The organism is Arthrobacter sp. UNC362MFTsu5.1 (assembly GCF_000685965.1).
Classification (GTDB): domain Bacteria; phylum Actinomycetota; class Actinomycetes; order Actinomycetales; family Micrococcaceae; genus Arthrobacter.
The window spans coordinates 1-57,671 of sequence record NZ_JMLE01000015.1; the positions used below are offsets into that span (position 1 = coordinate 1).

At 61.7% G+C, this 57,671-nt stretch carries 54 protein-coding genes (1 of these 54 running past the window's edge); 27 read left to right on the forward strand and 27 right to left on the reverse strand.

Going from position 1 to position 57,671, the window contains the following annotated elements:
* On the reverse strand, positions 1–811 hold an 811-nt coding region (locus tag BS38_RS0114700), incomplete at its 3' end, for a DUF222 domain-containing protein (RefSeq protein WP_028271509.1).
* Positions 812–1,306: 495 nt separating this feature from the next.
* Between BS38_RS0114700 and BS38_RS0114705 the strand changes: the two genes are divergently transcribed.
* From BS38_RS0114705 to BS38_RS25230, 5 genes are all read left to right on the forward strand, one after another.
* Positions 1,307–1,609, forward strand: a complete 303-nt coding sequence (locus BS38_RS0114705) for a hypothetical protein (protein ID WP_028271510.1) — start codon at positions 1,307–1,309, stop codon at positions 1,607–1,609.
* Positions 1,606–1,884, forward strand: coding sequence for a PqqD family protein (locus BS38_RS0114710; RefSeq protein WP_028271511.1), 279 nt, complete (start codon positions 1,606–1,608; stop codon positions 1,882–1,884). Before BS38_RS0114705 ends, BS38_RS0114710 begins: the two co-directional genes overlap by 4 nt.
* 42 nt (positions 1,885–1,926) lie before the next feature.
* The gene (locus BS38_RS0114715; protein ID WP_028271512.1) at positions 1,927–3,174 is read left to right on the forward strand and encodes a hypothetical protein; all 1,248 of its coding nucleotides are present in this window, start codon (positions 1,927–1,929) and stop codon (positions 3,172–3,174) included.
* A gap of 158 nt (positions 3,175–3,332) precedes the next feature.
* Complete coding sequence (locus tag BS38_RS0114720) at positions 3,333–4,925, forward strand: polysaccharide biosynthesis tyrosine autokinase (RefSeq protein ID WP_028271513.1); 1,593 nt, start codon at positions 3,333–3,335, stop codon at positions 4,923–4,925.
* Positions 4,926–4,928: 3 nt separating this feature from the next.
* Complete coding sequence (locus tag BS38_RS25230) at positions 4,929–5,873, forward strand: nucleotidyltransferase family protein (protein ID WP_051628933.1); 945 nt, start codon at positions 4,929–4,931, stop codon at positions 5,871–5,873.
* Here the strand turns inward: BS38_RS25230 and lepB are convergent.
* Positions 5,815–6,555, reverse strand: a complete 741-nt coding sequence (gene lepB, locus BS38_RS25235) for a signal peptidase I (protein ID WP_231511257.1) — start codon at positions 6,553–6,555, stop codon at positions 5,815–5,817. The two genes, BS38_RS25230 and lepB, sit on opposite strands and share 59 nt — an antisense overlap.
* Before the next feature lie 110 nt (positions 6,556–6,665).
* Here lepB and paaA point away from each other — a divergent pair, with 110 nt between their 5' ends.
* Genes paaA through BS38_RS0114760 form a run of 6 tightly spaced genes read left to right on the forward strand, consistent with a single transcriptional unit; the run spans position 6,666 to position 11,543 of the window.
* A complete protein-coding gene (gene paaA, locus BS38_RS0114735) occupies positions 6,666–7,694 on the forward strand; it encodes a 1,2-phenylacetyl-CoA epoxidase subunit PaaA (RefSeq protein ID WP_028271514.1) in 1,029 nt (342 codons plus the stop codon).
* A complete protein-coding gene (gene paaB, locus BS38_RS0114740) occupies positions 7,691–7,993 on the forward strand; it encodes a 1,2-phenylacetyl-CoA epoxidase subunit PaaB (RefSeq protein WP_028271515.1) in 303 nt (100 codons plus the stop codon). The genes paaA and paaB overlap by 4 nt, the downstream gene beginning before the upstream one ends.
* Positions 7,990–8,922 carry a 1,2-phenylacetyl-CoA epoxidase subunit PaaC gene (gene paaC, locus BS38_RS0114745; protein ID WP_028271516.1) on the forward strand — a complete coding sequence of 311 codons (933 nt, stop codon included), beginning with the start codon at positions 7,990–7,992 and terminating at the stop codon, positions 8,920–8,922. Before paaB ends, paaC begins: the two co-directional genes overlap by 4 nt.
* Before the next feature lie 2 nt (positions 8,923–8,924).
* Positions 8,925–9,476: a 1,2-phenylacetyl-CoA epoxidase subunit PaaD gene (gene paaD / locus BS38_RS0114750; RefSeq protein ID WP_043438806.1), complete on the forward strand. Its 552-nt coding sequence runs from the start codon at positions 8,925–8,927 to the stop codon at positions 9,474–9,476.
* Between the two features lie 15 nt (positions 9,477–9,491).
* Positions 9,492–10,718 (forward strand): 1,2-phenylacetyl-CoA epoxidase subunit PaaE, encoded by a 1,227-nt coding sequence (paaE, locus tag BS38_RS0114755; protein ID WP_028271518.1) that lies wholly within the window; start codon positions 9,492–9,494, stop codon positions 10,716–10,718.
* 42 nt (positions 10,719–10,760) lie between these two features.
* Complete coding sequence (locus BS38_RS0114760; RefSeq protein WP_028271519.1) at positions 10,761–11,543, forward strand: enoyl-CoA hydratase/isomerase family protein; 783 nt, start codon at positions 10,761–10,763, stop codon at positions 11,541–11,543.
* Positions 11,544–11,545: 2 nt separating this feature from the next.
* Here BS38_RS0114760 and BS38_RS0114765 read toward each other — a convergent pair whose 3' ends face one another.
* Positions 11,546–12,223, reverse strand: a complete 678-nt coding sequence (locus BS38_RS0114765) for a hypothetical protein (protein WP_156037130.1) — start codon at positions 12,221–12,223, stop codon at positions 11,546–11,548.
* 381 nt (positions 12,224–12,604) lie between these two features.
* Here BS38_RS0114765 and galU point away from each other — a divergent pair, with 381 nt between their 5' ends.
* Positions 12,605–13,498, forward strand: a complete 894-nt coding sequence (gene galU, locus BS38_RS0114770; protein ID WP_028271521.1) for a UTP--glucose-1-phosphate uridylyltransferase GalU — start codon at positions 12,605–12,607, stop codon at positions 13,496–13,498.
* A gap of 9 nt (positions 13,499–13,507) precedes the next feature.
* Here galU and BS38_RS0114775 read toward each other — a convergent pair whose 3' ends face one another.
* The 16 genes from BS38_RS0114775 to BS38_RS0114830 form a co-directional block, all read right to left on the reverse strand.
* Positions 13,508–13,813, reverse strand: coding sequence for a VanZ family protein (locus tag BS38_RS0114775; protein WP_231511259.1), 306 nt, complete (start codon positions 13,811–13,813; stop codon positions 13,508–13,510).
* A 434-nt stretch (positions 13,814–14,247) separates the two neighbouring features.
* Entirely contained in the window at positions 14,248–14,844 is a 597-nt protein-coding gene (locus BS38_RS0114780; RefSeq protein ID WP_028271523.1) for an LPXTG cell wall anchor domain-containing protein, read from the reverse strand.
* A gap of 172 nt (positions 14,845–15,016) precedes the next feature.
* On the reverse strand, positions 15,017–16,906 hold the full coding sequence (locus BS38_RS26460) for a DUF4012 domain-containing protein (RefSeq protein ID WP_231511260.1): 1,890 nt from the start codon (positions 16,904–16,906) through the stop codon (positions 15,017–15,019).
* 2 nt (positions 16,907–16,908) lie between these two features.
* Positions 16,909–18,222, reverse strand: a complete 1,314-nt coding sequence (locus BS38_RS0114790; RefSeq protein WP_028271525.1) for a UDP-glucose dehydrogenase family protein — start codon at positions 18,220–18,222, stop codon at positions 16,909–16,911.
* Positions 18,223–18,286: 64 nt separating this feature from the next.
* Complete coding sequence (locus tag BS38_RS25245; protein ID WP_081818909.1) at positions 18,287–19,729, reverse strand: sugar transferase; 1,443 nt, start codon at positions 19,727–19,729, stop codon at positions 18,287–18,289.
* 58 nt (positions 19,730–19,787) lie between these two features.
* Positions 19,788–20,762 carry a GDP-L-fucose synthase family protein gene (locus BS38_RS0114805; protein WP_028271527.1) on the reverse strand — a complete coding sequence of 325 codons (975 nt, stop codon included), beginning with the start codon at positions 20,760–20,762 and terminating at the stop codon, positions 19,788–19,790.
* Complete coding sequence (gene gmd / locus BS38_RS0114810) at positions 20,759–21,790, reverse strand: GDP-mannose 4,6-dehydratase (RefSeq protein WP_028271528.1); 1,032 nt, start codon at positions 21,788–21,790, stop codon at positions 20,759–20,761. The genes BS38_RS0114805 and gmd overlap by 4 nt, the downstream gene beginning before the upstream one ends.
* 197 nt (positions 21,791–21,987) lie before the next feature.
* Positions 21,988–22,584, reverse strand: a complete 597-nt coding sequence (locus BS38_RS27825) for an acyltransferase (RefSeq protein ID WP_081818910.1) — start codon at positions 22,582–22,584, stop codon at positions 21,988–21,990.
* Positions 22,581–23,939, reverse strand: a complete 1,359-nt coding sequence (locus tag BS38_RS27115; protein WP_156037131.1) for a lipopolysaccharide biosynthesis protein — start codon at positions 23,937–23,939, stop codon at positions 22,581–22,583. The genes BS38_RS27825 and BS38_RS27115 overlap by 4 nt, the downstream gene beginning before the upstream one ends.
* A 9-nt stretch (positions 23,940–23,948) precedes the next feature.
* Positions 23,949–24,821 carry a glycosyltransferase family 2 protein gene (locus tag BS38_RS26745; protein WP_081818911.1) on the reverse strand — a complete coding sequence of 291 codons (873 nt, stop codon included), beginning with the start codon at positions 24,819–24,821 and terminating at the stop codon, positions 23,949–23,951.
* A gap of 4 nt (positions 24,822–24,825) precedes the next feature.
* Positions 24,826–25,620: a glycosyltransferase family 2 protein gene (locus BS38_RS26750; protein ID WP_081818912.1), complete on the reverse strand. Its 795-nt coding sequence runs from the start codon at positions 25,618–25,620 to the stop codon at positions 24,826–24,828.
* On the reverse strand, positions 25,617–26,639 hold the full coding sequence (locus BS38_RS26755) for a glycosyltransferase (protein WP_081818913.1): 1,023 nt from the start codon (positions 26,637–26,639) through the stop codon (positions 25,617–25,619). The genes BS38_RS26750 and BS38_RS26755 overlap by 4 nt, the downstream gene beginning before the upstream one ends.
* Before the next feature lie 56 nt (positions 26,640–26,695).
* Positions 26,696–27,823, reverse strand: a complete 1,128-nt coding sequence (locus tag BS38_RS26760) for a polysaccharide pyruvyl transferase family protein (protein WP_081818914.1) — start codon at positions 27,821–27,823, stop codon at positions 26,696–26,698.
* Positions 27,804–28,721 (reverse strand): glycosyltransferase, encoded by a 918-nt coding sequence (locus BS38_RS26765; RefSeq protein WP_156037133.1) that lies wholly within the window; start codon positions 28,719–28,721, stop codon positions 27,804–27,806. Before BS38_RS26765 ends, BS38_RS26760 begins: the two co-directional genes overlap by 20 nt.
* Before the next feature lie 257 nt (positions 28,722–28,978).
* Positions 28,979–30,541, reverse strand: a complete 1,563-nt coding sequence (locus BS38_RS26770; RefSeq protein WP_081818916.1) for a polysaccharide biosynthesis tyrosine autokinase — start codon at positions 30,539–30,541, stop codon at positions 28,979–28,981.
* A 170-nt stretch (positions 30,542–30,711) separates the two neighbouring features.
* Positions 30,712–31,176 carry an Lrp/AsnC family transcriptional regulator gene (locus BS38_RS0114830; protein ID WP_028271531.1) on the reverse strand — a complete coding sequence of 155 codons (465 nt, stop codon included), beginning with the start codon at positions 31,174–31,176 and terminating at the stop codon, positions 30,712–30,714.
* 159 nt (positions 31,177–31,335) lie between these two features.
* Between BS38_RS0114830 and pdhA the strand changes: the two genes are divergently transcribed.
* From pdhA to BS38_RS0114845, 3 genes are read left to right on the forward strand one after another with little or no spacing between them, the layout of a single operon-like run.
* A complete protein-coding gene (gene pdhA, locus BS38_RS0114835; RefSeq protein WP_028271532.1) occupies positions 31,336–32,559 on the forward strand; it encodes a pyruvate dehydrogenase (acetyl-transferring) E1 component subunit alpha in 1,224 nt (407 codons plus the stop codon).
* Positions 32,556–33,668, forward strand: a complete 1,113-nt coding sequence (locus BS38_RS0114840) for an alpha-ketoacid dehydrogenase subunit beta (RefSeq protein ID WP_028271533.1) — start codon at positions 32,556–32,558, stop codon at positions 33,666–33,668. The genes pdhA and BS38_RS0114840 overlap by 4 nt, the downstream gene beginning before the upstream one ends.
* Before the next feature lie 4 nt (positions 33,669–33,672).
* Positions 33,673–35,127: a dihydrolipoamide acetyltransferase family protein gene (locus BS38_RS0114845; RefSeq protein WP_028271534.1), complete on the forward strand. Its 1,455-nt coding sequence runs from the start codon at positions 33,673–33,675 to the stop codon at positions 35,125–35,127.
* 196 nt (positions 35,128–35,323) lie between these two features.
* Here the strand turns inward: BS38_RS0114845 and BS38_RS0114850 are convergent, their stop codons facing one another.
* Entirely contained in the window at positions 35,324–37,594 is a 2,271-nt protein-coding gene (locus tag BS38_RS0114850) for a hypothetical protein (protein WP_028271535.1), read from the reverse strand.
* Positions 37,595–38,387: 793 nt separating this feature from the next.
* Between BS38_RS0114850 and BS38_RS0114855 the strand changes: the two genes are divergently transcribed.
* From BS38_RS0114855 to BS38_RS0114865, 3 genes are all read left to right on the forward strand, one after another.
* Positions 38,388–39,536 (forward strand): O-antigen ligase family protein, encoded by a 1,149-nt coding sequence (locus BS38_RS0114855; RefSeq protein WP_028271536.1) that lies wholly within the window; start codon positions 38,388–38,390, stop codon positions 39,534–39,536.
* Between the two features lie 633 nt (positions 39,537–40,169).
* Entirely contained in the window at positions 40,170–40,985 is an 816-nt protein-coding gene (locus BS38_RS0114860) for an MBL fold metallo-hydrolase (protein WP_028271537.1), read from the forward strand.
* 207 nt (positions 40,986–41,192) lie between these two features.
* Complete coding sequence (locus BS38_RS0114865; protein ID WP_028271538.1) at positions 41,193–41,762, forward strand: DUF6919 domain-containing protein; 570 nt, start codon at positions 41,193–41,195, stop codon at positions 41,760–41,762.
* 88 nt (positions 41,763–41,850) lie between these two features.
* On the opposite strand, the gene BS38_RS0114870 is transcribed toward BS38_RS0114865, so the two are convergent.
* The gene (locus BS38_RS0114870) at positions 41,851–42,393 is read right to left on the reverse strand and encodes a hypothetical protein (RefSeq protein ID WP_028271539.1); all 543 of its coding nucleotides are present in this window, start codon (positions 42,391–42,393) and stop codon (positions 41,851–41,853) included.
* 382 nt (positions 42,394–42,775) lie between these two features.
* On the opposite strand from BS38_RS0114870, the gene BS38_RS27120 reads away from it, so the two are divergent.
* From BS38_RS27120 to BS38_RS27130, 3 genes are all read left to right on the forward strand, one after another.
* Positions 42,776–42,940 carry a hypothetical protein gene (locus BS38_RS27120; RefSeq protein WP_156037134.1) on the forward strand — a complete coding sequence of 55 codons (165 nt, stop codon included), beginning with the start codon at positions 42,776–42,778 and terminating at the stop codon, positions 42,938–42,940.
* Between the two features lie 63 nt (positions 42,941–43,003).
* Positions 43,004–43,147 (forward strand): hypothetical protein, encoded by a 144-nt coding sequence (locus BS38_RS27125; protein WP_156037135.1) that lies wholly within the window; start codon positions 43,004–43,006, stop codon positions 43,145–43,147.
* 208 nt (positions 43,148–43,355) lie between these two features.
* A complete protein-coding gene (locus BS38_RS27130) occupies positions 43,356–43,493 on the forward strand; it encodes a hypothetical protein (RefSeq protein WP_156037136.1) in 138 nt (45 codons plus the stop codon).
* A gap of 461 nt (positions 43,494–43,954) precedes the next feature.
* On the opposite strand, the gene BS38_RS0114895 is transcribed toward BS38_RS27130, so the two are convergent.
* From BS38_RS0114895 to BS38_RS0114905, 3 genes are all read right to left on the reverse strand, one after another.
* On the reverse strand, positions 43,955–45,373 hold the full coding sequence (locus BS38_RS0114895; RefSeq protein ID WP_231511262.1) for a hypothetical protein: 1,419 nt from the start codon (positions 45,371–45,373) through the stop codon (positions 43,955–43,957).
* 97 nt (positions 45,374–45,470) lie between these two features.
* Positions 45,471–45,944, reverse strand: coding sequence for a hypothetical protein (locus BS38_RS0114900; protein WP_028271541.1), 474 nt, complete (start codon positions 45,942–45,944; stop codon positions 45,471–45,473).
* Between the two features lie 143 nt (positions 45,945–46,087).
* Positions 46,088–47,986 (reverse strand): O-antigen ligase family protein, encoded by a 1,899-nt coding sequence (locus BS38_RS0114905; protein WP_231511268.1) that lies wholly within the window; start codon positions 47,984–47,986, stop codon positions 46,088–46,090.
* 1 nt (position 47,987) lies between these two features.
* On the opposite strand from BS38_RS0114905, the gene BS38_RS27410 reads away from it, so the two are divergent.
* Positions 47,988–48,185: a hypothetical protein gene (locus tag BS38_RS27410; RefSeq protein WP_197024961.1), complete on the forward strand. Its 198-nt coding sequence runs from the start codon at positions 47,988–47,990 to the stop codon at positions 48,183–48,185.
* Between the two features lie 97 nt (positions 48,186–48,282).
* Positions 48,283–52,824, forward strand: a complete 4,542-nt coding sequence (locus BS38_RS26475; RefSeq protein WP_197024956.1) for a carboxypeptidase regulatory-like domain-containing protein — start codon at positions 48,283–48,285, stop codon at positions 52,822–52,824.
* A gap of 96 nt (positions 52,825–52,920) precedes the next feature.
* Here the strand turns inward: BS38_RS26475 and BS38_RS25265 are convergent, their stop codons facing one another.
* Positions 52,921–53,370: a MarR family winged helix-turn-helix transcriptional regulator gene (locus tag BS38_RS25265; RefSeq protein WP_197024957.1), complete on the reverse strand. Its 450-nt coding sequence runs from the start codon at positions 53,368–53,370 to the stop codon at positions 52,921–52,923.
* A gap of 169 nt (positions 53,371–53,539) precedes the next feature.
* Here BS38_RS25265 and BS38_RS0114920 point away from each other — a divergent pair, with 169 nt between their 5' ends.
* Positions 53,540–53,770: a zinc-ribbon domain-containing protein gene (locus BS38_RS0114920; protein WP_028271543.1), complete on the forward strand. Its 231-nt coding sequence runs from the start codon at positions 53,540–53,542 to the stop codon at positions 53,768–53,770.
* A 21-nt stretch (positions 53,771–53,791) separates the two neighbouring features.
* On the forward strand, positions 53,792–54,133 hold the full coding sequence (locus BS38_RS0114925) for a DUF5655 domain-containing protein (RefSeq protein ID WP_156037138.1): 342 nt from the start codon (positions 53,792–53,794) through the stop codon (positions 54,131–54,133).
* A gap of 127 nt (positions 54,134–54,260) precedes the next feature.
* Here BS38_RS0114925 and BS38_RS0114930 read toward each other — a convergent pair whose 3' ends face one another.
* A complete protein-coding gene (locus BS38_RS0114930; protein ID WP_028271545.1) occupies positions 54,261–54,518 on the reverse strand; it encodes a hypothetical protein in 258 nt (85 codons plus the stop codon).
* A gap of 253 nt (positions 54,519–54,771) precedes the next feature.
* Between BS38_RS0114930 and BS38_RS0114935 the strand changes: the two genes are divergently transcribed.
* On the forward strand, positions 54,772–55,464 hold the full coding sequence (locus tag BS38_RS0114935) for a TetR/AcrR family transcriptional regulator C-terminal domain-containing protein (protein WP_028271546.1): 693 nt from the start codon (positions 54,772–54,774) through the stop codon (positions 55,462–55,464).
* 108 nt (positions 55,465–55,572) lie between these two features.
* Here the strand turns inward: BS38_RS0114935 and BS38_RS0114940 are convergent, their stop codons facing one another.
* A complete protein-coding gene (locus tag BS38_RS0114940) occupies positions 55,573–56,307 on the reverse strand; it encodes a GAF and ANTAR domain-containing protein (RefSeq protein ID WP_028271547.1) in 735 nt (244 codons plus the stop codon).
* 169 nt (positions 56,308–56,476) lie between these two features.
* Between BS38_RS0114940 and BS38_RS0114945 the strand changes: the two genes are divergently transcribed.
* Positions 56,477–57,671, forward strand: the 5' portion of a protein-coding gene (locus tag BS38_RS0114945; protein WP_028271548.1) for a MinD/ParA family ATP-binding protein. Its footprint extends 206 nt past the window's final position; the window shows 1,195 of its 1,401 coding nt (coding positions 1–1,195); its start codon is at positions 56,477–56,479; its stop codon lies beyond the right edge, outside the window.

A 57,671-nucleotide genomic window follows, 5' to 3' on the forward strand; every position in this document is an offset into this window, starting at 1 on the left:
TAACTTCCGCATCCGCGTGGTGGCCGGCCCGGTCCAGGGCGAGCGTGATGATGGTCGCGGACCGCGACGCGACGGTCCCGGCTGCGACGGCGGCGGCGAGTTCCGGCCGTTCCGGTGGTTGGGTGTGCCCGGTGATCCCGGTCCGCGGCAGTACCGCCCCGGCCAGCGCGAGCCGGCGGCGGGCTTCGCCGGCACCGATCCGGAGCCGCAAACGGAGGAACTCGGTGGTGTTCCGGCAGCCGTCGTCCGCAGGGTCCGGTTCCGCGGGGACCGAAGCTTCGCCACTCACTGCCGTTTTGGCAGCCTGGCTGGTGTCGATTTGGTTGGTGTCCGCTTCGCTGGTGGCCCAGCCGATGGGGCCTTGCACGGCGGTCGCTTCACCCCACCCGGTGGTCCAACCAACCCCGGACCCCGAGCCAGCCCGCGCGGCAGCACTGGCCTCGCGCCGGGCCCGGTCCACGGCCCCGGCCGCAACGACCTGCATGTATTCCATATTCCGGGAGAATTCCTCGAGCCCGGCGGCAAAGTCAGCCGCTTCCCGGAGGCCCATCATCCTGGCGTCCTGGACCGCCGTCGAACTGGCACGTTTGAACAGCTCAAGGCTTCGGGCCAGATTACAGATGCTGCCGACGTCGGACGCTATGGGAGGCTGTTGGCATTCAACCCCCAGCAGGCCACCGGCCAGTTCAGTTGGCGGGACAGCGCGCAGGTTCCTCGTCGGCATCACCGGCGCCAGCGGCGGAAATGGACCGTCGGAAAACCACCCAAGGCGCGGGGCCTGGTTCGGGGTGAGTTCTCCAACGGCTTCCATGGAATAACTCTGCCAGCGGGGTCTGACATTTAAGGTGGGGAACCCGAAATCCTCAATTCTGCAGACTCAGGAAACCTTGACCGAATCTTGCAAAACGGTTGCGTGAACCTTTGGCGTCGTTGGGAAGAGTGGTCGCAGCCGGCGAAAACGCGGTGATAGCAAGCGGCCGGTCCATCGGGGCTGGCCCCAGCCGAAAAATATGTGGGGGCGAAATTGTCTGAGGTTCTGAACGCAGAGGTCACGAGCAGCGAAGAGGGCGGTCTCAGCCGTCGCAGGATCGTCAAGGGTGCGGCCTGGTCTATGCCGGTTATTGCTGCCGCTATTGCGGCTCCGGCAGCGTCCGCGTCGGGTGGGACGACGACGCCGACATTATCTGTAGCATCGGGCGTCGCCGTCGGGATCAGCATTTCAAAGCAACAGGCACAGGGAGCTGGGGTTTTACGAACCGGGCAGGGCCCGCTTAACGTCGTTATTCGGAACACATCGGGTGGCACCGTGACAGGATCCATCGGAATCGTAGCGACTGTCGACACCGGAACGGTGGGAACTGGCCTTGCCGTCAAGACGTTGGACGGCGTCATCGTGGGTACTCCATCCTTCAGCTCAAACCATGTTTCGACGTCAACTTTCTCCATCACCGGCGACCAGACGACGGAGCGTTCGATTTCCTTCTTTTACGTAGACGGCACCGGAAAGGCTGCGCCGGTCGCGGGCCAGAAATACACATTCACTGTGACTTTCACCGTGGGGTCTGCGAGCTACGTCCTGCCCACCACTGTGACGATGACGATCCCGTGATCTACCACCGCAGCACCCTCGTCGCAGAAGTCCGCACCGAATCAACAGACCGTGTGGCCCTCCTCCACCTGGACGCAACACAGCCCGTGGTCCTCGAAGGCACTGCCGCAACGATCTGGGAACTGATCGACGGGCGTCGCGACCAGGCGGCCGTCATCGCCGAACTGGAAGCGACCTTTGAGGACGCGGCCGGCCAGCTGGCACAGCAGGTGGAAGATTTCCTGGCCAGCCTGGAAGCCCAGCGGCTAATCGAAGCTGCTGGCGTCCAAGGGTAAGTAGAAACGAAAAACCAACCGGCTGGACGGAAAGGGGGAGTCATGAGCGGCGAGGACAACAATCACGGCGTGGATTCGCAGCTCGACTGGGACTTCTCCAGCGGCTGGGACGCCCGGCTCTTTGAGGACCTGCGCGGCGGCGGGGAACTGTTGAGCGTCGACGTCCTCGGCACCCAGTTCGCCATCCGCTGGGGCCGCTCGGTCACGCTCGAGCAGCAGCAGAGCATGCGCTCGGCCTGGTCGCGCTGTGCCGGGGCCGGGGCGCCGATGCTCCCGCCGCTCGCCAAGGAGCCCACGGAGTCCCTGCCGTACTCCGCTTCCGTTTCGTATTTGTCCCAAACGTACGACGGCGGGACGTTCCCTTTGCAGGCCGCCTCCTTTGAGGAGCTGGCTGAGAACCTCACCTCCCGGCTCACGGTGGCCGCGATCCTGGAGAACGCCGGCGAGTTGATGATGCTCCACGCCTGCGGGGTGGCCTCTCCCGAGACCGGCGCCGTGGTGGCGCTCGTGGCCAAGTCGGGCACGGGCAAGACCACCGCCGCCTCGGTGCTGGCCGGGACGTACGGGTATGTCACGGACGAAACCGTGGCCATCGGCCCGGACGGTTCGGTGGTTCCGTACCCCAAGCCGCTGTCCGTGAAGCAGGGGCCCGGCGCACCCAAGCGCCAGGTTGGTCCCGACGAGCTCGGGCTCGTGCCCGTACCGGCCAAGCCCTTTATCCAGTCCATAGTGCTGCTCAACCGGGTCGAGCCGGACAAGGGCACACACCAGGAACCAACGCTCCACCAGCTCCCGTTGGCTGACGGGCTGCTGGCCTTGATCCCGGATTCGTCCTCGCAGGCCGAAATCGACGAGCCGCTGCAGTCGCTGTGCAGGCTGATCGACCGCGTCGGGGGAGTGTGGCAAGTGACGTACTCCGAAGCCGGGGACCTGCCCGCGGCCCTGGCACCGCTCTTCCGCAAGCAGCGCCGCTCGAAGCCAGTCTGGGAGACCCGCACGGCAGAGGAACCCGAATCGGGAGCCATCCCGGACGGCTGGATCCGCCGGGTGGAACCCAAGGATGCCGTGGCGGTCGACGGCGACCTGCTGGTGATGCTGGAAGCGGAGATCGTGCGGTTGAGCGGGATCGGGCCAGCCATCTGGGAGGCCACCGCCAGCGCCGTCCCGCTGGACCGGCTGACGGAACAAATAGGCGATGTGCACGGCCGGCCGGAGGACTACCGGGCCGCCGTCGCCGCAGCCACCGGGCAGCTCATCGCCAAATCAGTCTTGGAACAGGGCGGCGAGTAACCGCCAGCCACGGTTGAAACCGCCACGCGGAGAACTGCCGCGCGGCAAACCACCACGCCGGAAACTACCGCGCGGAGAACCACTTCCTGGGAAACCAGACGCAGTAACCCGGCAACGAAGACCGGCAGAGAAACATACACACTTGGAAGGAACCACCCATGAGCGTCAACATTGCGGCCGGCGGAGATGCCCCTGCCGGCCTGGACCTGGCCGACTACCTGCGGGTGGTGCGGGTGTACTGGAAGGCAATCGTCGCCTTCACCCTGCTGGCCACGTTGACGGCGTTCGGCTGGACGGTCCTGCAGCCCAAGATCTACTCGTCCGATTCCAGCGGCATTGTGGTCACGCCGGGCTCGGACAACGTGAGCCTTTCCCTCGCCGGGGACAGCCTGGCCAAGGCAAAGGTCAAGAACTACGAGTCCGTGGCCAAGTCCCGGCTCGTGGCAGACCGGGTGATCGCCTCCCTGGAGCTGAACACCACCGCAGATGCACTGCTCGGCACCATCAGCGTGAAGGTTCCGCTGGATACCGCCGAGATCCGCGTGACGGCGCAGTCGCCCGATCCGGCGACCGCCCAGCGCGTGGCCGATGCCTGGGTCAACGGCCTTGCCGCGCAGGTGGAGGCGATCGAAACCGCCACCCCGGAAACAACCACGCCCGACGCCGGGACGTCCAGTAACGCTCCCGCCGCCACTCCCGCTCCGGCCTCCGCCGTGCGGATCCTGCCGCTTGGCAAGGCGGTCCTCCCCACCAGCCCGGTGTCTCCGAACGTCAAGCTCACCCTCGCGCTGGGCGCCCTGATCGGACTGGCCCTCGGCGTGGCCTACGCCCTGGTCCGCCGCCACCTGGACCGGCGCATCCGCAACGCCGCGGAAATCGAGCGGCTCTTCGAGGTCCCCGTGATCGGCACCCTCCCCGTGGACCACCGCCTGGACGGCAAGAGCACCATCCTCGAAGCCGGCACTTTCGCGCAGCTCCACGAGCTTGGCGGCAGCGGAGCCATGGCCGAGGCCCTCCGCGAACTGCGCACCAACCTCAGCTTCCTGGACGTGGACCAGCCGCCGCGGATCATCGTGGTCACCAGCTCCATGCAGGCCGAAGGCAAGTCCACCGTCACCGCCAACCTCGCAGTAACCATGGCGGCCGCCGGCGAAAACGTTGTAGTGGTCGACGGCGACCTCCGCCGCCCCACGCTGGTGGACGTTTTCAATCTGGTTCCGGGAGTCGGGGTCACCGATGTTCTCACCGGCACCGCTGAGCTGGATGATGTCCTGCAGCCCTGGGGTGCCCTGCCCAACCTGTCCGTGCTGGGCTCCGGCCGTATCCCGCCGAACCCCAGCGAGCTGCTGGGCTCCCGGGCCATGAAGAACATGCTCAACGCCCTGGCCGAGAATGCCACGGTACTGATCGACGCCCCGCCGCTGCTCCCGGTCACGGACGCCGCGGTCCTCTCCCGCGTGGCCGACGGCGCCATCGTGGTGATCCGGACGGGCAAAACCACCCAAGAGCAGCTGGGCCAGTCACTGGGCAACCTCCAAAAGGTGAAGGGCCGCATCCTGGGTGCCGTCCTCAACTACGTGCCCACCAAGGGTACGGACGCCTACTCCTACTACGGGACCTACACCTCGGCACCGGAAGCCGCGGACGCGCCTGAATATGCGCACCCCGAAACGGAGCGCGCAGCCCACTGGGACACCCAAGCTGACGAGGTCCTGGAACCCCTGTCAGCCGGACGCCGCGTCAGGAACTAGGCCATGCAGAACCCGGCCGACGAAACGCAGCTGAGCATTCCCGAAGCCGTGCTCCTGGGGCATGCCCTGGTGCAGCGGGTGGCGGACAGCCGGGGGATCCGGGCATTCTTCATCAAAGGCCCTGCCAGCGTGGTCCAGGGGCTGCGCCTGCCCAAGATGTCCGTGGATGTTGACGTCTTTGTGGCCCCGGCGGACCTGGAAGCGTTACTCGGCGGCCTGCGGGAACGGGGCTGGCGGGAACGCCCGGTGGACCCGGACGAGCGCAGCTTTCCCCACCACTCCGCCACCATCGATAATCCGTCCTGGCCCTGCTGCATCGACGTGCACTTCCGGTTTCCGGGCATGGAAGGCGCCCCGGGCGACTCCTTCGACGTGATGTGGGCGCACACGGAGATCCTCGAACTTGCAGGGCAGGAGGTGCGGGTCCCGTCGAAGGCGCTGGGCATCCTCATCCTTGCCCTGCATGCCCTCCGCTCGCCCCATCTGCCCGCGTGCAGGCAGGAACTCGAGTTCCTGGCGGAGATCACGGGACAGGAAGAGCACATAGCTGCGGTCGTTTACATCGCCACGGCAACCGGCTCCCTGGCCGCCATGCGCCCTTTCCTTGAGGATCTACTTCCGGAGCCGTCGCCGGTGGACTGGCCGGAGACGTCAACGGTATGGCGTAACCGCCTGGTGGCCAAGGAGCCGGGCAGCGCCCAGATTATTGCGATTCTTCAGGCTCCGCTGCGACACAAACCAAAGTTGCTCTTACGCGGGCTATTCCCAGCGCCTCAAGCGCACCTAGCCCGGAACATCTACGCGGACCTGTCATTCCGTGGCCGCCTGCGGCTTCACAAAGCCCGGTGGGTCCGGTTCCTGCGCTCGGTACCGAAGATCGTCAAGGACCTCAGCCAACTCCGCCGGCGTGGTCCAGCGGCCAAATCCGCAGGGCCACTTCACCGATAACCTCGGAGGTCCCCACCGTCCGGACGCACCCCGGCGAGTCGCCAGGAGATAAGCCCGACGACGGCGGGCCGGCCTGCGTCCGGCAGTCCACCACCGAGTCCGCTGAACCGGAGCGGTGGTCGCCCAGCATCACCAGCTGGCCCTCGGGGACAGTGAACGGCGGGAAGCAGCGGGCGGAACTGGGCACCGTGCTGCAGTCCAGCGACCCTGCCTGGAACGGGAAGTCCTGGTAGATATACGGCTCGTCCAGCGGCTGGCCGTCCACGCTGAGCCGGCCGTCGCTGCCGCAGCAGCTCACCGTCTGGCCGCCAACGGCGATCACCCGCTTTACCAGGAACTGTTCGTTGGAGACGCCGATCCCCGTCATATCGCCGAAGGCGCGTGCCACGGAACCCAGCCCGCCGTCGTCGTGCGCTGCTGTTTCGCGCTGCCAGGAGGCAGGGCGGGTGAACACCACCACGTCCCCCTGTCGCGGTGAGCTGCCCGCGTAGGCGAGGCGGTTGACCAGGATCCGGTCGCCGCCGCCCTGCGAGCCCTGCAGCGTCAGTTCCATGGACCCGGACGGCACCCGGTACACCTTGACCAGGAAAGCCTGGACCAAGGCGATGGCCAGCAGGGCAACCAGCATATTGAGGGCAAGTAGGGCCCAGAGGGGGAGCTTCCTGCCAATGCCTGCGTTCACGCCCCAAAACTACCCCACAAGACGCGCCGTGTGCTTGACGCATCTCACGGCTTCCGCATATCCTGAACGAACGGTCGGTAATTATTTATCGGATATGCATAGGAGCAACCATGGCATCGCAGACCCTGCAGTCAGTGCCCGCTGAAGGTACGCCGGGACGGCAAGAAATCAGCGCTGAAGAGGCAGCCCGGCACGAGGCAGAAGGTCAGGCGTACTTTGACCGTGTGATGGCGGAGGATTCGCGCATCGAGCCGCGCGACTGGATGCCCGCGGCCTACCGCAAGACCCTCATCCGGCAGATCTCGCAGCACGCGCACTCGGAAATCATCGGCATGCAGCCGGAGGCCAACTGGATTTCCCGCGCCCCCAGCCTGAAGCGGAAGGCCATCCTCATGGCCAAGGTCCAGGACGAGGCCGGCCACGGCCTGTACCTGTACTCGGCAGCCGAGACCCTGGGCCAGCCGCGCGACCAGATGATGCAGGACCTGATGGACGGCAAGGCCAAGTACTCCTCCATCTTCAACTATCCCGCACGCACCTGGGCGGACATGGGAGCCATCGGCTGGATGGTGGACGGGGCCGCAATCGCCAACCAGGTTCCGCTGTGCCGCGCCTCTTTCGGCCCGTACGGCCGGGCGATGGTCCGCGTCTGCAAGGAAGAGTCCTTCCACCAGCGCCAGGGCTTCGAGATCCTGCTGGAACTCTCGCACGGCACCCCCGAGCAGAAGCAGATGGCCCAGGAGGCCGTGAACCGCTGGTACGCCCCGGCCCTGATGATGTTCGGCCCGCCGGATGACGATTCACCCAACTCCAAGCAGTCCATGGCGTGGAACATCAAGCGTTTCAGCAACGACGAGCTGCGCAACCGCTTCGTCGGCATGATGATGGAGCAGGTCAAGGTCCTGGACCTCACCCTCCCGGACAAGGACATCCGTTTCAACGAAGAAACCAAGAAATGGGAGCACGGCCCGCTGGACTGGGACGAGTTCCATGAGGTCCTGAAGGGCCGCGGCCCCTGCAACGCCCAGCGCCTGGAGCGTCGCCGCGAAGCACACGAGAACGGTACCTGGGTGCGCGAAGCCGCAGCGGCTTACGCAGCAAAGCAGGCCAAGAAGCAAGCAGAAGAGGAAGCAGCATGAGCCCCGAAACCCCCGCCGGCAACGTCTGGCCCATCTGGGAAGTCTTTGTCCGCTCCAGCCGCGGCCTGTCCCACGTGCACGCCGGGTCCTTGCACGCGCCGGACGCAGCGATGGCGCTGCGCAACGCCCGCGACTTGTACACCCGCCGCAACGAGGGCGTGTCCATCTGGGTTGTCCCCGCGGACGCCATCGCCTCCAGCGATCCGGACGCCAAGGGCGCGTTCTTCGAATCGCCCCAGGGCAAGGACTACCGGCATGCCACGTACTACACCAAGAGCGAGGGCGTGAAGCACCTGTGAGCACCCCCGAGACCACCACCCAGGAAACAGAGACAGAAACAACCGGCCACGGGGACATCTCCGTGGGCGTGACCACCGCAGGCACCAGCGGCGACGCCACCGCCAGCGCCACCCGCATCACGCCGGGCAACGCCCTCCGCCCGGAGGACATCGCACTGGCCGTCAGCCGCGGCACCGCCAAGCCCACCGAGGATGTGGCCGAGTTCGCGCTGCGCCTGGGCGACGACGCCCTGATCCTGGCCCAGCGCCTGGGCCACTGGATCTCCCGCGCTCCGGAGCTGGAGGAGGACATCGCCCTGGGCAACATCGCCCTGGACCAGCTGGGCCACGCCCGCTCCTTCCTCAGCTACGCCGGCGGGCTCAACGGCAAGAGCGAGGACGAACTCGCCTACTTCCGGTCCGAGGATGAGTTCCGCTCGGTGGAACTCTTCGAGCAGCCCAACGGGGACTTCGCCGTCACCATCGCCCGGCAGTTCGTGGTGAGCTACTACCAGTTCGAGCTCTACCGCAGGCTCACCCAGTCCGCGGACGCCACCCTGGCCGGCATCGCCGCCAAGGCAGTGAAGGAAGTGGATTACCACCGGGACCACAGTGCCCAGTGGGTGCTGCGCCTGGCCCTCGGCACGGACGAATCCCGCCGCAAGATGATCCACGGCTTCAAGGTCATCTGGCCCTACGTTGACGAATTGTTTGCCGACGACGACCTCACCGCCCGCCTCGCGGCGGCGGGTGCCGCCGTCGAGCCTTCCAGCCTGCGTGCCGACTTTGACCGGCTCACCGGCGAGGTCCTGGCCGAAGCCGAACTCGAGGTTCCGCAGGTTCCGGCCGCCCTGGGCGGCGGACGCCGCGGCAAGCACTCCGAACACCTGGGCTACATGCTGGCCGAAATGCAGGTGCTGGCCCGCCAGCACCCAGGAGCGAGCTGGTAGCCATGTACGTCAGCCACCCCACCGCTGAGAGCGACCGCAGGGAAGCGAAAACGCCCGAGCAGAAGGCCTGGGACCTCGCCGCCACGGTGTGCGATCCCGAGATCCCGGTGCTCACGATTGCGGACCTGGGCATCCTCCGGGATGTGAAGCTGTTCGATGACGGCGGCATGGTGCCCGCCGTCCAGGTGACCATCACGCCCACGTACTCGGGCTGCCCGGCCATGGACGCCATCCGCGATGACCTCAACGCGGTGTTCGCCAAGGAGGGCTACCCCAATGTGCACGTGGAGCTGGTGCTCAGCCCCGCGTGGACCACGGACTGGATGACCGAGTCCGGCAAGGCCAAGCTGCAGGAGTACGGCATCGCGCCGCCCAGCGGCCACAGCAACGCAGTACGCCACGCAGGGCCCGTCCGCCTGAGCCTGGCCGTCAAATGCCCGCAGTGTTCATCGTTGAACACCAAGGAACTCACCCGCTTCGGTTCCACCTCCTGCAAGGCGCTGTACGTCTGCCAGGACTGCAAGGAACCGTTCGACTACTTCAAAGTTTTGTAAGGAACAGGTGCTCCCATGACTGTTGTCCGCCAGACTGCCGCCGAACAGGCCACGGCCACCGGCCGCCGTCGTGCGTCCTTCCACACGCTGACGGTGGCGGAAGTCCGCCGGCTCACCGAAGATGCCATCGAAGTGACGTTCGGGGTTCCGGCGGAGCTTGCCGGCCAGTACGACTACCTGCCGGGTCAGTACGTGGCCCTGCGCACCACCATGCCGGATGAGACCGGCCAGCCGCACGAGGTGCGCCGCAGCTACTCCATCTGCGCCGAGCCGCGCAGCTTCGCGGACGGCACCAGCGAGATCCGGGTGGCCATCAAGAAGGACCTGGGCGGGCTGTTCTCCACGTGGGCGAACGCCGAGCTGAAGGCCGGCGACCAGCTGGACGTGATGAGCCCCATGGGTGCATTCGTCTCCAAGCACGGCCGCGACGGCAAGACCGTTGAGCAGAACGTCATGAACTCCATGAACCACCCGGAGGACCTGGCGGGGGAGCCGGGCAGCTTCGTGGCCATCGCGGCGGGTTCCGGCATCACACCCGTGATCGCCATTGCCCGCACGCTGCTGGCGGCCAACCCTGAGACCCGCTTCGACCTGATCTACGCCAACAAGGCCGCCATGGACGTGATGTTCCTGGAGGAGCTGGCGGACCTGAAGGACAAGTACCCGAGCCGCCTGGCCCTGCACCATGTGCTGTCCCGCGAGCAGCGCATCGCGCCGCTGCTGAGCGGAAGGATCGACGCCGAGAAGCTCCAGGCGCTGCTGGGCACCGCCATCCACGCGGACGACGTGGACGAGTGGTTCCTGTGCGGGCCGTTCGAGCTGGTGCAGCTGTGCCGGGACACCTTGGCAGCCCGCGGCGTGCAGCCCGAGCACGTGCGCTTCGAGCTGTTCACCTCCGGCAAGCCGGACCGCCCCGAGGGCAACATCGGCCGGCCAGTGATCGCGGACGAGTCCAAGGAAACCTACAAGATCACGTTCAAGCTGGACGGCCTCGAAGGCAAGGTGGAAAGCCCCACCCATGCGCGCGAGTCCATCCTCAACGCCGCCCTGCGCGTGCGCCCGGATGTGCCGTTCGCGTGTGCCGGGGGAGTGTGCGGCACCTGCCGCGCCAAGGTGGTTACGGGTTCCGTCACGATGGATGAGAACTACGCCCTGGAGCAGGATGAACTGGACAAGGGCTACGTGCTCACCTGCCAGTCCCACCCCACTACCCCGGACGTCACGGTCGACTTCGACGTCTAAGCCTTTCCCAACCCGGCTGTCACGGCCACGAACAGGAGCCCCATGATCTCCCTCTCCATCGCCGACGGCATCGCCGAGGTTGTCCTCAATGCCCCGCACAAGCTGAATTCACTGGATGAGCAGGCGCTGAAGGATTTAACCCAGGCGTACGACGACGCCGCTGCCGCCGCCTCGCGCGGTGAGGTGCGGGCGCTGCTGCTCAGGGGAGAGGGCCGCGCCTTCTGCGCGGGCCGGGACATCGCGGGCGTGACGCCGGAGACGGACGACGTCCAGGCGTACCTGGGCGGCCTGCTGCAGCCGCTGCTGCAGAAGATGACTGCGTTCCCGGCTCCCACGTTCGCGGCGGCGCAGGGTGCCTGCCTGGGCGTGGGGCTGGGCCTGCTGCTGGCCACGGACGTGGTGTACGTGGCGGAGGACGCCAAGTTCGGCTCGCCCTTCGCCAAGCTGGGGGCCACGCTGGATTCCGGCGGGCACTGGTACTTCACCGAGCGGCTGGGCATGCACCGGACGCTGGACCTGATCTACACCGCGGAGCTGATGAGTGGCGCCGAGGCAGTGGCGCAGGGCATGTTCAGCCGGGCCATGCCCAAGGACGAGCTGCTGGAAAACACCCGCGGCATCGTGGCGAAGGTTGCCTCTGGTGCGACGGGCGCTTTCAACGCCAGCAAGGACCTGGTGGCGCACATCCGCGACCAGCGCCTTGGCCTCTGGGAGGCTATGGAGGAGGAAAACGCGGAGCAGGCCCGGCTGTGCAAGTCCGAGGACTATTCAGAGGGCTTCAAGGCGTTCCAGGAGAAGCGGACGCCGGAGTTCAAGAACCGGTAAAACTAAGCTGCCGGATCGTCCACCATGGTGACGCTGTCCGTCAGCTCCATCCAGAGGTCAGGCTCTGTGGGCAGGTCTGCCGGGCAGGCGAGAATGAGTTCCATCAGGCCGTCGCCGGCGGGCATGGACCGCAGGGCGATGCGGTACACCACGTCCACGTCGCTCTTGTTCTTGAACCGAAGCTCCGCTTCCTGCAGTTCGATGACGCGGCCATCGGCATTCCGCAGCTTGGTGTAAAGCGAGTCAGCATCGGTCACAACCGTGACCGGCTTGCCCACCGTTGATTTGATGCCGTCGATTTCGAGCTGCATCGAGGTTTTGGTGGCTTCTTCGTCGGTGGTTTCAGCGCGGGGCGGCAGGATGGCCTGGTGCGTGGTGAAGTTGCAGGGGCTCTCTTTGCTGCGGTACTGGATGGTGCCTTCTTTGATATCTGACGTCGTCCAGCCTGCGGGCATTTTGGTGGACCAGACAGGTGCCGAAGTGAAGTCGGCATCCTGGAAGATGTACAGGTCTTCGTCGCCGGTGGCTGCGGCCGAGGATTCCTCCGCGGTGGCTTCCTCGGTTGCTTCCCCAGACGCCGAGCTGCCGGCAGTCTCCGTGGGCGCTGGTGCGGCTTCAGGTTCTCTGTTTGAGCCGAGGCCGCCGAGGACCATCACGCCGGCTATGGTCAAGACCGCCACAACGCCGATGCTGCCCGCCACCCAGCCCCAGACGGGGAAACCGCCCTTGGGCTGAGGCGGGCCGTACTGGCCCGGTCCTGGTTGGCCATACGGAGGCTGGTTGAAGTCGTACTGGTCCGCACGCGGGGGATAGGGCGGTTGGTTCTGTTGACCTGTCTGCTGCCATCCGTTGTGCTCCGGCTGCTGCGGTACGCCAGACTGCTGGTCGTTATTCAAAATGTCCCCCAATATTCGTGAAAGCTGCACCAGAAGTATGTCCGAATATGCCTCGGCCTGCGATGGGCAGGCCTCCCCATCGGTCCCGGTGATTGAGCCCGTCGAAATCGTCGTAATCTCAGCAATGAATTGCCAGTTTCCTCAATCGATTTGTATGGTTCAGCTATGACTTTGGGGAAAACAGTAAAAAAGGCCGTCATTCCTGCTGCCGGACTGGGAACTCGCTTCCTGCCCGCCACCAAGGCAATGCCGAAGGAAATGTTGCCGGTTGTTGACCAGCCCGCAATCCAGTACGTGGTGGAAGAAGCCGTCAAAGCAGGCTTGGATGATCTGCTGATGATCACCGGACGCTCGAAGCGCGCCCTGGAGGACCACTTTGACCGCGCACCGGCTCTAGAGCGCACCCTGGAGCTGAAGGGCGACCTGGAGCGCCTGGAGGCCGTCCAGCACGCTTCCAGCCTGGCGCCGCTGCACTACCTGCGGCAGGGCGATCCGAAGGGCTTGGGCCACGCGGTGCTGTGCGCCCGCCAGCACGTCGGGGATGAGCCGTTTGCGGTCCTGCTGGGTGATGACCTCATAGATGCCCAGGAGGACCTCCTGAGCATCATGATTGACGTCCAGGCGAAGACCGGCGGTTCTGTAATCGCCCTGATCGAGGTGGACCCCTCGCAGATTAGCGCCTACGGCTGCGCGGACATCACCGCAGTGGATGGCGAGGACTACTTCCAGGTGAACCGGCTGGTGGAGAAGCCGTCGGTTGATGAGGCTCCGTCCAACCTTGCCGTCATTGGCCGCTACGTGCTGCACCCGGCGGTGTTTGACGTGCTGGAGAACACGGAACCCGGCCGTGGCGGCGAGATCCAGTTGACGGACGCCCTGCAGACCCTTGCGACCACTGAGGGTGAGGGTGGCGGTGTTTATGGCGTGGTGTTCCGTGGGCGCCGCTACGACACCGGGGACAAGCTCAGCTACATCAAGGCTGTTATCTCCATCGCCTCGGAGCGCGTGGACTTCGGTGAAGAATTGAAGACGTGGATGAAGGAATTCGTGAACGAGTAAGTCGATTCATCAATCGCTTTTCGACAGGCTCAACGTCAGCTGGCGTTGAGCCTGTTGTCGTTTGAGCGGCAATACTCCGGCTCGGGCGGCCAATGCTCCTATGACACAGCCGGCCGTGTTTGTGACGAGGTCCAGCGGGCTCGCGAAACGGCCGTGAAGAAAAAGCTGCTGCCCGAGCTCCATGCAGCCGGAGACCACCAGCCCGAAGGCGCCAAGCTGCCAAAACCTTTCCCTTGGGAAAGCCAGTGAAGCAGCTGCGCCGAGCGGCATGAAGAGCACCACGTTTGCCGTGGCCTCAATTAGCGAGTAATTCACCCAGCCTGGAATTCCTAGGGCGTGTATGAGGAAAAGGAACCCCCCAAGCTCGCCCTGGATGGGTTTGTCGACGGGGCTGGGCCAGAAGGCTACTAGAGCCAGTGGCGCCATCATGGCAGCGAGGACTTGCCGCCACAGGTGCGGTCGTTCGAGGCGATTCAAACATACCTCAGGATGTCCGGAGGAGTGCCAAGGCTGCTACTCCGACAGTAGCGGCGGCTAGGAGCCCCAAGAGGATGTAGGGGAGTGCTTGCGGAGGGGGAAGCGGAAATGCGAAATTGAATTGCCAGCGTGGTCTCCGCCAATGTCTCCCCATAACTCATATGAATACCACATTCGTAGTTGAGCTTGTCGAAAACCTTAAAGCAGAGGGTGGGTGGTTCTCCGGTTTACCGGAGAACCACCCACCCTCTTTGGTGCTTGTTGGTTTAGCCTTACGCTGCGGCCTCAGCCTTGGCGCGGCGGCGAACTACAACTACTGAGGTTGCGCCGGCGGCCAGTGCGCCTGCGCCTACCAGAGACCAGAGAACCAGGCTGGCGTCTGCACCGGTATTGGCAAGACCGGTTCCGGTGTTTGCCAGCGGGGCACCGCCGGTGTTGGCGAGGCCCGTACCGGCAACGGTTACGACGGCGGTTGCAGTCTTACCCGAGGTCAGGCCCGTCGCGGTCAGCGTGTAGGTTCCGCCTTCGCTGATGCTCAGCGGGAAGGCGAAGGCGCCGTTGGCGTCAGCCGTGGTCGAGAACGTCTGCGGTGCCAGCGGCAGGGTGATCTTGGTCGGAACCGTGCGGCTACCGTTGGAAACGCTTGAGCCGTTTGCTGCGGGCGGGTTGCCCGGAGTAACGGTGATGGACAGGCCTTCGCCAGCAAGGAAGCCGTTGCCGCGGAAGACGAACTGCTCGCCCGGGCCAACGGTGCCGTCAGATACTGCGGCGTTGGCCGGCGGTGCCGGGTAGGTGGCTGCGACGGCCGGAACGGCGCCGATAAGTGCGATGGAACCTGCAAGTGCGATTGCTGCGAGTGATTTCTTCATGAGTCCCCCTGAGACCGTAAATACGATGTGTCACGTGATTGGTGGAGATTTCCGAGACCGTCGAGTGACCGTAGGTTGAAATCTCATTTGCTGTGCCCAAGTAGACGTTAGCATCCCGTGACGGGTGTTACCAAAGTGAATCAAGTCGCTTTACATACTGTTAACGCGATGTCTACTTCCCGGGAACGCATTCTGCCGGTTTGGTGCCAAGAACGACGTCTTTGACTGGTTGAACGGTCGGTGTGACTACCAAGTTAGGTTCTGTGTGCTGGACTATTTTTCCGAAAGTCAGCTCGACAGTGCTGCTTTGGCCAGGCGCCAAGGTTACTGTCACGGCACCCACGGGCCGGTTGTCATGCCTGTGTGCGGCGAAATCCGTTTTTTTGCCATCAACGGTCGCGGTTTCGACGTTCGCTTGGACTGGGCCGTAAGCAATGACATTTGTCTGCACTGAACCAGGCGGCACGCCAAAGACGCCGCCGCCAGTCACGTATTCCGGCAATGAGTTCGCGGCATCCGCGGGCGCTGTATTGGTGCTGGTTATGCGGACTTTAATCTGGCCGTACTCGTCACTAGTGCATTCTTCAACCAGTTGAACGGTGCGCTTGACGTAATAGTCCATCTTGGCGCCGGTGCCATCGTTGAAGTAAACGCCGAACTGGGCGGGGGAGACGCTTGGGCCCGCTATTGAACCGCTGAGGGGATACTTTGCGATGATGGATTGTTCGTCGGTCTTGTCTGACCAAAGGAGTACTCGACCCTCTGCTGTTCCGCGCGTCATGCCTTCGACGAGGGCTTTGGCATCACCCTTGCCGGTGGAGAGCGCAGCGAAGATTTCCTGGGCGACGCCGGCAAAGTAGGCGTCTTGAAGCTTTGGTTGCTCGATCTTGGAATAGACGTCGGAAAGCAGGGTCTGCACAACATTCTTTCCCGTTAATTCTCTAGGCATCTCGCTGGACAAAGCCAGTAGTTCTGGGCTGCTTACCTTGACTGGCCCGGTGGCTTCCAAAATGTAGCCCAGTGCCACAGGGTCCATCGATATCACGCCATCGACTTGTTGTCCGGTTTTTCTCTCCCACATTGCTTGCGCTGTTCGTGCTGTGGTTGGGAAATCCGGGGTCAGGTTGATGTCCTGCATGTACTTCCCGAGTCGTGCCGAGTAGATCTGCTGCTGTTCGCCGTCAACTGGCAGAGTCGGTTGCATCACGCCGACATCCCCAGCACTGCTCTGTGCGCCGAGGGAGAGTTTCCCTTGGTCGAGGGTTAGCACGGCAAGAGCTCCCGGGATGCCTCCAGAGGCGCGCACTTCGGCGTTGTTCTGGATCATAAGCAAATAGTTTCGCGGTCCTTGCGCCCCCAACATTTTGGGGGCAACCTGTGACGCGTTTGCCGAAGCATCTAGTGCTCCAGTTACAGCTCTGAGTTGCTCCCTGGCTCGTGCCAACGGTTCGGCGACTTGAGGAAGAAGGCTGTTTGAGTCAATACTATCCAGCCGTTCAGCCGAAGCGCGGACAGCATGAGCTGCCGAGACCACGCTGGGGGAGGCCGCCTGGATTGGTTCCAAGTTCGTTCCGGTGTTGCTGGGCATAAGGTTGTCCCAGTTGAGCGTGCCGAATACATTCACCAAGGGCGCAACACCCAAAGTCGATACGTCATCGGCCGTGCGGGCAACTTCTGCCACGGCACTGAAGTTAGCGCCAATGGCAGGTACTGCAGCGGCCAAAGCCCACAATGGGTCGCCAACAGCATCACGGGCCGCCGCCGTATGAGAGCGCAGACGGTCAACCGTATCGGCGGCCTCCTGAGGCTTATCGCCCGCCAGGTCCTCTCTCAAGCGAGGTATCTGGTCCGCAGCGGCTTCAAGCTCCGTCTTAACAACATTGGCCCTGTTGCCGAGCCAAAGCGCTGCGCCGGCCATCAGGGTCGCCAGCAACAACGCCGAGATCAGCAGTCGGCGCCGCTTCTGGCCACGCCGAATCAAGTGCGGTCGAGCTTCCGATTGACTGCCGATCGTGACGTCTGCTTCAGCCTTTGCTTTGGACTGCGGATCACTGCGCTCCACTGCTAGGGTCGTCCCAGACCACGGTAGGTCCAACCAGCGGCCCGCCATTTCGCAGCGTCTAGTACGTTTCGGCCGTCAAGAATCCGCGAGGAGGACACCAAGCCAGCCAATTCGTATGCATCAAGGTCGCGATACTGTTGCCACTCGGTCAGGAGAAGCAATGCGTCCGCCCCACGTACGGCCTTTTCGGTGTCTTGCTCGTATTGCAGCTCCGGGAACCTCTTAGCGGCATTGGCCAGGGCCTTGGGATCAGTGACAGTAACCACCGCTCCCTGCAACTGCAACTGGGCCGCGATGCTGAGTGCAGGCGAGTCCCTGACGTCGTCACTCTCGGGCTTGAATGCTGCACCAAGCACAGTTATGCGCTTACCAAGCAATGTCCCTTCGCAGAGTTCTCGCGTGAGTTCAACTACGCGAGTGCGACGGCGCATGTTGATGGCGTCCACCTCTCGCAAGAACGTGAGTGCTTGATCGGCTCCCAGTTCTCCAGCCCTGGCCATGAAAGCACGAATGTCCTTTGGCAGGCACCCACCTCCGAACCCGATACCTGCGTTAAGGAATTTCCGTCCGATGCGGTCGTCCATTCCGATCGCATCCGCGAGTCTTGTGACGTCCGCTCCCGCGGCTTCACAAAGCTCAGCCATGGCATTGATGAACGAAATCTTGGTGGCCAGAAAAGAGTTGGCTGCTGTTTTTACAAGCTCAGCGGTGGGGTGGTCAGCTATCAGACGTGGCGTTCCAGCAGATAGGGGAACTGCATATACCTCATCCAAAACGGCAACCGCTGGGTGTTCTTCCGAACCGTCCGCAACTCCGTAGACAAAGCGATCGGGACTGAGAGTGTCTGCGACGGCGTGTCCTTCGCGAAGAAATTCTGGATTCCATACGAGGTGGGCTCCCGGTTCAATATCTTGCACCACTTGGGACAAGCGGGAGGCGGTTCCGACGGGTACCGTGGACTTGCCGACAACGACGTCTCCCGGTGCGAGATGTTCCAGGAGCGCAGTGGCAGCCGCATCGACGTAGCTCATGTCCGCGCCGTTCTCGCCCTTCTTCTGAGGGGTTCCCACGCAGATAAAGTGCACGCGACTACCGGCGGCTGCGGACATGTCTGTTGTGAAGCTGAGGCGCCCCGTGGCTTGTACCTCCTTGAGAAGGTCCTCGAGTCCTGGCTCATAAAAAGGTGCCCGAGCCGCGGATAGCGCGCTTATCTTCCGTTCGTCAACGTCAATTCCGACGACGTCATGACCAAGTTTCGCCATGCAAGCGGCATGTACTGCCCCGAGATAACCACAGCCGATTACTGAAATACGCATTTTGTTGCCTTCCCCAAACCAGGACGGGCGGTACGAGACCGCATAGAACGGACCGGATCCCTGTTCAGACCGCGCCGGTGCTTGCAAATACTGCTTTGAAAGTTTTGAAGAGGATGACAACGTCACCCATTAGCGACCAGTTTTCCACATAGTACAGATCTAGTCTGATGCTTTCCTCCCAGCTGAGGTTCGACCGACCACTTACTTGCCAAAGTCCGCTCATACCGGGGCTTACATAAAGTCGACGATGAGCTGCATCATCGTAAAGAGCCACTTCGCCCTCGCGCTGGGGCCGCGGGCCCACGAGACTCATACTGCCACCGATCACGTTAAGTAATTGCGGCAATTCGTCCAATGAGTACTTGCGAAGAATACGTCCCAAGGGCGTAATACGTGGATCGTTTTCGACCTTAAACAGCGGTTTGTCGTCGGAACCCTGCGCCTGAAGCAATGCCTTAAGTTCGTCGTCAGCGTTAACCCGCATTGAACGAAATTTCAGCATATTGAAGGTGGTCCCACGGAGGCCAATTCTTTCCTGCCGATAAAAAACAGGTCCGGGATTGGTGAATCGAACTAGAACTGCCAATGTCAGAAAGAGCGGTGAGAGCATCGCTAGTAGAATTCCCGCAATGGTTATATCGAATGCACGCTTGGCAACCTTCTTACCGCCCGTCAGTTTTGGCGTTGATACGTGAATCAACGGCAGCCCTGCCACTGGCTGAGTGTGTATTCGCGGACCTGCGACGTCGGTAAGTGCCGGAGCCAGGATCATCCCTATGTCTCTGGCGGCCAGCTCCCAGCCCAACCTTCGGAGATCCTGTGGGTGCATATTGACACCAGCTGAGACAGCCACGGCATCGACGTTTGTATCCAATATCACGGACAGAATGGTCTCGAAATCCGTGTCAACTCCCGTTACCGGGATAGACAGGGACTTTAGACCGGGAGCCTCGACTGTTGCGCCGGGCACGTGAGCGGCAACAGGTAGATAGCCAGCAGCTGGTGCGCTTCGAAGGGAACGAACCAAGTGAGCTGCTGAGTAAGGGCCACCGATGATGAGAACTCGGGAACTGCTCCAACCCCGCGAACGCTCTAAACTCAGGTGCTGACGTACCAGCCATCGAGCGACCACCAGACCTATGGCGCCGGCTGGAAAGGCCAATCCGACAAACCCTCTGGCGGTATCGATCTTGAGTGCGTAGGAGACGATTGCCACGAAGCCGAATAGCCAAGCCGAACTGGCAATCACTCGCTTGTATTCTTCAGATCCAGAACCAAGAACACGCGCATCGCGCGAACCCCAAAATTCGAGCATGAACCACCATGCCAAAATCAGAGCAGCAGATAATAGGACGTAGTCGATATCACGAACGCTTCCGTCACCGATTTCCGTGAAACCGAAACGAATTCCGAATGCACCGGCAATGGCCCAGGTTACAACGCCTGCATCGACAAGCCGCAGGCGTGCCGTGTATCGAAATCGCCAAGCTGCGGACTTGGTTGACATTTGTTCATCTCTTGTTGCTTCAGTTTTCACGCCTTCAGAGCCCCCATCCTCAAATCTTTTAGGATCTGACGCGGTCGACGTTAGCGCGATACCACTCGACTGTTCGCAATACGCCTTCGCGCAGGCCAATTTGGGCTGTCCAGCCTGCTTTTGCCAGTTCGGATACATCCAGGAGTTTCTGAGGTGTGCCGTCCGGTTTGGTGGTGTCCCAGACCATTTGCCCGTCGTATCCAACAGCATCCGCCACAATCGCTGCCAGTTCCTTGATCGTTATATCGGTCCCGGTACCTACGTTGATTTGGCCGGGCCCATCGTAGTGCTCGAGGAGGTGAAGGCAAGCGGCAGCCATGTCGTCAACATGAAGGAACTCGCGGCGAGGTGACCCGGTGCCCCAGTTTGTGACCGTAGATGCACCCGACCTGGCGGCCTCGTCATACCGCCGTATGAGTGCCGGGAGCACATGGGAACCCTCGGGCGAAAAGTTGTCTCCGGGTCCGTACAAGTTCGTAGGCATGGCGGAAATCCACGGCAGGCCATACTGCCGGCGAACCGCTTGTATTTGCATGATCCCGGCAATTTTGGCGATTGCGTAGGCATCGTTCGTCGGCTCAAGATGACCGGTAAGGAGAGAGTCTTCCCGAATCGGTTGCTCAGCAAACTTTGGATAAATACAGGATGAGCCGAGGAATAATAGTCGTTCGACGCCGTACCGGAGCGCGGCGTCAAGGACGTTTACTTGTATGCGGAGATTGTCACTCAGGAAGTCAACCGGATAAGTGCTGTTGGCGAGGATGCCGCCGACCTTGGCGGCCGCGAGCACCACATACCGTGGTTTCGTATCCGCGAAGAATGCGAAGACTTCATCGCGATCCTTCAGATCAAGTTCTGAGGAGGTCCGGCCGACGAGATTAGTGAAACCTTCGGCTTCCAAATTCCGCCAAATGGCAGAACCTACGAGGCCACGATGTCCAGCAACATAGAATGTGGCCGACCTATCAAGCTGACTAGGTGTGAATTCAGAAGACTTAGTCACGACTGTTTCCAAGTCGCAAGGTCAACGGTGTCGATCCAGTGATTGCCGGCGTGCTTGAGGGCTTCGATGTCAGCGTCCACCATGATCCGTGCGAGTTCCGGGGTGTGGACAGACGCCTTCCAGCCGAGCTTCTCCTGAGCTTTGGAGGCATCCCCAACAAGTGCATCAACCTCAGTCGGCCTGAGGTAGCGTTCGTCGAAGCGTACGTGATTCTCCCAGTTAAGGCCCGCATGTTCGAATGAAATCTGCAGGAAGTCGCGAACGGTGTAGTTTCCGCCGGTGGCAAGAACAAAATCGTCAGGCTCATCAGCTTGAAGCATTCGCCACATGCCTTCCACGTACTCTGCGGCGTAGCCCCAGTCACGGACTGCATCCAAGTTGCCCATGTACAGCAAGTCTTGTTTTCCGGCCTTGATCGCAGCGACGGCTCGTGTGATCTTGCGAGTTACGAAAGTCTCGCCACGTCGTGGTGATTCGTGGTTGAACAGGATGCCATTGACTGCGAACATCCCGTAGGCCTCGCGATAGTTCTTGGTTATCCAGTAGCTGTATACCTTGGCAGCGCCGTATGGGGAACGAGGGTAGAACGGCGTGTCTTCGTTTTGCGGAGGGGGAGTGGCGCCGAACATTTCAGAGGAGGATGCCTGATAGAACTTTGTCTCGATGCCAGACATGCGGACTGCTTCGAGGAGACGCACACTGCCGACACCCGTCGTGTCAGCTGTGTGTTCCGGCTCGTCAAACGAGACGCGCACATGGGACTGTGCCGCGAGGTTATAGACCTCGTCGGGCTGAATTTGGGCTAGAAGCGTTACCAGACGTGCTCCGTCGCTCAGGTCGCCGTAGTGTAGAAAGAGCCGTGCTGCCGTGTCGTGCGGATCAACATACATGTGGTCGATCCGAGCGGTGTTAAAAGTAGATGCCCTGCGGATGAGACCGTGGACTTCGTAGCCCTTGCTTAGGAGGAGCTCGGCCAGATATGACCCGTCCTGACCCGTGATGCCGGTAATTAGTGCGCGCTTAGTCATGGTGCCCCCAGATGCGATTTAAGATCATTCGCGTAGCCTAGCGGCTGCGCGTCGATGCCAGGCTTTGTAACGCATGAATCATACGGCCAAAAGCACTTGCCGCGGAAATTAGCCGCTCTGAGGCGTTCAAAAGTTACATTGCGCCGCTGAGTCCGAACTGAGGTAAGGCTACCTTCGAGACCACTGCGTGGTGGCTTTCAAGCAGTCACCTGAGCTGAGCGAACGGTCCCCACGATGGTCGCTGGATTGCCGGCAATTATGGAATTGCGGTCAAATGAACCAGATACGACCGAGCCAGCCCCAACTACGGAATTATCGCCAATGTTCGATCCCTTGAGGATAATTGAGTTAGCTCCGATGAATACATTCTTCCCTATGACCACAGCGTGCTTTTCCAGTGCCGGCGGCATCGAGTCATAGCGTCGCTCTTCAGAATGAATAGGGTGAAAGTCGGTATCAACGATTGTGGCATTGGCGCCGATCAGGCATCCGTTGCCAATTCGGATTGACGTCGCTGCGACCACAGTTGCGCCGCTCATCCCGCAGTCGTCACCAATTACGAGGGTGGCTCCAGGCTGCACGGTTCGAATCACCGCTGGGTGATTCACACCTATAACTTGGAAAGATGCCCAGGATACTGCTACGAACCGGCTACCTATGGTGATCGAGGAGCCTTCCCGTCGTGAAACGACTGGTAGCCCGACGAACTTGGATCCTGCAAGCCCATCAACACCTTTACGTCGTAAATTGAGGACGGCAATGAGGGTGATGAAAGCAATGAGCCGATTCTTCATGAATAATTCCTTTTATCAGATGCATCAAAATTTCGACTAATGTTCTGCCCTAGTATGCGTTTCCATGCCATTCGGATGCTTGGTATCACTTGCAGAACTAACATTGAAATTGCCATGCAAACGTATGGCGCCGCCGCTCCAATTGAGGGGATGCTCCAGATTGTGCCCGCAACGGTGCAGAATGCCACTTGAAACACTAAGAGGGCCTGAATCCACAGCCCTCTGGAATCGTTCAAAAGCATCGCGCTAGGCTGGTGAACGGCTGTGACTAGTAGGTAGGCGCCTGCCCCCGCCGTTAGCAGCAGACTGGGCGAGACGGATCCCCCGGTAAGAACCAAGGCAGCAGAGGGCACAACGGCGAAAAGACCGGCGGCAAAGACCGTGCCTAACAGAACGAAGATGAGGATATGTGCACGAAATGCACTAAGTTCTAACGTACTCACATGAAGTTCGCGGCGGTACCTTGACCAAAGGTTCTGCCCCACGACACTTGTCACGGCCAACATAGGCCCGAGGAACTGTGCCACAAGCGAGTAACTGGCAACGTCTTGAGTTGTTCCGAACTGGGAGAGCAGGATCCTATGGCTTTGAAAACCAACCGTCATGCCAACGGAGATTAGGAGAAAGGGGGCGGCTGTTCGCCACAGGCTCTGTCCGCCGTGCTCCGACCGAGCCAGAGATCCAAACGGAATATTGAGGCGCAGCCCGAATCTTCTTCTCGCTATTATATAACCAACGAGAGCAGTGGCCAGATAAGCCGTGCCTGGACCTATGAAGTAATATTCAACCGGAGCATTCATAAGCCAAAGTGGGAGGTAAAACCCGATCTGCAGAATTGGTCCTACAAATCCAATTTGTACAACAACTTTCATTTTTCCAAGGCCTTGCAGAACCCGCGCCCCCAAGCCGAGTGGTATGGAAAGAGCTATACATAAGAATGTGTAGAAAGCCCCCTCCGTAATTCCCGGTGTTTGTGAAAGGTTTCCAAGCAGGAGTGTGTAGACGCCGCCCGAATAGCCCAATGTTGCCAGTACAGCAAGAACTATCAAGAACATGACCATGTAGTCTCGCGCCTTGGAAAGATGCCAACGGTACTGCATCCGGGAAAGTTTTCCGGATGAACGGTCGGCGGTCGCATTAACGACACTGGCTCCCATACCCAGATCTGCAAATGGGAGGAGGTTGACGAGGGATGCGATCAGAGCATAAGACGCATATGCCTCGCTTCCATGCTGGCGAGAGAGGACTGCGATTGCGAGTATATTTGCGCCAAAACCGGCGGCAAGCGTGGCTAGTCTGAAGAGCGCTGTGCCCCCAAGGTCAAACTCTTTTGCGCGGGTTATCAGGGTCCTCAATGCTCGGCCTTAGCGTGCCATTTTCGATAACCGCGAAAACCGGTCCTGAAGCTTTGCCGCCAGGAGGCGAGGCGATTTGCCTGCCGATCTTACGGCCCAGCCGAGCGCCCGGGCGTGTTGACCATTAGCCCACGCAGCCTTGGCCGCGCGGTTATAGGCCGCGGACGCCACATCCGACTCGCTCAAAAGTACAACCGGAGTGTTCGTAGCTTCTGCGTAGTAACCGCGGATCCTCTCCTTGTCGCGGAGCGCTTGGCTGGGCGCGTGGCTCGATTTGCCGGCGAAGAGACGATAGAGGGTCGACGGCTCATCATGGACTTCTATCTGCCCAACCATGGAGAGTCGAATTACGAGTTCATAGTCCTCAGCGAATCGAGTGGACAGAGCCTGCGTGACCAACTGTTCGGCGGCCTCCAAGGCGCTTCTTCTGATCACTGACGCGGCGGGGGGCCAGGGGCCGAAGCCTACGGTGATAAGCGTCTGAGTCGTAACTTCAGTGTAAGAACGCTTGAGGAGTCGAGACCGCCCATTGGGCAACACTCCAATGACCCGTCCGCCTGCAACGCAGGCGCTTGGATTCGCCTTAAGCAACTCGATCGATCGGTTCACACCTGCCGTTATCAGTTCATCATCTGCATCTAGCAAGACGATAAATTCGCTGTTTGAGGCAGAAATGCCGGTGCGACGTGCCACTGACGCGCCGGCGTTAGGCTGCTGGATTACTTCCGCCCCGGAATTTCTTGCGACAGATGTAGTCGAATCTGTGGATCCGTCATCGACGACAAGGACGCGGCAGTTGGCCAAATCGTGGCAGCTTTTAATCGCACGCAGGATTGTCGCTTCGGCGTTGAACGCGGGGATAATTACGGTTATATTGCTCATTTCGTCATCTCGATCCTGCTATGGTGACGGTCGGACTCGATCTCCGAAGTGGTCGACGCAAAATCCTGTCGACCATTGTGAACCCGCAAAAGAATATGGATAACGCTGAATCTAAAGTAGCGGAGCTTGTTACCTTTATTTTTGATATTGATCGCGCTCGAATCATGTCCTGGTAGTGCGCCCACGCATTTCGAGTTGATCCGGCGCCTCCCGCGTCGAAGTCGCAGAGAACTTCCGCCCATACGCTTGGCAGTGATTCCATCGACGCCCGCATCATAAATTCTTGGTCGGCCGTTAGCCCAAATTCAGTGTCATATCCGTTTAGGGCCCAGAAAAACTCACGAGAGAAGACTGATGCTTGGTGTGGAATTATTTTACCGCCGATGAGGAATCGAGCATGCTCGAAAGGAATCTGGCCAGCGATTCCCAAGGTGTCCTTGTCGTCAACGATTCGGCTAAGGCCATAGCCCCAATCAAATTTGTTTTTAGAGAATTCATAGGCAACGAAATCGGTACTAGAGTTCGAATGAAATATATCTGCTGAGTGCATGAACCACAGCAGGTCGCCCGACGCAATTTTCGCACCCTTGTTCATGGCATCATAGCGACCATTATCGCGTTCACTTACCCACTGCACCGACCCGTCCAGACTCTCTAGAAATTCCCGGGTTCCATCCGTGGAGCCACCATCGACGACGATGTGTTCGATTTCGGCATAACTCTGCTGTTGCACACTGTTTACGGTCTTGCGCACCCCTTCAAGATCGTTGTAGGCGATGGTGATTACACTTATCTTCATTCTGTGCTCTTCTTAGGGGAGAGGGGCTGAGGGCTGCTGGGTCCAACAGCCGCGACGTAGGCACTTGAGAGCGGCGCGTAGGCGCTGCTTGGCGCGAGCGTATTCGCCAATTCAAGGGTCTGCGCTGCAACCTGCTGGCGGAATTGGTGGTCTGAGAAGTATTGCTTAACGGATTGGGACAAATCTGCAACTGATCCGTTGACCGTGAAGTACCCCAATGATTCCATCGTAGGAATTGCGCGTGCAATGACCGGAACGCTGTTGGCCGCCGCTTCTGCAGCGGATATCGGCGCCGCTTCCCATGATCCCGTATGCAGATACAAATGCGACTCAGACACCAAACGCCGGGCTTGCCGTGGTTCGACCCAACCGCTGACTCGAACCCCAGAACTCAGAAGTTCGTTTCGTAGGTCCGTGTCTCCGTCGCCCACCCAATGGAAGTCGATTTCGCCCCGGCATTCGCGTGCCACCGCGGCAAACAGGCGCGGGTCTTTCTGATTCCCAATGCGCCCTACCATTGTCACGGATGGAAGAATCGTTTTATCAGTTGTGAGATCGGATTCTGTCACGACATTCGGCACGTAGTGGACATCCATTTTGGAATTAAGCGACTTTCCTAGGCGTGCCTCATGTGGGCTTACTGCCACCAGCACTTGTCGCCGACGTGCTAGAACCCATTCGGCCATCCAAAGGGTGGCGCGCCAGGCTACGTTCTTGTCTTTTCTTTCGAATGCATAACAGTGTGGCGAGTATGCGATGGGAAAGGCACGGGGGATAAGAAGTCTCGAAAGCCCAGCAAAGCTCGAATGCAGGTGCACCACGTCCGGACGCTCAAGGGCGACTTGACGGCGCACCTCCAAGAGATACTTCAGCATTCCACCGGTGTATTCAACTACACGGGTATCACTCGTGAACTCTCCCGAGGCCTCGCCAGTCCGTGGTCGCCCTAGTACAACGTGCTCCAGAGCAGGGAGTATCTGGGTGTACTTTGAGATCGCATTCTGCACCCCCCCGCCCATAGCCTCAGTGACATGTAAAATCTTCAATCCGGAACCCCCAAATTGGCCTTAGTTAGTTAGTTAGTGTTGGAGGGATGGGTAGCAATTGAGCGAACGGTAGCTATCAGGTCCTCGTGCATTTCCTGAATTTTCACTCGATTAACCTCGATGATGTTCCAGAAGTCGTCCGGGTGTGCACGGATCCGATCCATGAGGTCATTTATCTGCGGAAGTGTCGCGTCTCTGGCGTTTAGGACGAAGTCTCCGAGCCCCAGGTCCTCATATGCACCCCAGCCCTTGCGCTCGTAGCTGAGATGTATTGCCGGAAACCCGGCGATGAGCGACGACAACGCGCCGTGCAGTCGCGTACTTACAATTATTCGCGGCGCATTGTCGGCCAGGACTGCTTTCATCGTCCGAGGCTCCTGGTTTCCCAGCCTTTTCGTAAGGGGGTAATCATCGTTACCCCCTCCTGTCGATTGGAGTGCCCACTCGAATTGGCCCGATTTACTTGCTTCGTCCAATAGTCCGTAGTAGTTCCGCGGTTTTGTGAGTTCTCGGGCAATAAAAACGGGTTTCGCACCCAGCGCGAGTGATGCCCGAGGGTGTTGTGGTGCCGAGGCCAACTCAAGAACCGCCATGTCTGGCATTCGAACGATGGAGGCAACATCAGAAAATTCGCTTACGGACCTATCGTCCCTGGCATATACGGTGTGGACTTTTGCAAGGTTCTTGGCTATGGCGCGCTTGTATAGACCCAAAAACGGCCCGATGCTCTGTGACAGGTAGATGGCCTTCTGGCCTTCTCCAGCAGCCAGACGTAGCTGCCCGAAGTGAGCACCCCAGCTCTTGATTGCGGGTCCGAGACTTCCTCCCCTCAAGTAGCCGCCACCCACAGCAACCACCAGGTCGGCTTCACGGACTAGTGCCTGAATTGACTCGGAGCCGCCCAGGACGCCTGTCGCGAGCATTGCGAGGCGGCGCGGAATTCTCGGTGAATCACCGACGACTGGGGGACCCCATTGCTTGTATTCGTCGCTTTCGAACGCGCTTGCGTCCGAAGCTATAACACGAAAATCAGCCGATCCTAGGGCTTTCAGAACTGTCGCGCGGGCAAGCTCAACCAGCAGACCATCGCCGGAGTTCTTGGGACTGTAGGCGTGAAGCAATAAGACTTTGGGATCGTCAGACGTCCAAGTATTCAACTATTGCGCTCCTTGTATCTAGCTCGTGGATGGACTCGAGTGCGTATTCGAACGCACGTGAGCGTTCTTCTTCATCCTGGGATAGTTGCGTGACGGTTGTGGCAAAAGAGTTGGCGTCGCTGAACATCCAAGTTGGTCCGCTCGACGCTAAATCGTGGAAGACATCTATATTAGATGTGATGGCACCGCGACCACGTGCGCGGGCTTCCCATATTACGAGCGGGTTTAGTTCCCAACGGCTCGGCATGAATATTGCGTCGCACCAATCGAAATATGAGTCAATGTCGTCCACATGGGGAATCATTTCCACTCGATGAGGTTCGTCTATTTCTTGGACGATTTTAGAAATCTTGGCTTTTTCGTCACCATCTCCCAAGCAAATCAGGTGAATCGGCATTGAAGTAGCTGCCAGCAATTCAGGAATCCGGTCGAGTCCCTTTTGTTTCGTAATTCGCCCAGCAAAAACGAGCCTCAAGCAGTCTAAGCTTCCAGTTCGTGGCTGCGTCTTCGGGCGATCGGAGAACGAAATAAGATTGTGCTCGAGCTGAGTGTTTCTCGATGTTCCGAACTTCCCGTCGATGAGTTCGGTAACCGCCCTTGCCGAGGGAGCCGTAATCAATCCCGCTGACTTGACTCCCCTTTTTACCAGCAGATCTTCCAAGCGTCCCTGAAGACCGACGGAGTCCTGGGATGGCAGCTGATGAAATGTTGCGGCAAGTCGTTTGCCTTGGAGCGCGGCGCTTGGAAGTAGTCCGAGTACAAGGTGACTCGCGCGCATCAGTGAATAGACCGACGTTGCATCTTTGAGGAGAGGATGAAGCTTCTTACCAGCGGTCAGCACACCGAAGATACTGCGTGGACAGTTAAGCTCGACAGTTGTTTGCACGAGCTTTTTCACTGGTTCGTGGTTCCGGCTTCCCGAGAACAGAATTACCAGAGTCAGCTCGTCCGAAGGCAACTTCTGAAGAAGATTCTCGAGAGCGCCTTGAGCGCCCCCGCCTTCGAGCCAAGGGACTACGACTAGGGTGGACTTGCTTTTGTGGGAGGGCGCTTCAGGGGATGTCACAGTAGGAGACCTTTATCTGGAGAAACTCACTTGGCGGAGGGTGTGATTTACCGCAGTTCGAAATGAGTAGAAGACGCGCTAGGGGGCGGCTAGTGGTTGTTGAGCCCTTGAGGGAACGTGCGTGCCTCGCGGGTCACACTTAGCGCTTCGTCGTCGTCGTGATTTGAACCCGAGAATTTACGATCGACGGGGGTGCCCGGCCTTATTGAATGGTTAGTCCCGCCACGTGAATTCTGCCGCAGGATTCCTCGAGCGGCTCTAGCATCAGAATTTGCACCGACGAAATTTTCACTCGGTTGGTTGGCCTCTGCACTGTAGTAGGCGTAGGAGTAGGCGTCAGTTGATTTCATTTGCAGCCTGTTGAGAACTACACCGAGTACCTTGGCATCCACGAGATTGAGCGTTTCTAGAGCTTTCTGCAAATCCTGGGTGCGGGTCTTTTGCGCGCCGACGACGACGACGACACCACCAGCATGCTGAGAAAGAACAGCCGCATCCGTCACGGGCAATAGGGGTGGAGCGTCGACCACGATCGTGTCGAAAGCTTGCTCAAGCCGTGAAAGCAGGATCTTCATTTCTTCTGACCCAAGAAGTTCACTGGGATTGGGGGGAATCTGCCCCGAAGTGAGGACGTACAGGTTGTCTTGACCCCACGGCTGCAGAAGATCGTTTATGTCAGCGGCTCCCAGAAGAGCAGTCGTTAATCCAGCGTTTCGCTCAAGGCCCAAGTATTCGCCGACCATCGGACGCCGGAGGTCAGCGTCAACGAGACAGACTGATTGGCCTGCCTCGGACAGCGCGATGGCAAGATTTGTTGCCGTCGTACTCTTTCCTTCTCCCGGCAAGGAGGATGTGACAACGAACGTCTTAGCGTGGCCGGCCACGTTGGCAAATTGAAGGTTGGTGCGAAGCTGTCGAAATGACTCAGCACGAGGGCTCTGAATGGCAGCCTGAGTCAATAGGGGCTTCTTTTGCGCATCAGCTTCAAAAGCGATGCGCCCCAACAGCGGCGCATCCGTGACATTTCGAAGGTCCGGTTCACCCTTGATTCGCGTGTCCAAGATGCTTCGAAGAAGGGATAGACCAAGCCCCAAAATCAATCCAGCCATAAGTCCAAGCAAAATGTTGAGCTTTGTGTTGGGTGCGGAGGGTGCCGTTGGAGCCGTGGCAGGGGTTATGACTGAGAGACTGATGGGGGAGGATCCGCCCGTCTTGGGCCTCTCAAGCGTGTCTACCGCTTTAATGAGACTGTCGGCCACGGCTTGAGCGGTGGCTGCCGCCTGGACTGCCGATCCATCCGTAACCGAAATATTGATTAGGACAGTATTCAAATCGGATGATGCCTTGACTCGGCTGCTGAGGTCACCGGCAGATATTGGGAGTCCGAGGCTGTCGATGGCTGGCTGCAGCACAACAGGCGTCGCCACCGTTTTCACGTATGACTGAACCCGGGCTTGACTAAACGTATTCCCCTGCTGCAATTCCTGGACCGAACCGGAACTTTGGATGGAAACAAATAACTGAGTTTCGGCCGTATAGGTGGGCTTAATAAGCACGGATGCGCCACCAGCAATGCCGGTTCCAAGTAAGGCAAAGGTCGCTATGAGAACCCAGTTAGTGCGTAGGATGTGTAAATAGTCGCGCAGGTCCAACCGTGGCCCCCTGGTCTCACGATCTGGAGATTTGCCGCATGGCACGTCCCCAGAACGGCTTTATTCTTGCGGTCAGTCAAATTGTACCTGCTGAGGTTTCACGTAACTGACATCGTGACGTCCGCCCCTGAACGGCCGTGCTGCACATTCCAGATGGCGTTAACCGCGCACTACCGCGTATCCACATCCTCAAACACCAGGAACGTCTGCGTATCCAGCACGCCCGGCATGGACTGCAATTGATCGAAGATCACTCGCCGAAGGTCCACGTTGTCCACGGCCCGGACCAGCAAGATGACATCAAAGTCGCCGCCTACCAGAGCAATGTGATGCACCTCCGGGATGGCCCGCAGCAGCTCACGCAGTTCTCGCCACGAATGCTGCCTCACCTTTAGGGTCACGTAGGCGGACGATTTGAGCCCCGCTTTAATAGGGTCGACCAGTGCCGTGAACTTGGTCAGCACGCCCTCGCCGGTCAGGCGTGCGATCCGCGTATAGGCGTGCGCCCGGGAGATGTGCACGTTCTCCGCCACCTGGGTGACGGACATCCGCCCGTCCCGGGTCAGCTCCGCGATGATGTTCCGGTCCACGTCATCCAGTGGCACCGCCACCTGGTCCGCCTCGGTCTCTGCCATTTGTCCACAACTCCCGCCGGTAACGCAGCTCACACTTACAAATCGTCTTTCAGACTAGGCCAAAATTTCTTACTTCTCCACGATTTGCGCCGGGACTGGATACGAAAGTTCCTTCAGGGCGATACTTGAAGCGAATAGTGGCTACAGAAGGACGGACCAATGACGATCTCCGCGGACCACACCGCCATCGGGCAGGACGCACCGGAACAGCCGGCCGGGAACCACGTAAGCGAGGGCGCCGCAGCCGAGGCTGTGCGCAAATTCGGCATCACAGTGGAGGACTACATGCTGCCGGCCCGCCACCAGATCCAGATGGTGGATCCGGACGGCACCTTGAACCCCCACACCGAGCAGGGCGCCCAGCCCGGCCACGAATACGCGCTGCCGGCTGACGCCGAACTGCTTGATGCCTATGAGCAGCTTGTCGTCGGCCGCCGCGTGAATGACCAGAATTCCGCCCTCGTCCGCCAGGGCCGCATGGCTGTCTACCCGTCTAGCCACGGCCAGGAGGCCTGCCAGGTGGCGGCCGCCCTCTGCCTCGCCGACGGCGACTGGATCTTCCCCACCTACCGCGACTCCGTGGCCGTGATGGCCCGCGGCGTGGACCCCGTCCAGACCATGACCCTCTTCCGCGGAGACTGGCACAGCGGCTACGACCCCACAAAGCACAAGGTTGGAATCCAGTGCACACCGCTGACCACCCAGTTGCTCCACGCCGTCGGCGTCGCCCACGCCGCCAAACTCCGAGGCGAGGACACGGTTGTCCTGGCCATGTGCGGCGACGGAGCCACCAGTGAAGGCGACTTCCACGAAGCCTTGAACTTCGCGGCCGTCTTCCACCTGCCCGTCGTGTTCTTTGTGCAGAACAACCAGTACGCCATCTCGGTGCCGCTGGCCCACCAGTCCGTGGCGCCGTCGCTCGCGCACAAGGCCGTGGGCTACGGCATGGCCGGCGAACGCGTGGACGGCAACGACGTCGTCGCCCTCCTTGCCGTGCTGGGCCGTGCGGTCAAGCTGGCCCGCGAAGGATCCGGCCCGCTCCTGGTAGAGGCCCACACCTACCGCATGCAGGCGCACACCAATGCAGATGACGCCACACGCTACCGCCAGGACAGCGAAGTGGCCCAGTGGGTGGCCAGGGATCCGCTGAAGCGGATGCAGACCTACCTGACGGACCGCGGACTGCTGGACGACGACGGCGCCGCCCGGATTGCGGAGAAGGCGGAGGCAGTTGCCACGCAGCTCCGCGAAGGATTGGGCGAGGACGTCCCGGTCGACCCGCAGGACCTCTTCCGGTACGTCTTTTCCACCCCCACCCCGCAGCTGAAGGAACAGGCCGCCATGCTCGCCGACGAAATCTCCCGGGACGAGGCCGCAAAATGAGCCCCACCGCCACCACTTCCGCCGAGGTCAACGGCAACGTCAGCGCGGCAACCGCCCGCGCCGCCGCCAAGGCAGCAGCCTCGGCCGAAGCTACCGGCCCGCAGACCATCACGATGGCCAAGGCACTGAACACCGCCATGGCCGACGCCATGCACGCCGACTCCTCTGTTTTGGTCTTCGGCGAGGACGTCGGGATGCTCGGCGGAGTCTTCCGCATCACCGACGGCCTCACCAAGACCTTCGGCGAATCCCGCTGCTTCGACACCCCGCTGGCCGAGTCCGGCATCGTGGGGATGGCCGTGGGGATGGCCATGAACGGCATGCGCCCGGTGATCGAGATGCAGTTCGATGCCTTTGCCTACCCGGCCTTCGAGCAAATCGTCAGCCACGTTGCCAAGATGCACAACAGGACCAAGGGCACGGTCAAACTGCCTATTGTCATCCGCGTCCCTTATGCCGGCGGCATCGGGGGAGTCGAGCACCACTGTGACTCCTCCGAGTCCTACTACGCCCACACTGCCGGCCTGAAGGTCTTCACCCCGGCCACCGTGGCCGACGGCTACCGCATGCTTCGGGAAGCCATCGACTCCGACGACCCGGTGATGTTCATGGAGCCCAAGAAGCTCTACTGGTCCAAGGACCTGGTGGACCTAGAAGCACTCCGCGCCGAGCACGCCGTCAACACCGAGCGGGGAACGTCCTCGGAAGGCCGCGCCGTCGTCGCCCGCCCCGGCACAGATGCCACGCTGATCGCCTACGGGCCGTCCGTGCCCACCGCGCTGGCCGCTGCTGCTGCAGCGGCGGAGGAAGGTCGCTCGCTCGAAGTGATCGACGTCCGCTCAATCGTGCCGTTCGACGACGAAACCGTCTGCGCCTCAGTGCGCAAGACCGGACGTGCCGTGGTGATCGCCGAGGCTCATGGCTTTGCATCGGTGTCCTCGGAGATCGTGGCCCGGGTACAGGAACGCTGCTTCCACTACCTGGCCGCGCCGATCCGCCGCGTCACCGGCTTCGATGTCCCGTACCCGGCGCCGAAGCTCGAGCACTATTACCTGCCCGGCGTGGACCGCATCCTCGACGCCGTTGACGACCTCCAGTGGGAAGACTGATCAGATGAGCGAAACGAAAGTATTCCTGCTGCCGGACCTGGGCGAAGGCCTCACCGAAGCCGAACTCGTGAACTGGCTCGTTGCCGTGGGCGACGAAATCCGAGTAGACCAGCCCATCGCCGAAGTTGAGACAGCGAAGTCCATGGTGGAGGTCCCGTCCCCGTACGCCGGCACCGTCGCCGTGCTCCACGGGGAACCGGGCCAGACGCTCGACGTCGGGAAGCCGCTGATCTCGGTCACATCCATTGGATCCCCGGCGGCTGAGCCTGTCGAGACCACACCTGCCGAAACCGCCGCGGCCGAAACCTACCGTGAAGAGGAAAAAGCCGGCTCCGGCAACGTCCTCATCGGATACGGAACACCAGGAGGACATGGCCTAGCCCGTCGCACGCGGGCACGCAAGTCATCGGCGTCCGTAACATCGGTGATTGAGCCTGTTGAAATCACCAGCGCGGAGAAGTCTGCCGACGATGTCACGCTCCTCCGCACCCGCGTTCCCGGCAAGCTCGGTGCCGTGATTTCGCCTTTGGTCCGCCGGATGGCCCGCGACCACGGAGTTGACCTGAGCGGGCTACAGGGCTCGGGAACCAGCGGACTGATCATGCGCAAGGACGTCGAAGCTGCGATCGCTCCCGCCCCTGCGGTGGCACGTCCGTCGGTGATTGAGCCTGTCGAAACCAGGCGATCCGTCGCTACTTTCGTCGAAACCAGTCGCAGCGAGACCGACTCCCGCACAGGTCTCGGCATCACCGCCCGGACACCTGTCCGAGGCGTTCGCAAAGCTGTTGCCGCCAACATGTCCCGCAGCCGCTTCGAGATTCCCGAGGCAACGGTGTGGGTCGACGTTGACGCCACAGCTCTCTTGGAAATGCGTGCCGCGTTGAAGAAGTCGGACCCGCACAACACCCCCGGCCTGCTGGCTTTCATTGCGCGGTTTGTGACAGCTGGATTGAAGAAATACCCGGAGCTGAACACCCGGCTAGTCACTACCGAGGACGCTGTTGGTGGGGAGAGTCAGGAAATCGTCGCTTTCGACGGTGTCAACCTGGGCTTCGCAGCTCAGACTGACCGCGGACTTATGGTGCCGTCAGTTCGCAACGCCGACAAGATGAGTGCCCGCGAGCTGGATGCCGAAATTCGACGGCTCACCTCCGTGGTGCGCGCAGGAAAGGCGACGCCATCGGAGCTGGGCAGCGGTACCTTCACACTGAACAATTACGGTGTCTTCGGAGTGGACGGCTCAGCCGCGATCATCAATCACCCGGAGGTCGGGATCCTGGGCGTGGGGCGCATTATCGACAAGCCCTGGGTGGTCAACGGGGAACTGGCAGTCCGTAAAGTTACCGAGCTGACGCTCACCTTCGATCACCGGGTTTGCGACGGCGGGACCGCTGGCGGGTTCCTTCGGTACGTGGCGGACGCGATCGAGAGCCCGGGCGGCGTGCTCGCGGATATCTGATGCGAAGGGGCTCGATGGGGAGACAAGAGCGGCGGGATCTCCACTAAAGGTGCCGCGACTTAGCATGTACTGATATTTTTTCACACCTTGCCACTGGCGTGGCTCCGTAGCGTGGGCTAAGTGTCCTTGCCGGATCATCAGCTTCAGATCCAGCCTCCTGGGAGCCTAACTTCGACTCCTTACAGCAGATGCAGAATCACTTGACGGCTAGTGCCCGCCCAATTTCAGCCCAGTTTGTGCCGTCGTACGCGAACGTGACTGAGTCCAGCGATAATGCCGCTACGGAGGCAGTGGGAGCAACGCCGCCTGCAAACTTGACGCCAGCCGGCCACGCATACGTGTGCCCACCGAGGGCGTCTTGGCACCAGACAATAGTGAGGCGCTGCCCTACTGACGCGTTGATAATGGTCGACGCCGTGGCGTTGGCACCCAGAGCAATGGACTGGATGTTGCCGACCGCCGCATCAATGATTACTGCACCTTCGGCGGCAAGCGTTTGAGACATCCTGCTGTCGACGTAAGCGCGCCTCCAGACATGCGTGCCCATGTTTCGCGCGATCTGCCATATCGTGTGAAGCGCCCCACCCGCATCGGTTCGGGTAGTGAGCTCAACGTTTGATCCGGCGTTCGAGCCCGACTCGGGATCGCTCGTTATAGCAAGCTCGGCGCGGGACACTCCAGCCGTTTGGCCCTGCCCAAGGACTCGACGGGAACCTGCTGCACCGTTCACGCCTAACCCGACCACCGTGCCGGCCGCCGCGTTTGATCCGGCTACAGTGCCCGCTACGTGGCGGATTAGGGTGTTGAAGTTTATGGAGCCGGAGAATTCCCGGTAGAGGCTCGAATCGCTGGGGACGGTTCGCCGAGAGTTGACCCCGCGCAGGTTCGTCCAGACTGCGTCTACGGTTCCGGTCAGGAAGATGGGGTAGTTGAGCAATGGCTTTGTTCGCGTGTCCACGACGGCGATGTTGTGGGCAGAGAAGCGAGTGATCTTGCTGGTGCTGCCCGCCTTCGCGGCGATCCCGAAGTTTTCGGATGAACTCGTGTCTACAATCATCGCTCCTGTGTAGTCGTTTAAGGAACCGGGGTTGATAATCATTCCGTCGCGCACAGTGACATCCTGCGCTCCGGATACGATGACGCCACCCTTCGCACAATCGATCAGCACGAAGTTGCTGATCTCAATATTTGTTGCAAGGGCCACCTGATTCGCCAAGTCGTTCGAGGGGGAGCCGCCGATGCGGATACCTATCCCGGAGCTCGCGTCTCCGAAGTCTCCTGAGGGCGTGCCACGTAGCATTCCTTTTACATAAATCCCGGTTACTTTCCCATCTTTAGGAGCATCGTCTAGGTAGACCCCGCCCAGTCCGCAGTTGATGGCGGTGATGTTCGAGACGTTGAAGTTGGAGGGGCCATAGTCGGTGGAGTTTTGGTTGACAAGAAATCCGCCTATCCAGATCCCGTAGGCGGCGCAGTTTTCGGCATGTAGGTTGGACGCTATAACCCTTTGGTTTCCTCGGCTGATTGAGAAGCCATTGTCGGAACCGTTAGTTGTGACTAGGTTGTGTGCGATGACCCTTTCGCAGAATATCCAGCCAGGATCCATGGTGTTGTGGAAGCGCGAGTTGGTTACTGATGCATCACCGCGCACACCCGAAAGCAGGAGTGGCAGTGTATTGGTGTGGGCTACTCGCACGTTCTCGATGCGGATGTCCGTGATGGCGTACAGGCTGGTGTCGCTACCACCAGTTGACTGCGGAGTGAGGTCGCCCCTGAACGTGAACGCCTGAGAGACGCCGGCACCACCTGCCTTGGTGCGGGACCGTCGAGGGACACCATTCGTATCATCAACGATTGTGCCCTGCACCGTGAAGTTTCGGAAGGTGAGACCGCCGCAACCGCCGGCGGATCCAGTGGCTGTGAATGCGGAGCCCAGCGCGACGTTGATGTCAGCCAGCGTCCCGGGGACTGTGATGACTGTCTGGTCTCGACCGAGCCCTTCGACGCAGACTCTGTACACGCCAGCCATGTTTATCTGCTTGCGAATCGTGTACGCCTTGCGCGTCAACTTCACCAGCGGGATCGTGTTGGCGCTGGCGTAGGTGATGGCCGCTTGGATGCAGACGTCGTCGGATGCGTCGGCGCCGGAGAGATTTCGGAAGTCTTCCACATCGACAAAGCTGCGCTTCGAATAAGTAGCCGAGAGGTCTGGAAGCTGGGCAGGCGGGATCTTCGAATTGGCATCTAGGGCTGCCACACCCGACGGGGCGCCCTTCTCTGCCATGGGAACGTATTTGTCCCCTGGAGCAGCCGGGGCGGCCTGGGCAGTACTGGCACCAAGCGTTGCCAACGCGGAAGCACTGGTGAAAGCAGATATCACGGTTCCGAATTTCAGCAACCCGCGGCGCTTCACACTGATGTCGTTTTGGAATACCGACGGATCCTCTTGCCCAATCTCCCTAGTCATGCCTAGACGCTATTTGCTTGGAGTTTCATAAAACACCGTGGAGATTACGTGATTATTTTGCAGTGATTACTCGGTTGAAGCATCGTGTTACTCAGTCTAACTAGAGTGACCAGTGTGACGAATGCTCATTTACGCAAGACCAGGTCGGTGAAGCACTAGCTCGCAGGGCTGTTAAACTTTCCGGTCGACACCAGTCGGACTCTGGAGGGCGCTAGGGCAGCCGTCGAACGCCGGCTACGTGTGCCGCGCGTCATGGGATGGCGAGGCGAACTAAACTATGAATGAAACTGTCCACGCGTGTCGATTATGATGGGGAACTGCACTCACAACACCGGGGGTCATACGTGCAGGAAACACAGGATCGCGATGACAGCCGCATGAAGGCGTCGAGAGTCTCAAATCCAGGGCATGCTGGCGTAGGACTAATCTTCACCATTCGTGGGGTCCTCTTGACCCCGATGCAGGTCTTCGTTCTTGCAGGAGTTCTCGTTAGGGCGCCGGGGTTTAGAAGGGCCACGGGTCAGTGAGCGCCGATTCGCTCGACACCATGTTGGTCATTACCGCTATTGGCGCTTCGGTTGTACTGGCTCTGATCTTTCTCGTTGGGATGAAAAGACCAAGACAAAGGCGCCGTCAAGTCCTGGCACCTGAGGCAAGTGCAAATAGTGGTGTGCGTTGGATTATCATATTCGCTTGGGCAGCCTCTACACTGCCGAGCCTGATTCAGAACCTGACAACAACACGACGAGCCAATGCCGTTGTGGACGTTGCAGCGTCAACTGGTCTTTCAACTATGGCTGCTTATCTGACAGCCGCCCTTCTGATTGCGCTTTGCCTCTGGCAACTGCTCACGGCCAAAGTTGCGACCGATACTCTGGGCTTGCTCGGCGTCGGTCTACTACTGGCGCCATGGATGATCGCTATGCTCTCCAGTGCTGAGAGCGGCAGTAACATCCCTTTCAACGCCTTGGCGTTACCGGCAGTTGCCTTCGCACTTTGGCGATTGAACGCAAAGCTCCAAGACCTCACTGCCGTCGCCTGGTTGACCGGGTGCACGGCGGCAATTGCCCTGGTTATGGGATTGCTCGCTCCTACTAGAGGTCTTCTTCATGGATCATCGGGGTACGTGTCCACTGCAGACAAAGCGATAATCGGAGACACACTTCTCGCGGGTCCGTTCAATCACTCCAACCAGTTGGGCGTTATTCTCGCACTCGGGCTGCCAGCCATCTTGCTGCTTCATCGTCGTTCTGACCGGTTCTGGATATTCGCCGTGACCGTACTTGCGCTGGCGTGGTCTGCCTCACGCGGTTCACTGCTGGCAGTGGGCGTCTTCTTAGTCGCTTGCTGGTGGGTTACAAGGTTCAAGAATGCGTCCCCCCGGAGGTTTTGGTCATTCGTTGTTGTTGTCCCCTCGCTGGCTGCGGTTGCCTATGTGCCGCTCGTCACGGACGATCTCAGCGCGTTTTCTGACCGAGGGCAGATATGGGCTGCCAGCATGGCCGCATGGGCAGAGTCTCCAAGTTCTGGCAATGGGTATGCTTGGTACTCGGAAATCGCCAAAGTAGCCAACGATCTGACGGCCGTGGCCTTCAACGGGCATAACCTTTTTGTCCACGCGCTCGCAACCGGCGGCGTCCTTCTGCTGGTGGCCCTAGTTCTGCTCTGTTGGAGGCTGGTGTCCGTATCCATCGCCGAGGCCGGAGTGGGCAATATATTTCCATTGGCCTACACAGTGTGTTTCGGAGTACTCGCGATACTCGAAGTCCCCACGCGATTCAGGGACGTAGATCCGCAGTCGTGGGTTGCGGTCCTTCCAGTGGTGATCATTGCCATGTGGAAGCGCGTGGCTCCGCCAGAAAGCACGCGGCGAGGTGGAGCTGCACTGCTCGAGGAGAATGAGCATGTCGAAGAAGCCAAGTCGACAGAACTCGAACACTGACTCTGGTCTTGTCGGCTAGCGCCTCAGCAGCAGCACAGTATGCCCTGGGGGCGATAGGGGAAATAGGGCCCCAGACTATGAAGGCACGGCGGAATGCTGCGTGCATTCGACACTGACAACAAAAAAAGCGCCGTTGCCGCCGTCACACGATCCATAGAACGTGACGTGGTTCGTCATGACGCCACACGGCTCGCAGTGGGTCTTTTGCTGTTTAGTGGCCATAGCGAGATTATAAACAGGGTTAGGTTTCCGGTGGGTTACTACTGAGGAGCAAACTGCTGGCACGGCATCATCGCCCTTTCTCGTCCCGACAAGCCGCAGCTTCCGGGCAATGACCGTGGCTGGACTGATTGCGGCAGCCGCACTCCAGCCGTCTCTCTCGGACGGCCAGACGAACTTTAGCCAGCAGACCGCCGGTACCGGGCCCCCAGCAACGCATACTATTCTCCGGCCACGCCGGCAGAGCGTCAGTCTGCACGAAGGCGGCGCCTCCTAGGACAGCAGGGCAGTGTCCGGCGATTGCCGGCCCCTATTGCTCCACCGCGCCGCATGCCTTTCATCAGGCTTCCACCAGCAAGGCGTGGGTAGAATCGAGGCCTAAGATCGCCGGAACGCATGAATACGGAGAACAGAATGTCGCGATGGATGGAGGTCGGCCAGGGCAACCATGTGCTGACCACCGAAGGTTCGAAGCTCAATACCGGACTCATAGTCGGCGCCGAACGCGCCATGGTGATCGACACCGGCGGCGGACCCCGGCAGGGCCGCGAAATCCTGACCGCTGTGCGCGAAAAGACCCAGCTGCCGCTGGTGGTGGTGAACACCCACGCCCACTACGACCACTTCTTTGGCAACGCGATCTTCAATGACGAGGGCGTCACCGAGTTCTACGCCCATGAGAACTGTGCCCGTGAGATCGAGGACAACGGTGACCGGCAGCGCCGCATGGTCGCCGCGCTGGAACCGGAAATGGCAGCCGGTGAAGGCGCCGACGCCGAGCTGGTAGTCCCCAACGCCATCGTGAAGGACCGGCCCGTTCTGGTGGATCTCGGCGGCCAGACGGTCACGCTATTCTACCTGGGCAGGGGCCACACCGACGGCGACCTGTTGGTGGGCACGTCCACCACGCTGTACGCCGGCGACCTCGTGGAGCAGGGCTCGCACCCGTCCTTCGAGGACGCCTTCCCGGAGGAATGGGCCGACGCCCTGCGGCACATCTCCGCGCTGCGGCACCGTTACGAATTCCTCATCCCGGGCCACGGCGAACCCTGCAGCGACCAGTTCGTGAAGACCATGGCCAACACTATGGGCACCGCCGTCCGCCAGGCCCTGCAGTCCATCCGCGACACCCCCAGCGACGCCACCAAGGCCATCCCGGTGCTGCCCTACGGGCCGGAGCAGTCCCGCTGGTTCATCAAGCGGCTGCAAGAGACACAGGCGCACCACTAGAGGTAGACCGAATGGCGGCTTAGAAGGCCGATGTCAGTTGGGTGCTTGCCCTTTGAAAGTTGAAGTCGTCAACCGTGGCTGGGCTCCTGCGTCATCCGTGCAGGCGCCCGAATACACCAACGTGTTACACAAGTGACAGAGCGCAACGAGTGTGAGCAGTGATACATTCTGCTAGTGACTACTGGGGAACTTGAAGGAGATAGTTGCATGTTTGAAGGTGTCCCCGACGAGGACGCGTGGCGGAATTGCACCACGCTTGAAGGCGCTTGCGAACTGACCGCCCGCTGGCTTGAGGGTTCCCTCAGCTACGTGCCCGGTTATGCCGCGCCGCAGTACGCCGGCGAGAACGGCCCCATGAGCGAGGCCCTGGCCGCCATCAACCGGCTCGGCTTCCTCACGGACGACTCACAGCCCGGGGCGGAGATGTCCAGCGGCCACGGACAGCGCGCCTTTGTGACCGGCCGCTGCACCGAACAGTCGGCAGCCGTCATCTCGGCAGTGCTGGTGGAAACGGACCTGGTGGTGCTGGTGTTCCCTCCGGGCGAATCCGGCAACGGGCAGATCTGCGTGACCCTGGACGGAGCCAGGGAGTTCACCTGGCTGGGCAGCTCCGGCGGCCCCTCCTACGCCCACGAGACCTACACTGACTGGACCAACGAGACCCTGGCCAAATCGCTGGCCGAGTGCTGGGAACTGCAGATCTTCGACCCCGTCTGGGGCAGGAACTCCAAACTGGTTCCCCTCCTGCAGAAGGCACTGATCAGCGCGAAGGGCTAAGACCCCTGCAACCGTTGGCAAGGGTGGCGGCGCCCCGGCAGGACCGCGGCGCCGCCACCCTTCACGGGCGACCTTTTCTAGGAGTCGGCTACTTCGGGCACTTATGGGCAGGATTGTAGGCCGCGAACATGCCGTCCGGGTTGTCCTTCCACACCCATGCGTGCAGCGCAAAGGTCTTCGGGAACGGTCCGTCGTCGAATTTCACGCCGGCCAGCTTCGGCCGCTCCGCCGCCGTGGACAGGTACTCCACCGCCACCAGCTTCATCCGCCCGCGCTCGTTGGGCATGTAGACGAGAATCTCCGGCTTGCGGGCCTGGGTCTTGTCATCGATCAACGATTCCTTGGCGTAGTGGAATCCCATCGCGCCGACGCCGGGCTTCTCGACGCACTTGGTGACTTCCGTGTAGCCGTCCTTCTCTGCATTCTCCAGCCAGCGGTAATCGTATGTGACATCCCGCAGCGTGTTGACCAGCTTGCGCTGCTGCGAATTCTTCTTCCAGTCATCGCTCTTGTCCGAGTCGCCGCCGCGGCCGGACCCGTCATGCGCGACGGCTGTAGCGGGTGCTAACCCCACGGCCAGCACAGCCGCGGCCACCATGGACATCAGTCCTGTTCTGGTGCGATTCCTCATTTTTCTTCCAACCCTCTGAGACCCGAGATTTCATTGTTCGGCAAGGGACGCGAAGCACGGGGCGGGATGCCCCGCCTTCGCCAGGATGCCGGGCCGGCCCGATGGGCACTGCCGGTGTTGGGCCGTCCGGGTGGAAAATATCCATCGATTGGGGCGGCGTTAAAAGTATGCTCCTCGGCCGGGAAGCGGCGCTAGGTGTGGTGCAAATGTTTAAAAGCCGGGGGTTTCGCAGTTATTGAATGAAGGAAATGCCCGCTAACACTTTTGCCGCATCCGCAGAAAAACAAGTACCGGTTTCACCCTTTAACGAGTGGTGAAACCCCGAAAAGACGAGTACAGACCACTCTGTCTAGAGGAGTTACCTGCCCCGTAGCGTAAGTGCATGATTAGAGCCATCAAGGAAGCGTTCCACCGCTTCGTGGCGAGGAACATCGTCGCTGATGATCCGTACCCCGTCCGATCCTGGCTGGACCAGCAGAACATGCCCCCGGAAACCCGGGGCTCTTTCCCGCCGCCGCTGCGGGACGCCAACGGTTTCTCGCACTAAGTCCGGCGTCTTAAACTTCGTGACTTGTTCTTCCCGAAACATTGTGCCGGTACTATCGCCGTCATGGGGAAATATACGAGTGGTCTGACGTCCAGGGACTGGCGGCGAGAAGTGCGGAAGCGGCGTTTCCGCGTGCTGGCCAACGTGGGGCTGGCGGCGCTGGCCGCCGCCACCGCCGTCGTGGTTTGGATGGCGCTGGGGCGCTGAGTCCGGAATCACACGGCCTAAAACCGGCATTGGGTTGACAGGTTTTGTGGCGCGCCTATACTGCGTTGGACAAATTGGGCGCGGCACACGTAGGGTGATGAGCGATCCGACATGGGGGATCCCACCGTTCGTTGCCGGCCGTTGACGCGAAGAGTATTCACCTAGCGTGCCAGCCTCGAGTGCAACGACGCATTCTGGAGGTAATTCCGTGGCCCTGACTGACTATGCCTTTGCGCTGTGCGCCTTGATGGGAACCCTGTTCATTCCGTTCACCGCTTTATACCTGCTGCTCCGCCTCAAGCGCGGCGCCGCAGCGAAGCCCGTTCCCGTAAAGGTCCGCCAGTAGTGCCCTACGTAGACATCAATCCCCACCGCTCCGGCCCCAAATGGCGCGGTTACGTGCTGCTCGGCATCCTCCTGGTGATCACCGCGGGCGTGGTGGCAGCAGCGCTGTTCCGCGTCTAACGTTGGGCTGGCCGCCGCGCGCAGCGCGCGGCGGCGGAACCGACCCTTCTTGGACAGTAAAGGGCCCGCCATTGGGCGGGCAGGGTGCTCAGCCCCTTCACAGCCCAAAGGGCGGGCCCTTGGTTATCGCCTGGCCGGAACCGGTACCACCTGGGCCTGTTGGCAGCCCCGCTTCGGCCGGATGCGATGAATCCACAGTAGAAGCAGACGCGGGGGTGGTGCACGAGTGCTGGCTACCCGTCTTCCCCACGTGGCACTACTTGTATCAATAGCCCCATACGTATCACTCACGAACACCCGCCTCTGGTCCCCGAGTGTGGCGGCAGGTGCGACGTTCCGGGGCTAACCGCCGGAGGTGAACTCCGCACTGGTGACGGACCCAAGGCCCGGGCTGGTGGCGATCAGCGTGTGCACGCCGGCCGGGTTGATGGTCAGGTCGCTGAACGTGGCCACGCCGGCCACCGCGTTCTGTACCAGGGTCCCGCCCAGGTTTCCCTGCTTCACGGTCTTGTCCATGGTCACGGAGGCTACACTCGTGGTCTGCGGGTTGTCGAACTGATCCACCACCAGCACCGTCACCGGCGTAATCCTCTGCCCCTTCGCCGTGTTGGTGGGCTGCTGCCCGAAAACCAGCTTGGCGGCAGCTGCCGCCGTCACGCTGACCTGCGCCGTGGCCTGCCCCAGGCCTGTCGCAGCTCCGGTGATGACGGGCGATCCGGCCTTCGTGTCGCCATAGAAGAACGACGCCGACGCGGCCCCTGCCGGGATGGTCACCTTCGTGAGGGGTGCTCCGCCGGCCGTTGCAGCGAAGACCCTGGTGCCCGCGGAGTTCGACGCGAGGGTGACCTCGGTGCTGCCGGCGGTTACGGGGTTCCCGAACGAGTCCTGGCGCTGCACGGTGAAGGGGCCCACCGTTGCCGTTGCCGACGCGGTGCCCGAGGCAGGGCCGGCGACAACCAGCCGGCTGGCGGCCGCTGCCGTGACGGTGAACGGGGCGCTGACGGCACCGGCAACCCCGGGGCTCGACGCCGTGAGCGTGTAGCCGGAGCCGGCCTTGTTGATGGACAGGCCGCTGAACGTTGCCACGCCCGTCATATCGGTGTCCGCAGTGACTGTGCCGGACAATGTGCCGCCGCCGGGGTTGTTGCCGATGGCCAGGGTGACCCGGGCCGACATCACGGGCAGAAGGTCAACCGTGCGGACGGCCACCTTGACGGCGGGCAGGGTTTGCCCGGCCACAACATTTGCCGGCTGGACCGTGAACGTTGCGCTCTGCATGCTCCACACCAGGACGTTTCCGCTGGCAGCGCTCACTGCGGTCCAGGAACGGTGGACCGCCGTGACCACGTATGAGTGGGTTCCTTCGGGAGCAGAGGAGTCCGTGCAGCTGGTGCCGGTGATGAGCGCGGCCGGGCTGCTCCCGCAGGCGGGCATCGACGTCGCACCGGTGATGCGGGTGACGTAATAACCGGTCGGTACGGTGGGTCCGGCCGATGCGGTCCAGGCCACCGGAACGCTTGAGGTGCTGTTCGCCGGGACCGTCACATTAGTGGGCGGCGCCAGGGTGCCGACTGCCGCCGTCGTACTTCCCGTTCCGGCTGCCGTCCAGTAAGCGGAAGCTGCCGTGGCGCCCATCAGGGCAACCAGAACCATGGCGATTCCGGCCAATGCGCCGCGCCCGAGCAGGCGCTGAAACAGCACCAGCCCCCGCCGAAAGCCGCGGGGGCTTTCGGGGGAGCTGGTGTTGCGCCTGCCGGACATTCGCACCTTCTCGACATTGGCTCAGGGGGTGGGGCCACGTTCACCATTGGGGGATGAACGTGGCGGTATTTAGGAGGACGGTTATGCCGTGAGCTCTTCAGCTGGCGGCGAAGTGCAGGGGCACCGTGGCGCCCTTGCAACCGTCCTGGTTGACGCCGGGGCGATCGATCATCTGCAGCGTGACGGTGCCGGTGATGTAGCCGTTGGCGGGGATCTCGGTGGCGGTGAAGGACGGGCTGCCAACGGCGAAGTCATCCTTTGAGCAGCCGGTGACACTGGTCCAGGCGGCGCCGTTGGTGCCTGCGACAGCAGCGGTGATGTTGGTGAGTTTCTGGACACCGGTGCCGGGGTTGGTGACGGTGAAGGTGAACGTCTGAGCGGAGCCGTTGGGGGAGAGTGCAGGGCCGGCCACGGTGCTGGTGATGGTGAAGTTGGTGGAGGTGCCGGCTGTGGTGGTGGTGTCGCCGACGCCGGCGGCAGTCCAGTAGGCGAAGGCCGCGCCGCCGCCGATGGCCACCAGGGCAGCGGTGGTGATGATGATGCGCTTCTTGCGTCCAGCTACTTTGCTCATTTGAAGTTCCCCTTGAACTTGTGCGGCGTATCCGCAGACCTTCGAGGCCTGTCCGGCTCCGATAGAAAAAGTCTCGGGGAGCAAAATCAAGTAGCAGTTAAGGAAAGCTCAAGAATAACTCAACTTTATTTCTGCACCTTCTGTCACTTCTGTAACAAGCTTTCCGGGGCTGCAAGCCGGTCTGCTTCCTGCTGCGCCTGGGCGGCGTTGCCCTCCTGGCCAACGCGTTGGTACACCCGGGCCAGCACCTGCCACGGAACGGGCGACGACGGTGACTGCCCGGCGGCCGTCCGCAGATCCGCAATGCTCTGCTCCGGCTGGCCCAGCCCGAACCACGCAATGCCGCGCTGCACGTACAGCCCGGAAATGTACGGAGCGCGGCTGATGATGCCGTCCAGTTGCAGCTTGGCCTCCGGAATGTCCCCGCTGTTGAGTTGGCCGACGGCCAGCGCCAGCCCGGCTTCGACGGAGTCCGGCGTCCGGGCCAGCGAGACTTTGGCCCACTCCACGGTGCGCGCGGCAGCCTCGGGGTCGCCCTCGGCGGCCGGCCCGGCAAAGGCCTGCGCAGCCAGCAGGGCGGTGTCGCTGTCCCACGGCCGCAGCGCCTGCGCCGCCTGGAACTGGCGCTGCGCCTCGGCAATGTTCCCGTTCCCGGCGGCGCTCACGCCGGCCGCCATCGGCCACTCTGCGGCAGCAGCCGGTACGGCAAATATCAGGCCCCCGACCAGGGCGAGGGCTCCGGCCGCTGTGGCTGCTGTTCTGGCGGCGGGAGTCTGGGGCCAACTGCGGAGTTTCGATTTTTCCGGCTTGCGCGTCTCGGGCCGGGGCGCTGGTGCGACGAGCGTTGACGCCAGGAGGCCTCCGCAGAGGAAGGCAGCCAGCGGCGTGGTGCCGGGGGACGTGAATCCTGTCAGGAGCCCGACGCCGTAACCCACGACGGCGGCCAACGCACCGATGAGGGTGTTCCGGTGGGTCCCGTCGGCGGAGCGGATCCGGACGACGGCCGTCCGGAGGGTGGACACAGCGAGGAACAGGGCTAGGAGCAGCAGCGGAAATCCACCGGCGAGAAGTGCCTGGAGCAACCAGGAGTGCGGCGAATCCGGTGGAAAGTCACCGCCCGTCTGCACCGCCCATTGCTGGGTCTGAAAGCCCGGAAAAGCATCGACGAAGCCGCTTGGGCCTACGCCGAACCATGGTTTTTCCCATGCCATTTCCAGTGTTTGTTGCCACAGAAGCCACCGGCCGGTCACTGTGTCGCCGTAGAAGAGACGGTCCCGTGCACCGGGAATCAGGAACACGAGGAGCGCCAGCCCTGCGAGCGAGCCTCCCACTGCGACCGTTCCCTTCCAGAATGGGCTCTTCGTGGTGCTCTGCTTGCTGGTGCGGCTGGCGGGGAAGACGCCAAGGGCGCAGACGATGGCCACTGCAACCAGACCAAGCAGCGCCGCGCGCGATCCGGAGAGGACCGCGATCAGTACTCCCGCGGCGCACCCTGTCCGCAGCAGCCAGGATGACTTGCCGGGCTGCAGCGACGGAAGAGCCAGGGCGCCAGCGATCATCACGCCCGCCAGACCCTGATCGGACGCGTTTCCCAGCGTTGCGCCCGGCCTCAGATCAGCCGCGCCGCCCAAGGGCCGCAAACCCGCCGACTCCAGGACGCAGATCACGGCCAGGGGAAGTGACACCACAGCCAGGGCACGGTGAAGGACCTGCCACCTAGAGGTGCTTTCCGCACCGCCCAGGACTCTTGCGCCGAGGACCAGCGTGGCGGCGTAGGCCGCGAGGACCACCGCCCCTTCGTAGCGCGGCCACCGGCCAAGGAGTGCCGCGGCAGGGCTGGGGGAGAGCAACGCGGCTATCAAAAGGACAACCGAGCCCGCGCCCAGGAGAACTACGGTGGACCGCGGCAGCCGTCCGCCCGCAGCCTCCCGGTTGTATCGTCCGGCCAGGAGCCCTGCGCCCAACGCAATAAGCACAACCACCACCTTTGCCCAGGCAAATCGGAACAGGCCGCCGGGCAGGAATGCGAGCAAGGAACCCACCATGACACAAATGGAAAGCGCGGGCGCCCAAGTGAACGTCCGCACGCCGACAGGATTTTTCACTAATCTCCAAGTCAAACAATGGGCAACGCTCATCATTATTGCGCTTTCAGGAGTGCCTTTCTGCCGCCTGGAAAGGAAATGGTCTGCGGCAATCGCATTTGTTACCGTCTTGAGGATAAAACGACTGGAAAATTGATTACGTGGCTATATAGTGCGATCACCTGTGACTAACAGGGTTCACTTGCGGGGGCAGTGTTCGTCGCATGATTTATGGGGGAATCATCTTAATGCGCTTGCGCACGCACATTTTCAGGCGGATTACCGCCACTATTGCAGCCGTTCTGGCTGCAACATTGCTCATCGGAAACGTCCCGGCACTTGCCGCGGACACCAACACGGCCACCATCAGCGGCACAGTGACCGCACCGGCCGGGGTGGACCTGACGTCCATGTATGTCAACGCGCAACCGACGGATCCGCAATCCTCTGGGTGGGGATGGGCCTACGTAGCCTCCGACGGCAGCTACCGGTTGGAGGGTCTGGCAGCGGGATCCTACAAACTCGCATTTTCCGGAGACAACAGCGGGGCCGAAACGCAGTGGTACAACAACGCTGCGACCCAGGAAACCGCCACGGCAGTGACCGTGGCAGACGGTCAGAACCTGACCGGCATTAACGTCACGCTAGTCAAGGGCGCCAGCGTTAGCGGAAAGATCACCGTGCCTGCCGGCGTGGACATGTCCAACATGCAGGTCTCGGCGACCGCTGCCGATACAGAGTACGGCCCGACCTGGTACAGGTCAGTGGCCGCAGACGGCACGTACCGGCTCGCCGGACTGGCCGCGGGTTCCTACAAGCTCAAGTTCTCCGGCTACAACAGCGGGGCGATTAGCCAGTGGTACAACAACGCCGGGACTTTCGCCGCCGCTGAAACTTTGGTTTTGGCAAAAGGCCAGGACCTCACCGGTATCAACGCGACCCTGGTCAAGGGCTCCAGCATTAGCGGGAAAGTGACCGCGCCTGCCGGGACGAACATGGCTAACATGCGCGTATCCGCGTACACGGCGGATGAACAGTACAACGACTCTGGCAGCGTCCAGGTGGCCGAGGACGGAACTTACCTGCTGGCGGGGTTGGCCGCAGGTTCCTACAAGCTGAAGTTCGACGGCTACCAGAGCGGGGCGCTCGCGCAGTGGTACAACAATGCGGCATCCTTTAGTACCGCGAACGCCATCAATGTCACAGCCGGGCAGGACCTGACGGGGATCAACGCCACCCTGGTCAAGGGTGCAACCATCAGCGGTAAGGTGACCGCCTCCGCCGGCGTAGATCTGGCGTCCGTGCAGATCAGCGTGACATCGGCAGATCCCCAGAGCAGCTTCTTCGGCTCGTACTCGGGTGTGGCTGCCGATGGAACATACAGGGTTGTCGGCCTGCCCGCCGGGTCCTACAAAGTGGAGTTCGGCGGCTACAACAGCGGTGCGCTGCCTCAGTGGTACAACAATGCCGACTCGCTTGGTGCCGCCACCCCTGTGACCGTAACGGCGGGCCAGGACCTCACCGGCATTGACGCCACCCTGGTGAAGGGCGCGTCCATCAGCGGCAAGATCACCGTGCCCGCAGGGATGGATGCCAGCCGCACCTACGTCGGTGTCTACAACGCGGATTCCCAAATGGGGGGCACAGGTGCGCAGGTTGCGTCCGACGGCAGCTACAAAGTGGCCGGCCTGAAGGCAGGGTCCTACAAAGTCCAGTTCTCCGGCGGAAGCACCGGCGCTTTGTCCCAGTGGTACAACAACGCAACGACCTTCGCAGCCGCGAACGCCGTTGACGTGGCAGCTGAACAGGACGTAACCGGCATCAACGCCACCCTGGTCAAGGGCGCCACCATCAGCGGAACCGTCAGCGCCCCGGCCGGAGTGACACTGACCGGAGTCTTCGTCACGGCCTACACAGGCGACAATATTGCAAGCTACATCGGGAACTCCCAGGTCGGAGCCGACGGCAAGTACAAACTGACCGCGTTGCCTGCAGGGTCTTACAAACTGCAGTTCTCCGGGGGCACCAGCGGCGCCTTGTCCCAGTGGTACAACAACGCCGCCTCGATGGAGACCGCTTCGGCCGTGTCTGTCACCACGGGTCAGGATGCGGGCAATATCAACGCCACGCTGGTGAAGGGTGCATCCATCCGCGGAAAGATCACCCTGCCGGCCGGAGTTGATGCCGCCCAGCTTAGTGTCACGGCCAACAACGCTGCCTCTGAGAACGAATACGTGGCATCATCCCCTGTGGCCGCGGACGGAACCTACCGCCTCCTCGGGTTGCCGGCAGGGTCCTACAAGATTCAGTTCTCCGGCTATAACAGCGGAGCGCTTGGCCAGTGGTACGACAACGCGGCGACTTTCGCAACAGCCAAAGCCGTTGCTGTAACAGCAGGCCAGGACGTCGCAGATATCAACGCCACCCTGGCGAAGGGTGCCACCATCAGCGGAAAAATCACGACCCCCGCCGGCATCAGCGCCTCGAATACAGGCGTGGTGGCCTACACCTCCGGGTCAGTCCTCACTCCCGTGGCGAACACCTGGGTAGGGGCCGACGGCTCATTCAAGCTGGTGGGCCTCGCCGCCGGATCCTACAAACTCCAGTTCACCGGCAACAGCAGCGGTGCCCTGACCCAGTGGTACAACAACGCGGCAACGCCGGACTCGGCCAATCCCGTGGCCGTCACGGCAGGCCAGGACGTCACCGGCATCACCGCTTCGCTGGCCAAGGGCGCCACGATCAGCGGCAAGATCACTACGCCTGCAGGGATCAACCTGAACAACGTCAGCGTCAACGCCGACAGTGCAGACGGTAAATCCATCTACATGGCAAATTCCTGGGTGGCCGCCGATGGCAGCTACCGCCTCATCGGGCTCCCTGCGGGATCCTACAAAGTGAGGTTCGCAGGCAACAGCAGCGGTGCCGTGGACCAGTGGTACAACAACGCAGCGACGGCGAGTACCGCCAACGCGCTGACGCTGACCGCGGCCCAGGATCTGACCGGCATCAACGCCACGCTGGTCAAGGGCGCCACAATCAGCGGCAAGGTGGCCGGACTTTCTGCCGGGGAGCAGAACCCGGTGACCGTCCTTGACGGCACCGGCGCCCCGGTCAAGGAAGGCTACGCCGACAGTACCGGTGCCTATAGCGTCACCGGCCTGGCAGCAGGAAGCTACAAGGTGGCCTTCAACCGCTCCAGCGGCTTCTCCCTGGCCGAGGCCCAGTTCTTCCAGAACAAGGCCGAGTCCGCCGGTGTGGGTGCGGCAAGCACCGTCGCAGTCACCGCAGGTCAGACCACCACAGGTAAGGACGGAAGCCTGGTCAAGGGAGGCAGCATCAGCGGCACCGTTACGGACAAGCTGAAGGCAACCCTGCCTAACGCGATGGTCCAGGCCTATACAAAGGACGGTTCGCTGGTCACCCGCATGGGGTCCACCGATGCGCAGGGCAAGTTCAGCGTCACCGGCCTGACCACCGGGAAGTACCTGCTGGTTGTCACTCCGCCGTTCAGCAAGGCCGATCTGGGCAAGCTTTACTCCGGCAGCGTCACCACCGAAACCGCAGCACTTCAGGTGAGTGCGACGGTTGGAACTGACAAGCCTGCGGGTGAACTGACCTACGGGACAGCAACCCCGGCGCCGGTCACGGATCCGAAGGCGAGCATCGCGCTGGATCCGGCCAAACCGGCGGAGGCAGCAGTCTCACTGAACAACGCGGCGTCGACCGTTTCCGTTGACTACCACGTGATCGTCAACGGGGACCTGACCCGTCCGAAGGTGACCGTTGCAGCCGGACAGAAGTCCGACGTCGCGCTGACCGGGCTTGCCGCCAAGAGCACCATTCAGGTGCGGATCTACGGTGACGGCAAGGGCACGGGAACCAGCCTGGCCTCGGCAACCACACCGGACGCCCCCGTGACGCCGGTTACTGATCCGAAGGCAACCATCACGCTGGATCCGGCCAAGCCGGCGGAGGCAGCAGTCTCACTGAACAACGCGGCGTCGACCGTTTCTGTTGACTACCACGTGATCGTCAACGGGGACCTGACCCGTCCGAAGGTGACGGTTGCGGCGGGACAGAAGTCCGACGTCGCGCTGACCGGGCTTGCCGCCAAGAGCACCATTCAGGTGCGGATCTACGGTGACGGCAAGGGCACGGGAACCAGCCTGGCCTCGGCGACCACACCGGACGCCCCGGTTGCTCCCGCGCCGTCCTTCACGGACGTGTCAACGGGCAACCAGTTCTACAAGGAGATCACCTGGCTGGCGTCCAACGGCATCAGCACCGGCTGGACTGCCGGGGACGGCACCAAGACCTTCGGTCCGGTGCTGCCCGTGAACAGGGATGCCATGGCCGCCTTCATGTACCGCTTCCGCGGCAAGCCGGCCTTCACACCGCCGGCGGTGACCCCGTTCAAGGACGTGTCAACGGGCAACCAGTTCTACAAGGAGATCACCTGGCTGGCATCCACCGGCATCACCACCGGCTGGACGGAACCGGACGGGACGAGGACGTACGGCCCCGTCCAGGCAGTGAACCGGGACGCCATGGCTGCGTTCATGTACCGCCTGGCAGGCAAGCCGGCCTTCACGCCTCCTGCGGTGTCCCCGTTCACGGACGTGGCCACGAACAACCAGTTCTACAAGGAGATCACCTGGTTGGCATCCACCGGCATCACCACCGGCTGGACGGCCGGGGACGGATCCAGGAGCTATGCTCCGGTCCAGGCGGTGAACCGGGACGCCATGGCAGCGTTTATGTACAGGTACAACGCCAAGTTCGGAACTAGCTAGCGGTTCGAAAGAGCCGGCCGCGGGTGCAGTTCACGCACTCACGGCCGGCTCTTTCCACGCCAGGCTCAGTTACCGCATCAGGCTTTTGCGCGTCAGCTAGGCTTCGGCGCGGGACGGCGCGTGCTGTGCCTCGGCGAGGTGCGCGATGTGCTGTTCCAGGTGCCGGCGCAGGTCCTGCTCCGCCTCAACCTCGGGCCGGGGGAGTCCGCGCACCAGCTCCTCGGCAGTCCGCAGCACGGACCGGCCCCGTGTGGTCAGCCGGACGCTCCTGATTCTGCCATCGCCCGCACCGCGCTCCTTGGTCAGGAGCCCCAGGTCCTTCAGCCGGTCCAGGATCTTGCCCAGGCTCTGGGCCGTGATGCCGAGCTCATCGGCCAGGCAGTTCTGGGTGGCCGGGCCCAGCTCCTCCACGCAATCCAGCGCATCGAAAGACGACTTGGTCAGGCCCAGACCAACCAGCCGACGGTTGATCCTTCGCTCGTCCAGGCGGGCCGCCGTCGACAATAGGCGGTGGGTGGACCATCCTGCCGGTCTGTTCTGGGCCAAAGCCATGTGCTTGTTGCCTGCCTTCCGGGAGACCGCGGCTGGGGGCACGGTGGTGGGTTTGCGTGTAAAACCTCACTCCAATAGTAAGCATGATTACTATTGGACCGTAAACACTCTGGCAATTCGGGTGTTTCGCCGTCCCGGGTCGAGAAAACCCAGAAAGGAAGCCATGCTTCTGCTTTTCGGCCTCAAGACCGTCCTGCGGGCACTGCCCGGGCGGCATTCACTGTGCCGTTACTGCGGCCAATACGTGGAGCAGCACCTCGAGGAGCGGGCATCGAAGTTCACCGTCTTCTTCATCCCGATTTTCACCATGTCCCGCGCGTACCGCATCACCTGCTCCAACTGCGGGCAGCGTTCGTCGCTTTCAAAGCAGGGCATGAAGGCCCTGGCCCGGTAGTTGCCGTCGTATGCTGGCAGGATGGCTCGCACGGCAAGAGAACGCATAGACGGTGACCCGATTTCGTCCGGCGTTTACAGGGCGCTACTGGACAAGATTTCTGCGCTGGGCGAGTTCGAGCTGCAGGAGAACGCGTCGTCGTTCCACGTGGCCCACGGACGGGCCTTTCTGGGTATCCATCCCCGTCGAGGCGGGATTCTGGTCAACATCGTTCTGACCAGGCAACTCGAATCGGATCGGATTCACCGAGCCGAGCGTGTGTCGGCCAACCGGTGGCACAACGAACTGATTCTTAAGGACCCTGCAGAGATCGATGCCGAACTCCTCACGTGGATCAGCGAAGGATATTCCGAAACCGTCTGAGCAGGCTGATCCGATGCTGGCGAAGTGCCGGCCGCGGAAGGCGCGAAAAAGGCCGGTTCCCGGGTCAGCCCCCAAGGCTGACCGCGAACCGGCCTCTCGTCGTCGTGCGTCTACGCGCTTGGGTCTGCTAGACCAGAACCGGTCGGGTGGCCAGGATGTAGTCTGCGGCAGCGGCTCCGGTCATACGCAGGCGGCTGTCCGAAGACCTGATCCTGCGGCTCTTCATTTCAGACCAGAATTCCCCGGCGGTTGCCGGGGCGAACTGATTGAGCATGCACCAGCTGGTGTAGAGCCCGTAGAGCTGGTCTTTCCTGAGCGATGCGTCGCCCTCCTGGTCCGGTGTGGTGGCTTCGCTGAGAAAACGGTCGATTTTTGAAACGCCCATGATTGGCTCTTTCCGTACTGTGCGTCAAGTGCCGCCATTCGGCTACAGCAGCTACACCTCAGATACCTGCACAAGGCCTGTGGCGGTCCACGCCCTGAAATAGCGGCAGTGATGAGGAACATCCGGACGTTTTCAAAATGATCCCGCCGAACGCCTCTACACCGTAGACTCTAGGCGTAGACTACGGGTTAAGCAAGAGTGAACAGCCGGATGCGCCCGCTCCAACGGCCATCCCCGACGTAAGGACCCCGCCATGTCAGCCCCGCAGGACACAGATTCCAGAAGACGGCTGAACCGCGAGGTGGTCCTCCAAACCGCCCTCCAATTGGTGGACTCCGAAGGACTTGAGGCGCTGAGCATGCGCCGGCTGGGGCAGGCGCTGGACCGGGACCCCATGGGCCTCTACCGCTACGCGGCCAACCGCGCGGACCTCCTGGACGGGATCACGGAACTGGTCCTCAACGAGCTGGCCATCTTCCCGACGGACCCCGACTGGCAGGCGCAGCTGCGCAGGATTGCGCACGACCTCCGGCTCCTGGCCCTGAGGCATCCCAACGTGGTGCCGCTCCTGGTCACGCGTCCGCTGTCCACCCCGCTGGGCCTCCGTCCGCTGGGGACGCTCCGGCCCCTCGAACAGATCCTGGGGTTGCTGATCGAGGCCGGCTTTGCGCCCAACGATGCCCTGCACGTTTACCGCGCCTACTACGGCTTCCTCTACGGCCACATCCTGAACGAACTTCAGGAATTCATCGTGGACCCGGAAGAAAACGTGGCGCTGCTGAGGCTGGGCCTTCACCGGCTCCCGGCCAGGGACTTCCCCCACCTGCGCGAACTGGCCCCCGTCCTGGCCGACTACGACGGCGAGGCAGAGTTGGATGAAGGAATCAGCATCCTGCTCTCCGGGCTCGCCGAAAGGCTGACCGGCGGGGCGGCGCTGGCTCGCTGACGTTCGTCAGCACGGGCGGGCCCCGCCCGCGCCGCCCCCGCCCATCCGGGCGGCCGGCAATCAGCCGCCGGGCCGACGTCGTGCGTTACTTCTGCGGTTCGTTCTCCGTTAGGGATCGAAGTGCGTCTTGACGTCGCCGCCCACCAAGTTGGCGAGCATCTCCTCGGCCACCACGCGCAGTTTCTGGTTGCGGTGGCTGGACACCTTGGTGAGGATGGCCATTGCCTCAGCCTGGCTGCAGCGGTTCTGGCCCATAATCACACCGCACGCCAGGTCGATGGACGTGCGGCTCTCCAGGGCGGCGGCGAGATCATCCACCAACGACTGCGCGGTGCCCAGGCGGACCGCCAACCGGACGGCACCCCCTGCGATGTCCGCAAAATCCGCGGCCTCCTGGATGACGGCTGGGGTAAAAACACCTGATTCGAACGCGAAGAAGTTCAGCGCCGCCGCGGCATCCTCGCCGAGCTCCAGCGGAACTCCCAGGGTGGCACGGCAACCCTCCGCCTTAAGTGCCTCCTGGTACGTGGGCCAGCGCGGATCCGTGTCCATGTTGGCGAGCAGCACCGGCGCCTTCACCCGGAGCGCCTCGATGCACGGGCCGTCCCCGATGCGCTGCTCGATCTCATCCAGGAGGACCGCCTTCGGACTGCTCCCGGACACGGTGAAGGTCCGGCGCCGCCGCTTCAGGGTGACACCGCATTCGACCTTGCTCGACGTTTCACGGCTCAGCGCTGCGGCGGCCATAACGGACAGGCGGCCCAGGAACTCGGCGACATTATCAGTGCCGATGATGAGGTCCTGAAGTTCCAGGACACGTTCGTGCTCGGGAGAGTTTGCCATAGCTCAATCTATGGTCCGCACCCTGTCCGGGCAACTGTGAATGGCGTCTCGTTCCCCCGGGACGTGGCCCTATATGGGGGACTTTTGGCCTATTGCGCCTAGAATTGCTCCTTGACCGAAGACGTAAAGAGCCGTTGCACGCTTTGCCGAATGTCCTGGGGGGACGAACATGCCCGAATCGGCCGATAAGAACGCACGCGCCACTGCAAAAAATGCAGGGCAGCCCCAGACGCGCCGCCGCCGCGACCTCCGTCGCCCGGCTGGTGCCTCTCCGGATGCCCGGACAGGAACCATGCCCGCCGCTGCCACACCGAACAACAGCCGGACCGCACCCACCCGGCGGAGTTCCTGGGCCGAAGCGGCAGCCGTCGCGGACGCGCAGGCAGAAACCGAAGCCCAGGCGGAAGCCGGGGCCGGCTCCGACGTTGGCGCCGCGGCCCCGGTTCAGCCCGGGGTCCAGGACTCCGTGCCGTCCCCGGTTCCCGCCGCTGCTCCCGCCCGGCCCGCTGCACAGCCAGCCACCGCACAGCCGGCCACTCCGCCCGCCACCTCACGCAGGGGCGCCGTGCCCGCGGAACCCAGCACACCGCCGTCGAACACTACCCGCCAGGCAGCCAAACTGGCGGCGGCGGACGCGCCCGTCTCCGACTTCATCACCTCACCCGGCTCCTTTGTCCGCGAACAGAAACCGCGCCCCAAAGGCGGCTTCCGCGGCGCCCTGTTCGCCCTGACCGGCGGAGCCATCAACCTGGGCCCGGGCCCCCGCCAGCGTGAAGAGGACGAACTGGGCCGGCGCATCTCGCGCCAGCTGCAGGGCAGCTACAACACGGCGGTGCTCAGCCTCAAGGGCGGCATCGGCAAGACCTCCACCACCGTGGGCGTGGGCCTGACCCTCGCCGAATTCCGCGGCGACGCCCCCTGCGCCATCGACGCCAACCCGGACTCGGGCGACCTCGTGGAGCGTGCGCTGGGCGAAGGCATCTACCAGCAGTCCAGCCCGCGCACCATCACGGACCTGCTCAAGAACATCGACTCCGTGGACTCCCTCACCGCGCTGGCCCGCTACATGCACCACGCCGGCCGCCTGCACCTGATCGCGGGGGAGCAGGACCCGGAAGTGTCCGACTCGCTCACGGCCGCGGAATACCTCCGGATCCGCAAGCTCATTTCCGGCTACTACTCCGTGGCCCTGACCGACTGCGGCACCGGCGTGACGCACAACGCCATGAGCGGGATCCTGCAGTCCGCGGACAACCTGGTGATCGCCGCCGGGTATGCGGTGAGCGGCGCCAAGCGTGCCCGCAGCACCCTGCAATGGCTCGCCAGCCACGGCTACGAGGACCTGGCCCGCAACGCGATCGTGG

Excerpts from the sequence above, each read along its gene's own strand:
- BS38_RS0114715 (WP_028271512.1), top strand. The coding sequence starts at position 1,927 with ATGAGCGGCGAGGACAACAATCACGGCGTGGATTCGCAGCTCGACTGG.
- BS38_RS0114720 (WP_028271513.1), top strand. The coding sequence starts at position 3,333 with ATGAGCGTCAACATTGCGGCCGGCGGAGATGCCCCTGCCGGCCTGGAC.
- BS38_RS25230 (WP_051628933.1), top strand. The coding sequence starts at position 4,929 with ATGCAGAACCCGGCCGACGAAACGCAGCTGAGCATTCCCGAAGCCGTG.
- paaA (WP_028271514.1), top strand. The coding sequence starts at position 6,666 with ATGGCATCGCAGACCCTGCAGTCAGTGCCCGCTGAAGGTACGCCGGGA.
- paaB (WP_028271515.1), top strand. The coding sequence starts at position 7,691 with ATGAGCCCCGAAACCCCCGCCGGCAACGTCTGGCCCATCTGGGAAGTC.
- paaD (WP_043438806.1), top strand. The coding sequence starts at position 8,925 with ATGTACGTCAGCCACCCCACCGCTGAGAGCGACCGCAGGGAAGCGAAA.
- paaE (WP_028271518.1), top strand. The coding sequence starts at position 9,492 with ATGACTGTTGTCCGCCAGACTGCCGCCGAACAGGCCACGGCCACCGGC.
- BS38_RS0114760 (WP_028271519.1), top strand. The coding sequence starts at position 10,761 with ATGATCTCCCTCTCCATCGCCGACGGCATCGCCGAGGTTGTCCTCAAT.
- galU (WP_028271521.1), top strand. The coding sequence starts at position 12,605 with ATGACTTTGGGGAAAACAGTAAAAAAGGCCGTCATTCCTGCTGCCGGA.
- BS38_RS0114780 (WP_028271523.1), bottom strand. The coding sequence starts at position 14,844 with ATGAAGAAATCACTCGCAGCAATCGCACTTGCAGGTTCCATCGCACTT.
- BS38_RS0114790 (WP_028271525.1), bottom strand. The coding sequence starts at position 18,222 with ATGCGTATTTCAGTAATCGGCTGTGGTTATCTCGGGGCAGTACATGCC.
- BS38_RS25245 (WP_081818909.1), bottom strand. The coding sequence starts at position 19,729 with ATGTCAACCAAGTCCGCAGCTTGGCGATTTCGATACACGGCACGCCTG.
- gmd (WP_028271528.1), bottom strand. The coding sequence starts at position 21,790 with ATGACTAAGCGCGCACTAATTACCGGCATCACGGGTCAGGACGGGTCA.
- BS38_RS27825 (WP_081818910.1), bottom strand. The coding sequence starts at position 22,584 with ATGAAGAATCGGCTCATTGCTTTCATCACCCTCATTGCCGTCCTCAAT.
- BS38_RS26745 (WP_081818911.1), bottom strand. The coding sequence starts at position 24,821 with ATGAGCAATATAACCGTAATTATCCCCGCGTTCAACGCCGAAGCGACA.
- BS38_RS26750 (WP_081818912.1), bottom strand. The coding sequence starts at position 25,620 with ATGAAGATAAGTGTAATCACCATCGCCTACAACGATCTTGAAGGGGTG.
- BS38_RS26755 (WP_081818913.1), bottom strand. The coding sequence starts at position 26,639 with ATGGGCGGGGGGGTGCAGAATGCGATCTCAAAGTACACCCAGATACTC.
- BS38_RS0114830 (WP_028271531.1), bottom strand. The coding sequence starts at position 31,176 with ATGGCAGAGACCGAGGCGGACCAGGTGGCGGTGCCACTGGATGACGTG.
- pdhA (WP_028271532.1), top strand. The coding sequence starts at position 31,336 with ATGACGATCTCCGCGGACCACACCGCCATCGGGCAGGACGCACCGGAA.
- BS38_RS0114840 (WP_028271533.1), top strand. The coding sequence starts at position 32,556 with ATGAGCCCCACCGCCACCACTTCCGCCGAGGTCAACGGCAACGTCAGC.
- BS38_RS0114845 (WP_028271534.1), top strand. The coding sequence starts at position 33,673 with ATGAGCGAAACGAAAGTATTCCTGCTGCCGGACCTGGGCGAAGGCCTC.
- BS38_RS0114850 (WP_028271535.1), bottom strand. The coding sequence starts at position 37,594 with ATGACTAGGGAGATTGGGCAAGAGGATCCGTCGGTATTCCAAAACGAC.
- BS38_RS0114855 (WP_028271536.1), top strand. The coding sequence starts at position 38,388 with ATGGCTGCTTATCTGACAGCCGCCCTTCTGATTGCGCTTTGCCTCTGG.
- BS38_RS0114860 (WP_028271537.1), top strand. The coding sequence starts at position 40,170 with ATGTCGCGATGGATGGAGGTCGGCCAGGGCAACCATGTGCTGACCACC.
- BS38_RS0114865 (WP_028271538.1), top strand. The coding sequence starts at position 41,193 with ATGTTTGAAGGTGTCCCCGACGAGGACGCGTGGCGGAATTGCACCACG.
- BS38_RS0114870 (WP_028271539.1), bottom strand. The coding sequence starts at position 42,393 with ATGAGGAATCGCACCAGAACAGGACTGATGTCCATGGTGGCCGCGGCT.
- BS38_RS27120 (WP_156037134.1), top strand. The coding sequence starts at position 42,776 with ATGATTAGAGCCATCAAGGAAGCGTTCCACCGCTTCGTGGCGAGGAAC.
- BS38_RS27125 (WP_156037135.1), top strand. The coding sequence starts at position 43,004 with ATGGGGAAATATACGAGTGGTCTGACGTCCAGGGACTGGCGGCGAGAA.
- BS38_RS0114895 (WP_231511262.1), bottom strand. The coding sequence starts at position 45,373 with ATGTCCGGCAGGCGCAACACCAGCTCCCCCGAAAGCCCCCGCGGCTTT.
- BS38_RS0114900 (WP_028271541.1), bottom strand. The coding sequence starts at position 45,944 with ATGAGCAAAGTAGCTGGACGCAAGAAGCGCATCATCATCACCACCGCT.
- BS38_RS27410 (WP_197024961.1), top strand. The coding sequence starts at position 47,988 with ATGACACAAATGGAAAGCGCGGGCGCCCAAGTGAACGTCCGCACGCCG.
- BS38_RS0114920 (WP_028271543.1), top strand. The coding sequence starts at position 53,540 with ATGCTTCTGCTTTTCGGCCTCAAGACCGTCCTGCGGGCACTGCCCGGG.
- BS38_RS0114925 (WP_156037138.1), top strand. The coding sequence starts at position 53,792 with ATGGCTCGCACGGCAAGAGAACGCATAGACGGTGACCCGATTTCGTCC.
- BS38_RS0114930 (WP_028271545.1), bottom strand. The coding sequence starts at position 54,518 with ATGGGCGTTTCAAAAATCGACCGTTTTCTCAGCGAAGCCACCACACCG.
- BS38_RS0114935 (WP_028271546.1), top strand. The coding sequence starts at position 54,772 with ATGTCAGCCCCGCAGGACACAGATTCCAGAAGACGGCTGAACCGCGAG.
- BS38_RS0114940 (WP_028271547.1), bottom strand. The coding sequence starts at position 56,307 with ATGGCAAACTCTCCCGAGCACGAACGTGTCCTGGAACTTCAGGACCTC.